General features: G+C 45.2%; 56 protein-coding genes and 1 tRNA gene (1 of these 57 running past the window's edge). 32 read left to right on the forward strand and 25 right to left on the reverse strand.

The features are described 5' to 3' along the window. The 7 genes from AAA942_RS12850 to atpD form a co-directional block, all read right to left on the reverse strand. Positions 1–102, reverse strand: the start of a protein-coding gene (locus tag AAA942_RS12850; RefSeq protein WP_338220680.1) for a glycosyltransferase family 2 protein. Its footprint begins 891 nt before the window's first position; 102 of the gene's 993 nt are visible here — the first part of the coding sequence; it begins with the start codon at positions 100–102; its stop codon lies off the left edge, out of view. Between the two features lie 97 nt (positions 103–199). Further along, positions 200–1,717 (reverse strand): ArnT family glycosyltransferase, encoded by a 1,518-nt coding sequence (locus AAA942_RS12855; RefSeq protein ID WP_338220681.1) that lies wholly within the window; start codon positions 1,715–1,717, stop codon positions 200–202. Between the two features lie 61 nt (positions 1,718–1,778). Further along, positions 1,779–2,084 carry a ribosome hibernation-promoting factor, HPF/YfiA family gene (gene hpf, locus AAA942_RS12860; RefSeq protein WP_338220682.1) on the reverse strand — a complete coding sequence of 102 codons (306 nt, stop codon included), beginning with the start codon at positions 2,082–2,084 and terminating at the stop codon, positions 1,779–1,781. 36 nt (positions 2,085–2,120) lie between these two features. Then, positions 2,121–3,005 (reverse strand): tyrosine-type recombinase/integrase, encoded by an 885-nt coding sequence (locus tag AAA942_RS12865; RefSeq protein WP_338220683.1) that lies wholly within the window; start codon positions 3,003–3,005, stop codon positions 2,121–2,123. Positions 3,006–3,122: 117 nt separating this feature from the next. Next, positions 3,123–3,317 (reverse strand): 30S ribosomal protein S21, encoded by a 195-nt coding sequence (rpsU, locus tag AAA942_RS12870; RefSeq protein WP_338220684.1) that lies wholly within the window; start codon positions 3,315–3,317, stop codon positions 3,123–3,125. 119 nt (positions 3,318–3,436) lie between these two features. Beyond that, a complete protein-coding gene (gene atpC, locus AAA942_RS12875; RefSeq protein WP_338220685.1) occupies positions 3,437–3,685 on the reverse strand; it encodes an ATP synthase F1 subunit epsilon in 249 nt (82 codons plus the stop codon). Positions 3,686–3,769: 84 nt separating this feature from the next. Further along, the gene (gene atpD, locus AAA942_RS12880) at positions 3,770–5,272 is read right to left on the reverse strand and encodes a F0F1 ATP synthase subunit beta (RefSeq protein ID WP_338220686.1); all 1,503 of its coding nucleotides are present in this window, start codon (positions 5,270–5,272) and stop codon (positions 3,770–3,772) included. 274 nt (positions 5,273–5,546) lie between these two features. Here atpD and AAA942_RS12885 point away from each other — a divergent pair, with 274 nt between their 5' ends. From AAA942_RS12885 to AAA942_RS12910, 6 genes are read left to right on the forward strand one after another with little or no spacing between them, the layout of a single operon-like run. Beyond that, the gene (locus AAA942_RS12885; RefSeq protein ID WP_338220687.1) at positions 5,547–6,410 is read left to right on the forward strand and encodes a heme/hemin ABC transporter substrate-binding protein; all 864 of its coding nucleotides are present in this window, start codon (positions 5,547–5,549) and stop codon (positions 6,408–6,410) included. Between the two features lie 3 nt (positions 6,411–6,413). Then, entirely contained in the window at positions 6,414–7,466 is a 1,053-nt protein-coding gene (locus AAA942_RS12890) for a FecCD family ABC transporter permease (RefSeq protein ID WP_338220688.1), read from the forward strand. A 44-nt stretch (positions 7,467–7,510) separates the two neighbouring features. Then, positions 7,511–8,269 (forward strand): heme ABC transporter ATP-binding protein, encoded by a 759-nt coding sequence (locus AAA942_RS12895; protein ID WP_445083346.1) that lies wholly within the window; start codon positions 7,511–7,513, stop codon positions 8,267–8,269. A 2-nt stretch (positions 8,270–8,271) separates the two neighbouring features. After that, entirely contained in the window at positions 8,272–9,321 is a 1,050-nt protein-coding gene (locus AAA942_RS12900; RefSeq protein ID WP_338220690.1) for a hemin-degrading factor, read from the forward strand. A 41-nt stretch (positions 9,322–9,362) separates the two neighbouring features. Next, positions 9,363–11,666: a TonB-dependent receptor gene (locus AAA942_RS12905; RefSeq protein ID WP_338220691.1), complete on the forward strand. Its 2,304-nt coding sequence runs from the start codon at positions 9,363–9,365 to the stop codon at positions 11,664–11,666. Positions 11,667–11,684: 18 nt separating this feature from the next. Further along, positions 11,685–12,290 (forward strand): HmuY family protein, encoded by a 606-nt coding sequence (locus tag AAA942_RS12910; protein WP_338220692.1) that lies wholly within the window; start codon positions 11,685–11,687, stop codon positions 12,288–12,290. 53 nt (positions 12,291–12,343) lie between these two features. Here the strand turns inward: AAA942_RS12910 and AAA942_RS12915 are convergent, their stop codons facing one another. Beyond that, positions 12,344–12,832 carry a C40 family peptidase gene (locus AAA942_RS12915; protein WP_338220693.1) on the reverse strand — a complete coding sequence of 163 codons (489 nt, stop codon included), beginning with the start codon at positions 12,830–12,832 and terminating at the stop codon, positions 12,344–12,346. A gap of 158 nt (positions 12,833–12,990) precedes the next feature. Here AAA942_RS12915 and AAA942_RS12920 point away from each other — a divergent pair, with 158 nt between their 5' ends. Together AAA942_RS12920 and AAA942_RS12925 are read left to right on the forward strand one after the other, a co-directional pair. Then, a complete protein-coding gene (locus AAA942_RS12920) occupies positions 12,991–14,340 on the forward strand; it encodes an MBL fold metallo-hydrolase (RefSeq protein ID WP_338220694.1) in 1,350 nt (449 codons plus the stop codon). A 130-nt stretch (positions 14,341–14,470) separates the two neighbouring features. Further along, on the forward strand, positions 14,471–14,710 hold the full coding sequence (locus tag AAA942_RS12925; protein WP_338220695.1) for a hypothetical protein: 240 nt from the start codon (positions 14,471–14,473) through the stop codon (positions 14,708–14,710). Here the strand turns inward: AAA942_RS12925 and AAA942_RS12930 are convergent. Beyond that, positions 14,707–15,411 (reverse strand): hypothetical protein, encoded by a 705-nt coding sequence (locus tag AAA942_RS12930; RefSeq protein ID WP_338220696.1) that lies wholly within the window; start codon positions 15,409–15,411, stop codon positions 14,707–14,709. The two genes, AAA942_RS12925 and AAA942_RS12930, sit on opposite strands and share 4 nt — an antisense overlap. A gap of 121 nt (positions 15,412–15,532) precedes the next feature. Beyond that, positions 15,533–17,668, reverse strand: a complete 2,136-nt coding sequence (locus AAA942_RS12935) for a S9 family peptidase (RefSeq protein ID WP_338220899.1) — start codon at positions 17,666–17,668, stop codon at positions 15,533–15,535. 177 nt (positions 17,669–17,845) lie between these two features. Between AAA942_RS12935 and AAA942_RS12940 the strand changes: the two genes are divergently transcribed. Then, complete coding sequence (locus AAA942_RS12940; RefSeq protein WP_338220697.1) at positions 17,846–18,835, forward strand: D-alanine--D-alanine ligase; 990 nt, start codon at positions 17,846–17,848, stop codon at positions 18,833–18,835. 52 nt (positions 18,836–18,887) lie between these two features. Here the strand turns inward: AAA942_RS12940 and AAA942_RS12945 are convergent, their stop codons facing one another. The 4 genes from AAA942_RS12945 to AAA942_RS12960 are packed head-to-tail and all read right to left on the reverse strand — an operon-like array spanning position 18,888 to position 22,860. Then, positions 18,888–19,826 carry a rhomboid family intramembrane serine protease gene (locus AAA942_RS12945; protein WP_338220698.1) on the reverse strand — a complete coding sequence of 313 codons (939 nt, stop codon included), beginning with the start codon at positions 19,824–19,826 and terminating at the stop codon, positions 18,888–18,890. A 1-nt stretch (position 19,827) separates the two neighbouring features. Beyond that, positions 19,828–20,619 carry a rhomboid family intramembrane serine protease gene (locus AAA942_RS12950; RefSeq protein ID WP_338220699.1) on the reverse strand — a complete coding sequence of 264 codons (792 nt, stop codon included), beginning with the start codon at positions 20,617–20,619 and terminating at the stop codon, positions 19,828–19,830. 1 nt (position 20,620) lies between these two features. Further along, entirely contained in the window at positions 20,621–22,465 is a 1,845-nt protein-coding gene (gene mutL / locus AAA942_RS12955) for a DNA mismatch repair endonuclease MutL (RefSeq protein WP_338220700.1), read from the reverse strand. Continuing rightward, entirely contained in the window at positions 22,462–22,860 is a 399-nt protein-coding gene (locus tag AAA942_RS12960) for a hypothetical protein (protein ID WP_338220701.1), read from the reverse strand. The genes mutL and AAA942_RS12960 overlap by 4 nt, the downstream gene beginning before the upstream one ends. Positions 22,861–23,206: 346 nt before the next feature. On the opposite strand from AAA942_RS12960, the gene AAA942_RS12965 reads away from it, so the two are divergent. Continuing rightward, positions 23,207–26,149: a glycoside hydrolase family 3 N-terminal domain-containing protein gene (locus tag AAA942_RS12965; protein WP_338220702.1), complete on the forward strand. Its 2,943-nt coding sequence runs from the start codon at positions 23,207–23,209 to the stop codon at positions 26,147–26,149. 22 nt (positions 26,150–26,171) lie between these two features. Here AAA942_RS12965 and AAA942_RS12970 read toward each other — a convergent pair whose 3' ends face one another. The 6 genes from AAA942_RS12970 to AAA942_RS12995 all read right to left on the reverse strand — a co-directional run bounded on the left by AAA942_RS12970 (position 26,172) and on the right by AAA942_RS12995 (position 31,518). Beyond that, positions 26,172–26,477 carry a type II toxin-antitoxin system RelE/ParE family toxin gene (locus AAA942_RS12970; protein WP_338220703.1) on the reverse strand — a complete coding sequence of 102 codons (306 nt, stop codon included), beginning with the start codon at positions 26,475–26,477 and terminating at the stop codon, positions 26,172–26,174. Beyond that, on the reverse strand, positions 26,474–26,695 hold the full coding sequence (locus tag AAA942_RS12975; protein ID WP_338220704.1) for a hypothetical protein: 222 nt from the start codon (positions 26,693–26,695) through the stop codon (positions 26,474–26,476). The genes AAA942_RS12970 and AAA942_RS12975 overlap by 4 nt, the downstream gene beginning before the upstream one ends. Positions 26,696–26,762: 67 nt before the next feature. Continuing rightward, positions 26,763–28,694, reverse strand: a complete 1,932-nt coding sequence (locus AAA942_RS12980; RefSeq protein ID WP_338220705.1) for an OmpA family protein — start codon at positions 28,692–28,694, stop codon at positions 26,763–26,765. A 39-nt stretch (positions 28,695–28,733) separates the two neighbouring features. Beyond that, a complete protein-coding gene (locus AAA942_RS12985) occupies positions 28,734–29,222 on the reverse strand; it encodes a hypothetical protein (protein WP_338220706.1) in 489 nt (162 codons plus the stop codon). 76 nt (positions 29,223–29,298) lie between these two features. Then, positions 29,299–30,090 carry a (Fe-S)-binding protein gene (locus tag AAA942_RS12990; RefSeq protein ID WP_338220707.1) on the reverse strand — a complete coding sequence of 264 codons (792 nt, stop codon included), beginning with the start codon at positions 30,088–30,090 and terminating at the stop codon, positions 29,299–29,301. 93 nt (positions 30,091–30,183) lie between these two features. Continuing rightward, the gene (locus tag AAA942_RS12995; RefSeq protein ID WP_338220708.1) at positions 30,184–31,518 is read right to left on the reverse strand and encodes a 4Fe-4S dicluster domain-containing protein; all 1,335 of its coding nucleotides are present in this window, start codon (positions 31,516–31,518) and stop codon (positions 30,184–30,186) included. Between the two features lie 103 nt (positions 31,519–31,621). Here AAA942_RS12995 and AAA942_RS13000 point away from each other — a divergent pair. The 6 genes from AAA942_RS13000 (at position 31,622) to AAA942_RS13025 (ending at position 34,999) form a co-directional block, all read left to right on the forward strand. Further along, positions 31,622–31,694, forward strand: a tRNA-Phe gene (locus tag AAA942_RS13000). A gap of 261 nt (positions 31,695–31,955) precedes the next feature. Further along, complete coding sequence (locus AAA942_RS13005; RefSeq protein WP_338220709.1) at positions 31,956–32,447, forward strand: RNA polymerase sigma factor; 492 nt, start codon at positions 31,956–31,958, stop codon at positions 32,445–32,447. Further along, on the forward strand, positions 32,444–32,872 hold the full coding sequence (locus tag AAA942_RS13010) for a hypothetical protein (RefSeq protein ID WP_338220710.1): 429 nt from the start codon (positions 32,444–32,446) through the stop codon (positions 32,870–32,872). Before AAA942_RS13005 ends, AAA942_RS13010 begins: the two co-directional genes overlap by 4 nt. A 2-nt stretch (positions 32,873–32,874) precedes the next feature. Continuing rightward, positions 32,875–33,420: a DUF4252 domain-containing protein gene (locus tag AAA942_RS13015; RefSeq protein ID WP_338220711.1), complete on the forward strand. Its 546-nt coding sequence runs from the start codon at positions 32,875–32,877 to the stop codon at positions 33,418–33,420. A 23-nt stretch (positions 33,421–33,443) separates the two neighbouring features. Next, entirely contained in the window at positions 33,444–33,923 is a 480-nt protein-coding gene (locus tag AAA942_RS13020) for a DUF4252 domain-containing protein (RefSeq protein WP_338220712.1), read from the forward strand. A gap of 506 nt (positions 33,924–34,429) precedes the next feature. Further along, the gene (locus AAA942_RS13025) at positions 34,430–34,999 is read left to right on the forward strand and encodes a hypothetical protein (RefSeq protein ID WP_338220713.1); all 570 of its coding nucleotides are present in this window, start codon (positions 34,430–34,432) and stop codon (positions 34,997–34,999) included. A gap of 73 nt (positions 35,000–35,072) precedes the next feature. Here AAA942_RS13025 and AAA942_RS13030 read toward each other — a convergent pair whose 3' ends face one another. The 4 genes from AAA942_RS13030 to AAA942_RS13045 form a co-directional block, all read right to left on the reverse strand. Then, positions 35,073–35,975, reverse strand: a complete 903-nt coding sequence (locus AAA942_RS13030; RefSeq protein ID WP_338220714.1) for a lipid A-modifier LpxR family protein — start codon at positions 35,973–35,975, stop codon at positions 35,073–35,075. Next, positions 35,972–36,610, reverse strand: coding sequence for a flavodoxin family protein (locus tag AAA942_RS13035; RefSeq protein ID WP_338220715.1), 639 nt, complete (start codon positions 36,608–36,610; stop codon positions 35,972–35,974). Before AAA942_RS13035 ends, AAA942_RS13030 begins: the two co-directional genes overlap by 4 nt. Positions 36,611–36,699: 89 nt before the next feature. Then, positions 36,700–38,436 (reverse strand): M14 family metallopeptidase, encoded by a 1,737-nt coding sequence (locus tag AAA942_RS13040; RefSeq protein WP_338220900.1) that lies wholly within the window; start codon positions 38,434–38,436, stop codon positions 36,700–36,702. A gap of 12 nt (positions 38,437–38,448) precedes the next feature. Further along, complete coding sequence (locus AAA942_RS13045; RefSeq protein WP_338220716.1) at positions 38,449–40,035, reverse strand: M14 family metallopeptidase; 1,587 nt, start codon at positions 40,033–40,035, stop codon at positions 38,449–38,451. Between the two features lie 203 nt (positions 40,036–40,238). Between AAA942_RS13045 and AAA942_RS13050 the strand changes: the two genes are divergently transcribed. The 10 genes from AAA942_RS13050 to AAA942_RS13095 all read left to right on the forward strand — a co-directional run bounded on the left by AAA942_RS13050 (position 40,239) and on the right by AAA942_RS13095 (position 52,303). Further along, positions 40,239–41,069: a universal stress protein gene (locus tag AAA942_RS13050; RefSeq protein WP_338220717.1), complete on the forward strand. Its 831-nt coding sequence runs from the start codon at positions 40,239–40,241 to the stop codon at positions 41,067–41,069. 8 nt (positions 41,070–41,077) lie between these two features. Next, entirely contained in the window at positions 41,078–42,328 is a 1,251-nt protein-coding gene (locus tag AAA942_RS13055; protein WP_338220718.1) for a cation:proton antiporter, read from the forward strand. A gap of 79 nt (positions 42,329–42,407) precedes the next feature. Then, positions 42,408–43,439, forward strand: a complete 1,032-nt coding sequence (gene hemH, locus AAA942_RS13060; protein ID WP_338220719.1) for a ferrochelatase — start codon at positions 42,408–42,410, stop codon at positions 43,437–43,439. Between the two features lie 207 nt (positions 43,440–43,646). After that, positions 43,647–44,810: a CynX/NimT family MFS transporter gene (locus AAA942_RS13065; protein WP_338220720.1), complete on the forward strand. Its 1,164-nt coding sequence runs from the start codon at positions 43,647–43,649 to the stop codon at positions 44,808–44,810. Positions 44,811–44,884: 74 nt separating this feature from the next. Next, complete coding sequence (locus tag AAA942_RS13070) at positions 44,885–45,487, forward strand: DUF2179 domain-containing protein (protein ID WP_338220721.1); 603 nt, start codon at positions 44,885–44,887, stop codon at positions 45,485–45,487. Beyond that, positions 45,487–46,194: a tRNA1(Val) (adenine(37)-N6)-methyltransferase gene (locus AAA942_RS13075; protein ID WP_338220722.1), complete on the forward strand. Its 708-nt coding sequence runs from the start codon at positions 45,487–45,489 to the stop codon at positions 46,192–46,194. The genes AAA942_RS13070 and AAA942_RS13075 overlap by 1 nt, the downstream gene beginning before the upstream one ends. A 114-nt stretch (positions 46,195–46,308) precedes the next feature. Continuing rightward, positions 46,309–47,769 (forward strand): IPT/TIG domain-containing protein, encoded by a 1,461-nt coding sequence (locus AAA942_RS13080; protein WP_338220723.1) that lies wholly within the window; start codon positions 46,309–46,311, stop codon positions 47,767–47,769. 11 nt (positions 47,770–47,780) lie between these two features. Then, positions 47,781–50,183 carry a TonB-dependent receptor gene (locus AAA942_RS13085; protein WP_338220724.1) on the forward strand — a complete coding sequence of 801 codons (2,403 nt, stop codon included), beginning with the start codon at positions 47,781–47,783 and terminating at the stop codon, positions 50,181–50,183. A gap of 4 nt (positions 50,184–50,187) precedes the next feature. After that, entirely contained in the window at positions 50,188–51,243 is a 1,056-nt protein-coding gene (locus AAA942_RS13090) for a DUF4249 domain-containing protein (RefSeq protein ID WP_338220725.1), read from the forward strand. Further along, positions 51,236–52,303 carry a DUF4249 domain-containing protein gene (locus tag AAA942_RS13095; RefSeq protein WP_338220726.1) on the forward strand — a complete coding sequence of 356 codons (1,068 nt, stop codon included), beginning with the start codon at positions 51,236–51,238 and terminating at the stop codon, positions 52,301–52,303. The genes AAA942_RS13090 and AAA942_RS13095 overlap by 8 nt, the downstream gene beginning before the upstream one ends. 20 nt (positions 52,304–52,323) lie before the next feature. Here the strand turns inward: AAA942_RS13095 and AAA942_RS13100 are convergent, their stop codons facing one another. After that, complete coding sequence (locus tag AAA942_RS13100; protein WP_338220727.1) at positions 52,324–53,658, reverse strand: saccharopine dehydrogenase family protein; 1,335 nt, start codon at positions 53,656–53,658, stop codon at positions 52,324–52,326. 121 nt (positions 53,659–53,779) lie between these two features. Between AAA942_RS13100 and AAA942_RS13105 the strand changes: the two genes are divergently transcribed. The 6 genes from AAA942_RS13105 to AAA942_RS13130 all read left to right on the forward strand — a co-directional run bounded on the left by AAA942_RS13105 (position 53,780) and on the right by AAA942_RS13130 (position 57,646). Beyond that, positions 53,780–54,259, forward strand: a complete 480-nt coding sequence (locus AAA942_RS13105) for a cytidine deaminase (RefSeq protein ID WP_338220728.1) — start codon at positions 53,780–53,782, stop codon at positions 54,257–54,259. 1 nt (position 54,260) lies between these two features. Then, positions 54,261–54,911 (forward strand): alpha/beta hydrolase, encoded by a 651-nt coding sequence (locus tag AAA942_RS13110; RefSeq protein ID WP_338220729.1) that lies wholly within the window; start codon positions 54,261–54,263, stop codon positions 54,909–54,911. An 88-nt stretch (positions 54,912–54,999) separates the two neighbouring features. Beyond that, positions 55,000–55,437, forward strand: a complete 438-nt coding sequence (locus AAA942_RS13115) for a UPF0158 family protein (protein WP_338220730.1) — start codon at positions 55,000–55,002, stop codon at positions 55,435–55,437. A 46-nt stretch (positions 55,438–55,483) separates the two neighbouring features. Next, complete coding sequence (locus AAA942_RS13120) at positions 55,484–55,738, forward strand: hypothetical protein (protein ID WP_338220731.1); 255 nt, start codon at positions 55,484–55,486, stop codon at positions 55,736–55,738. A gap of 12 nt (positions 55,739–55,750) precedes the next feature. Then, positions 55,751–55,975 carry a GNAT family N-acetyltransferase gene (locus AAA942_RS13125; RefSeq protein ID WP_338220732.1) on the forward strand — a complete coding sequence of 75 codons (225 nt, stop codon included), beginning with the start codon at positions 55,751–55,753 and terminating at the stop codon, positions 55,973–55,975. Between the two features lie 96 nt (positions 55,976–56,071). Beyond that, entirely contained in the window at positions 56,072–57,646 is a 1,575-nt protein-coding gene (locus AAA942_RS13130) for a M1 family metallopeptidase (protein ID WP_338220733.1), read from the forward strand. Positions 57,647–57,671: the final 25 nt, after the last annotated feature.

Consider the following 57,671-nt stretch of genomic DNA (forward strand, 5'->3'; position numbering starts at 1 on the left):
GTCGATTTCCGAAAGAGCGGCGTAGGTAGCTTCCAAAAGTGGTTTGATATTTTCTTCTTCGTTGTATACCGTGATGACTACGGACAAAAGTGGCTGCTTCATGGGATAAAATTTGGTCAAAAATACCCAGAAATCCTTGGGTGGGCAAAATCAAAGCCTCAAATAGGCAATCACCAAAGATTATTTTGATTTTTTCCTCTCAAAATTTGCCGGTATCTACTGGTTTATAATCAAGAAGATTCTCCCAAACCTGAATTTTCGTAAATCCCAAAGTATCCTTTCCAAACAGATAGGGCAATTTTTCCTCATAAATCAATCGGGAAAATTCTGTGACTGACTCGGGAGATTCTTGATTTCTGCTTACAAAAATGAAAGTGCTCTCTTGATTGATAAATTGATCCATCCCCGGCCAAAGGTCCCATTGGTTTTTTCGTGAACCCATATTTACAGTGTAGGTTTGGGGATGTCCTTCTACATAAAAGGCCAACTCTGAGGCCACATGGTAGCTTTCGCTGAAAAGAACCGGTGAGGTCAGACCAAGACTGTCCTGAAGGAAATCAATCCGCTTGCCCAGATCTTCATATCCGACCATTCTTTTGAAAATTGCCTTTTCAGCTTTGAAAAGGGGGCCTTGACTTTTCCATTGAAACACATTTGGAGAAAGCAGGATTATCTGAAGAGCCAAACTGACTCCCACAGCCCATGAGGTGTATTTTTTCCATCCGGATTCCAGATTGGCCACAATTGGGGCTAGGAAGACCGGAAAGGTACTATAGGCAAAGCCGGGCCAGTTGACTTCGATCCAGGTAAACAGGCTAAGTCCTCCGAATCCCAAAAAGGTAAGGAGTCCCGGAAGTGCTACGTAAAAACTTGAAAGCTCTCTGGATCGGATTGTCTTTTTCACTGCAAAAAAGAAAAATGGCAGGAAGAATAAAGACACCATTGCCAATTGGCCGCCAAGGTATTCGGAGGTCCTGCTGAGCAAAAGGCCTAGGTCAAAAGGCTTTGGTTCTCCTCCGGAGGCTCCTCCCAAGGCAGCTAGGTGCTTGAAGGTGTAGAAATCGTTTTGCAGGTTCCATATCAAGCTAGGAAGAAAACCCAAAAGCGAAATGGCAAGTAAAATCAGCCATTGCTTTCCCAACTTTTTCAGCCTGCTGGAAAGGAAAAGGAAAATAATGGAGGCCGGGAAGATCAAAATCATGGTCGCCTTAGACATGATTCCCAAGGCGGTGATGAATCCTGCTGCGACCCAAAGTGAGGTTTTATTTTCCTGAATGGCCCGATAGAGTAGAAACCATGCCCAAGTCCAGAAGAAAGTCATGGACGTGTCTGTGGTGTGAAAGGTGAATTCCAAGAGGTGAATTGGCATCCCCAAAAAGAGTAGCCCTGCCAGACAAGCTGTTTTTTTGGATGAATATAGGTAGTCAGTGAAGCGAAACACCATCAAAGCCGTTCCCAATCCGGCAAAAATGGGAATCAGCCGGACAGCTGCCTCAGTGTGGCCAAAGACTCCTGTGCTGATGAAATTGAGCAAAGCCACCATGGGAGGCTTGGAATAATAATGCCAGTCCAGGTTTCGGGACCAAAGCCAATATTGAGCCTCTTCAGTAAACAAATCCAACTCCGGCCGGAAAGCAAAAAGCAACTTGACTCCTGCAAGTGCAAGGTTCACGGACCAAAAAATCAATAGGTAATTTCGGGAATCGGGATTTTTCATGAGTTGCCTGAAAAACCAAACCCTCAGTTTCCTGAGGGTTTGGTACAAATTTGGCTAAAACTTATTGCTTGGCCAAGACTACTTTTTCTTTATACTTTTTGATTTGTCTTCTGAGGCCTTCTACGGCTTCATCAGCAGCGGCCTCAAAGGAATCATCCTGGTGCTTGGCAAAGAACTGCTTGCCGGGGACATTCAGCTTGATTTCCACAATTTTATTTTCGTTTTTCTCATTTTTATCTAGTCTCATAAAAACCTCTCCATCAATGATCCGGTCGTAAAAGGTGTCCAGTTTGTCTGCCTTTTTCTGAATAAAGTCGATCAGCTTTCTGTCAGCGTCGAAGTGGATGGAGTGCATTTGCAGTTTCATAACGATTTGCATTTAGTGGTTGAACAATTGATTTATTTACGCTTTAGGATGTGCCTGTTCAAACACAGCCTTCAGTTTTTCCAGGGTATTGTGGGTGTAGACTTGGGTTGCGGCGAGATTTGCATGGCCGAGTAGATCCTTGACCGCATTCAAATCCGCACCCTTGTTGAGCAGGTGGGTAGCGAAGGTATGACGCAGGATATGGGGACTTCGTCGCGTATTCTGCGCAAAAAGATCCAAATACTGCCTTACTGTTCTGTAGATCATCATCGGATAGCTTTGCCCGCCCTTATTACTCACAATAAAGTAGTCATTCCCGTCAAGTTTTGAAAACCTTTCCTCAAATTCTTTTTGATACAGAATTATATTCTGAAGCAGGCCATTGGTGAGGGGAATGATTCTTTCTTTTTGTCTTTTTCCTAGCACCTTGACTTGCTTTTCAATTAGGTTGAGGTCTTTCCATTTCAAATTGACCAATTCAGAGAGTCGGATCCCCGTGAGATACAAAAACTCCATCACCATCCTGTCTCGCTGGCCTTCGAAAGTGGCGTCATAAACTTCCTCTTTCAAAACGTCTTCCAAGGTGGATTCTTGCACGAAATCCGGGAGTTTTTTGGGTGTTTTAAGAGATTTTAACTTATAGGTGGGGTCTTTTGTGATGACTTTGGATCTGAGCAAAAATTTGAAATAGGACCGGAGGGTGGCCAGTTTTCGATTGACGGTGGTGGCACTCATTCCCTGCTCTACCAGATCGATGATCCATGCTCTCAATTCGGCATGTGTGCAGGATTCCAGATTGGCAAGCTCAAAGGACAAATGGACGAATTCTGCTGCCTGCTCCAGGTCTTTTCTGTAGGCTAGCACGGTGTGTGCGCTGCTGCGTTTTTCGAACTCCAGGTAATTGATGAAAGAATCGATCATAAGCTAATCTTACTTTAATTAAGGTAAGAGAAAATTCTCCATGATCCAGTGACAAAAATCATTTGGGCAAAAAAAAACCTGCTCGAAGGAGCAGGTTTATGCTGAAGTCAAAGTGAATTACTTGTTAGCTTCGTTCTGAAGTCTTTGCTTGTAAGCCGCTTTGATGACTTGATCTCTTCTTTTGACGGAAGGTTTGGTGAAAGCCTGACGGGCTCTTAGTTCGCGAACCGCACCGGTCTTGTCAAACTTCTTTTTGAAGCGCTTTAGCGCTTTTTCGATGGATTCGTTTTCTTTTACGTTTACTATGATCATAAGTGTACACCCCCTTTCGTGGGGGCAAATGTAAGGGAATAATTTTTAAAAGAATAAGAATGTCTAAAAAAAAGTCCAACCCTTCCGAGTTGGACTTTTTCTTTTATATTTACTGTGGATTAGCTGAGGATTTTTTCAGCCAAAACTACAATTACATTGTTTTTTACCTCCACGACACCGCCTTCGACAATCAATGACTGCTTGCCTCCTTCTTTGACAGTAAAGGATACTGCACCCTTAGCCAAAGCAGACACAATCGGCGCGTGGTTGTTCAGCACCTGAAAAGACCCTGATGCACCGGGGAAGCTGGCCTCGGATACCTCGCCTTCGAAGACTTTCTTGTCAGGAGTGATGATTTCTAATTGCATGTTTGTATAGTTATTGAGTTAGTAAGTTGAAAAGTTATTGGTCCCATTCTGAAACCAATAACTAATAACCAGTAACTAATTTTCTTATTTCACTTCAGCCAACATCTTTTCACCCTTAGCAATGGCATCTTCGATGCTACCTACCAAGTTGAAAGCTGCCTCAGGAAGGTGATCCAATTCCCCGTCCATGATCATGTTGAAGCCTTTGATGGTGTCTTTGATGTCTACCAATACGCCTTTCAAACCGGTAAACTGCTCCGCTACGTGGAAAGGCTGAGAAAGGAATCGTTGAACTCGTCGAGCTCTATGTACTACCATCTTATCCTCTTCAGAAAGTTCTTCCATACCGAGGATGGCGATGATATCCTGCAATTCTTTGTATCGCTGAAGGATTTCCTTCACTCGCTGAGCACAGTTGTAGTGATCATCGCCCAAGATATCCGGAGAAAGAATTCTGGAAGTGGAATCCAAAGGATCCACCGCAGGGTAAATACCCAACTCGGCAATCTTACGGGACAATACGGTAGTGGCATCCAAGTGCGCAAAAGTCGTCGCAGGAGCCGGGTCAGTCAAATCATCCGCAGGTACGTAAACGGCCTGCACGGAAGTAATGGAGCCATTTTTTGTTGAAGTGATTCGCTCCTGCATGGCACCCATTTCGGTAGCTAAAGTAGGCTGATAACCTACCGCTGATGGCATACGACCCAACAAAGCGGATACTTCAGATCCTGCCTGAGTGAATCGGAAGATGTTGTCGATAAAGAATAGGATATCACGTCCCTGTCCTGTACCATCACCATCTCTATAGTATTCTGCCAAAGTCAATCCGGTCAAAGCCACTCGTGCACGGGCTCCAGGAGGCTCGTTCATCTGACCGAATACGAAGGTTGCCTTCGAATCTTCCAGTTTCTTCAAGTCTACTTTGGATAGATCCCAACCGCCTTCTTCTTCCAGGCTATGGATAAAGTCTTCACCGTAAGTCACGATGCCAGACTCGATCATTTCTCTCAAAAGGTCGTTTCCTTCACGGGTTCTTTCACCTACACCGGCAAACACGGACAAACCGGAGTATGCCTTGGCGATGTTGTTGATCAATTCCTGAATCAATACGGTCTTACCCACACCGGCACCACCGAACAAACCGATTTTACCACCTTTTGCATAAGGTTCGATCAAGTCGATTACTTTGATACCGGTGTAAAGTACTTCGGTAGAAGTGGAAAGATCTTCAAATTTGGGTGCGGAACGGTGGATTGGCAGACGCTTTCCAGCAGGAACCTGAGGCAATCCGTCGATTGCTTCACCTACCACATTGAAAAGACGGCCTTTGATTGCTTCACCGGTGGGAACAGAGATGGGCTGTCCCATGTCTCTTACTTCCATACCTCTTACCATACCTTCGGATGAGTCCATCGCGATGGTTCTCACTCGGTCTTCTCCCAGGTGCTGCTGAACCTCCAAAACGACGCTTTGGCCGTTTTCTTTGGTTACTTCCAATGCATCCAGGATGTTGGGTAACTTGCCGTCCTCAAAGGAAACGTCCACTACGGGCCCGATTACCTGAGTTATCTTTCCAATATTTGCCATTTGATTAGATGAAATGTAAAAAGGATACGCTTTTTTAATTCGTGCGCAAAATTAGTCATAAACGGCTAATCCCAAAGGATATTTGGAAAATTAATCCCGAATGTTTCTCTTTTCCTCAGCAGACCTACACCCAGCCTTTTCAGCAGAAGATTTTTTCAGTTTCCCGAGTCCATAAATCTTTCCTAAAACAGGCATAAATTAATTTCATTAAATTTTATTTGGACTGAATCTAATTAAGTATAATTTTGCCATTGTTTTGATTCAGTCTAAATAAATGAAAGCCAACTATTCCTTATTCTTAGCCTTACTACTCCTTATGGGTTCATGCTCAGCACCTAAGCAGACCGATGAGGAATCCGATGAAGTTCCTGAAAGAATTATTACCGCTGGGGGAACCCTAACAGAGGTGGTTTATTCTTTGGGATTTGGAGATCGGATCATTGCTACCGATATCACCTCAACCTATCCGGCCTCCATGCAGGATTTGCCCAGCATTGGCTATAGGAATCAGATCAAATCAGAGGGAATCCTGTCCTTGGGTCCTGAGTTGGTTCTGGTCGAAGAAGCTTATCTCAATGAAGAGGTAGTGGATCAGTTGGAAAGTTCAGGAATTCGGGTTCAACTTTTCCCAAAGCCCAAAAATCTGGAGGAGACCAAATATTTTATCAGCAATCTGGCCAAGTTATTTGAAGCTGAGGAGGCAGGAAATGAACTCATTTCGACCATTGAAGAGGATCAAAAGGCATTGAGCGCCTTCTTGAGTGAGCATAATACTTCTCCTTCTGCAGCCTTTATCATGGCGAGAGGTCCTCAGACGGTTTTTTTGGCCGGGGATGAGACTTTTTCGGCTGAGATGTTCAAAATGGCTGGTATTCAGTCCGTTTCCACGGGTTTCAAAGATTTTATTCCCTTGACCCCCGAGGCTCTCGTAGCAATCAATCCAGACTATCTCGTGCTTTTCGAATCGGGTATCGAAAGTCTGGGTGGAAAAGATGGCCTTGCCGGAGTTCAGGGAATCAAAGAGACCGAAGCCTTCAAAAATGATCGGATTCTTGTTTTTGACGGACATTATTTATCTGCTTTCGGGCCACGAGCAGGAAAAGCTGCTTTGGAACTGGCAAAAGCAACAAGACCTTAAGCCATGAATAATCTTACTCTAAACCATACCAAATCCAGAGTCAACTCCCTTTTGCTAGGGGGAATGCTGGTATTTCTTGTGGTGTTAGGGTTGTTTTCCTTATCCCAAGGGGTATTTTCGATTTCTTTTGCTCAGGTGGTGTCAATCCTCTTTCCGATTGACTGGGTGGAATACGAGTCCCGGCAAGTCAATGTCTTGTATTCTATTCGACTTCCCCGAATCCTGATGGCGACTTTGATCGGTGGTGGGTTGGGTATCGCCGGTGCTTCCTTGCAAGGCTTGTTTAGGAATCCTTTGGTAGAGCCAGGCTTAATTGGAGTCAGTAGCGGAAGCGCCTTGTTTGCTGTGATTTTCTTGGTATTGATTCCGGGGATTGCCCAATCTTTTGCTTGGATTACTCTTGTCGGTCTTCCTTTCTTTGCCTTTTTGGGCGGTTTGATTCATGTATTGGCCGTTTATTTCTTGGGAGGTAGGGGAAAAACCGATACCGCCACCTTGATCCTTGCGGGAGTGGCAATCAATGCGCTCGCCGGAGCCCTGATCGGGTTGACTTTATTCTATGCTGATGATGCGGCTTTGAGAAGCTTCACTTTTTGGAGTTTGGGAGATTTGGGAGGGACCTCCTGGGCCAAAGTCCCACTTGCAGCTGGATTAATCCTTCTTCCCTCTCTGCTCCTAATTGGAGAAAGCAAAAACCTCAACGCCCTCTCTCTGGGAGAGCAGGAGGCCTTCCACATGGGGGTGAATGTCAAACAAACCAAAATCAAACTGCTCCTGCTTACTGCATTGATTGTCGGTGTGGGAGTTGCATTTACCGGGATGATCGGCTTTGTAGGTCTGGTCGTTCCCCACTTGATCCGAATCAGCTTTGGAGCAGATCATCGGCTGGTTTTACCAGCCTCCTTCCTCTTGGGAGCGATCCTTCTCAATGTCGCCGACTTGATTGGAAGGACTTGGGTAGCTCCTGCCGAACTGCCTATCGGAGTCATTACTGCCCTTCTAGGTGCCCCATTCTTCATTGCTTTGATCTTTCAACTTCATAAATCCAGAAGCTAATGCTAAGTGCTCAAGCCATTCATTTTTGCATCCGAAAAAAGCCCATTGTAGATCAGGCCAATCTGGTGATTCAGCCAGGGGAAATTCTGGCCGTGCTTGGACCAAACGGAGCCGGAAAGTCCACACTGTTCAAGATTCTTTCGGGAGAAATCCCCTGCAGCCATGGTCAAGTGGAATACAATGGACTCCAGATTGGCTCACTCAAGCCCCGTCAATTGGCTGAAGTCCGAGCAGTAATGCCTCAGCATTCTTCTGTGAATTTCCCTTTTTCTGCCCGAGAAGTCATTGAATTGGGGCTGATTACAATAAAAGCTAAGAATCCACGGAAAATCCTGGACGAAGTAATGGATCTGACCGGAACTACGCCCCTCCAAAACAAGCTCTACCAGCACCTGTCCGGAGGAGAAAAGCAGCGGGTACAGCTGGCAAGAGTATTGGTGCAGATCTGGGATACCAAGCCTTTCCCGAGATATCTTCTCTTGGATGAACCTACTTCCAGTCTGGATATAGCACAACAGCACGCCGTATTGGGAATACTTGAAAAACTCAAAGCCAAAAACATCGGGATTTTGGTCATTCTGCATGAACTCAATCTGGCCGCTCAATACGCTGACCGAATCGCCTTACTGAAAAATGGCCTGGTCGCCAGAGTCGGTGCGGTCAATGAAATCATGGAAGAAAAGCTTCTTTCCCAAGTTTTCGATTATCCTGTTCAGTTGATGAAAAACCCACTTAATGGCCACTGGATCGTGGGTACTTCTGCCCATTCCTTTTCCAATCTTTCAAAATCTAAACAAGCCTAATTATGGAAACAGCATTCATCACCACCTCCAGCCTAAAAAATGCATGGGAAGAGCTGAAAGCAAAAGAACCTCAGCTGAGAATCAGAGACGCAGCCCAAAAGCTAGGCGTATCCGAAGCGGAACTATTGGCTACCGGAATGGGCGATAATGTCATCCGTCTGAAAGAAGACTTTGTAGATCAGGTGCAGAAGTTTCCCAAGTTGGGAAAAGTCATGTCCCTGACCAGGAATGAGGGATGCGTGCTAGAGCACAAAGGCACTTTTCAAAAAATAGATATCATGCAGGCTGGGCCACAGCAGATAGGAACCGTAATTGGGCCGATAGAACAGCGCGTATTTTTTGGGGCGTGGAAGTTTGGCTTTGCCGTATCCAACGACACCCCAAGAGGACCTCAAAATAGCCTTCAGTATTTTGACAAAGAGGGTAATGCCGTGATGAAGATTTTCTTTCAGGAAGAAACCAATCTGGAATTTGCAGAGCTCTTCCTCAAAGATCATCAGGCAGAAGAGCAGAGCCCCGTACTGGTTTTGGAGTCTTTTCCAGCCAAAGAATACATCGGCAGAGAAGAATTGGATGAAGCCTCTTTTTCGTCGGATTGGGAAAACATGAAGGATACTCATGATTTCTTTGGCATGCTTCGCAAATACAAGCTCAACCGGCTGAATGCAGTAGAATGGATCGACGACAAGTGGGCATACGAAGTGGATAGGCTTTCCTCTCGAAAAATCTTGGAATCAGCTTCAGAGACCCAGTTACCCATTATGATTTTTGCCGGAAATATGGGGAATATTCAAATCCATCAGGGCAAAGTCAACACCATCCGGATGATGGGAGACTGGCTGAATGTGATGGATCCTGAGTTTAATATGCACTTGAATGAATCCAAGGTGGCCCGAGCTTTCGTAGTTCACAAAAATACCACGGAAGGATTGGTTTCGGCTTTGGAGCTTTTCGATAAAGATGGGGAAATGGTCGCCCAATTCTTCGGCCTGAGAAAGCCGGGAATTCCCCAAAAGCCGGAGTGGAAAGCCCTACTGGACACCCTCAATTAAAATACCGGCGGAGGCTACCCCTCCGCCAAAATTTTCAATTTATGTTTAGAATTAATCTAAATAAATTCAAGCTTCTGTTTTCTCTCTTTTTCACCCTAGTTGGATTGGCTTGGGCGGGTGATGGAGCCAAGAAAATTTTGGATGCTCAGGGAAATCCAATTCCTCATGCACTCATCAAGGTAAATGGGACGGCTCCGATTCCAGTGAATGACAAAGGAGAGATACCTGCGATTCCGGTTCAGGAGGGAGAAATCCTCGTCTTTGCGATGGGATTTGAGACTAAAAAACTCAGCACGGAAGAATGGAGGCAGGCAGACGCGGTAGTTTTGAAAGAAAAAACCGGATCCTTGCAGGAGGTAGTTGTGGCCGCCACCCGGACTGACCGCACGGTGGAAGACCTTCCAATGCCCGTCACTGTCCTCAATTCGGAACAAATCCAACAAACCGGGGGATTGAGACTTTCAGAAGTTTTGCGAGAGCAGACCGGCCTTCAGATCACCTCAGACCATGGGGCAGGCTTGCAAATGCAAGGATTGGATTCAGATTACATTCTGATTCTGCTTGACGGCGAACCTTTGATCGGCCGGACTGCAGGTACCTTTGACTTGGACAGAATCTCCGTTTCCTCAATCGAGCGGATAGAAATTCTACGTGGCCCTTCCAGTGCTATTTATGGAAGCGAGGCAATGGCCGGAGTAATCAATATCATTACCAAGCCTGTCGATGAGCAAACTCAGCTGGACTTGGGCTTGAGATTCCGCTCCTTCAATACCTGGAATCCTTATGCGGAAGTGGGTATCGGAAACGAAAAATGGTCTGCCAAAATCCTCTATGATTATTTCTCTACCGATGGATTTGATCTTACTCCCGAGAATGTAGGTCAGACCCAAAATCCCTACCAAGCCCAAACGGCCCAAGTGAAACTTGGAGGAAAAATCAGTGAAAAATTTGATCTGAACCTATTCCTCAGAGGCTACTCCGAGAATTCTTCCGGGCAAATGCAAACCTCCGGCGCTTCTCCTGAAATGCTGGCAATGGAGAATTCAAGACAGGATTTCAACTTCAACCCAACACTTCGATTCAGACCCAGTGAAAACCTTCTTTTCACCCTTCGGGGAATGAGTTCTTGGTTTTCTACGGTTTCAGATACTCGATTCCAGAGTGACGGCAGCGCCTTTGATTTCCAGGATTTTAATCAATTCTATCACCGCACAGAACTGCAAACCGACTGGCAGGCCAATTCAAGGAATCTGTTCACGCTGGGAATGGGACATTTGGTAGAAACCGTAGAAGCTACCCGATACGATGGTCTCAATCGTTTTGACGCAGGCTACTTTTTCCTACAGCATCAATGGGATCCTCATGTCAAGGTCAATTTGGTGACCGGTTTGAGGGCTGATTTTCACAATCAGTATGGTAACAGACTTAGTCCCAAGATTTCCGGACAGTATAAGTTTTCTGAAAAATTCAGCTGGCAGGCTTCTTTTGGAGCAGGCTTTAAGGCTCCGGATTTCCGTCAGCTGTTGCTCAACTTCAACAATGCTGCCTCTGGCTATTATGTCTTTGGAGCATTGCTGGCTGAGGAGGGAATTCAGAGACTTCAGGACCAGGGATTGGTGGCCAGAGTCCTGATTCAGCCGGAGACCTTGGGGAATTTGACCGCTGAAACTTCCTTGGCTTTGAATACAGGATTTCGATGGAAACCGGGTGCAAAGTGGCTGATCCAAGTCAATGCCTACAGAAATGCCATTGACAACCTCATCGAAACAGCTCCGATTGCTCAGTTGGTCTCCGGTCAGAACGCTTTTTCCTACTTCAATATCCGCCAAGTGGTCACCCAAGGTGTGGAGACCGATATCAGCTACCAGATTTCACCGCATCTTAGTCTGAGCTTGGGCTATGCTTTTCTGGACTCCTATGACAAAGATGCCCTTGACCGGATTGATGCTGGGGAGGTCTTCAAGCGAGACAGTCAAAATCGAACCTCTCGTGTAGAAAGATCAGATTATGGAGGCTTATTCAACCGAAGCCGACATAGTGGAAATTTCAAGATCAATTACCGGGAAAACTGGACCGGGACAGACTGGGCGCTTCGTGCTATTTACAGGGGGCGATTCGGTTTTGCCGACCTAAACGGTAACCTCATCCTGGATGATGACCTTGAATATGCTGACGGCTGGGTTAGCCTTAACCTCACGGTAACCAAAACCCTTTCCTCAGGGATTTTCCTGGAGGTGGGAGCAACAAATATCCTGGGCACACTGACTCCACAACAACCCAACAATCCCGGAAGAGTGCTTTTCGCCGGGCTTAGAATTCCTTTTGCAAACCTTATTCAAAAATAAATCAAACCTAAATTACAAATGAAAACGCTAGTAAAACCGCTATTTCTATTCCTATCCCTTGGATTCTTTTCTGCTTGCAGTGAAGATACCCCAGAGCCATTAGTCCCATTGGAAGCTGTGCTGGTTGAAGATCTTGCCGCACCTAATGATGTGATCGACCGGGTGACTGGTCAGGTGACCGAGGAGAGACCGTTTCAGTTTTTCAGTCTGGAGTCCAATTCTCTTGTCAGTGAATCCGAAGACTGGGATTTGGCATTTAAGGGGACCACGATTCGTGTCAATGCATCAAAAGACGTCAAAGCCGCCATCGTAACAGGTATCTTTGAGGAGATTAATAGTGTGCCTTCTTCCGCTGTATTTGCAACAGATACGGAAAGCACCTTTGCAATCCCTACCGGTAGTGGAAGTGGATGGTACAATTACAACCCAGCCACCTTTACCGTGACTCCTATTCCCGGACGCGTGATTTTAGTGCAGACTGCAGCAGGGAACTATTCCAAAATTGAGATTTTGAGTTACTATAAAGGAAATCCTCCCGTTGCGGAAATCAACCCGATGACTACTCCAAGCGCCCATTACACCTTCAGATATGTGCTTCAGGCTAATGGATCTATGAATTTCTGAGTTTAGATAGATTTTTTAAACTGGGTAAAAGAGAGCACTTCGGTGCTCTTTTTTTATTCCAATATCCGTGTTGCAAAAAGAAAGGCCTTTTTCCAGTAAGAATTGCTCAAGTAGTCTTCGGTGACTCCCAAGGAGGTTGAAGCATGGATAAAGCGGATTTCCCCTTTGGCAGCTTCAGTCACTATACCCGAATGTGAGACTTGATTTCTTCTCCGGCCCGTAGCGAAAAAAAGCAAATCTCCCGGCTGCACTTCCTGAATTTTGATCTTTTGGCCGACTTTGCTTTGATCAGCGGACATACGGGGTAGGTTGATCCCGACTGAATAATAGGAATGAAAAACCAAGGCTGAACAATCCATTCCCGCGCGGGTGGTTCCTCCGAACTTGTAAGGAGTGCCCCGGTAGGATTTGGCGGTTTGGATCACGGTAAATGCAGGACTTTCCTCAGCAATCTTCTTTTTTGATTTGCAGCCAAAGACAATTAGGGTGATAAGTGTCAGAAAAAGGAAGGATCGGGATAGAGAAAAATTCTTTAGTCTCAAGGGAATTTGTTTTGCTTGATTCAAGTTTACCTCACTGAGGATTAATTTTCAAGAATTTCTCCGGGGAACATGGATTTTTCTTAAGTGATTTCGATCACCAAAACTGATTTTTGTCAGGTTTTATCTTTGTACCATCAAAACAGAAAAATTACACGACCATGAATATCAAACAGTTTTATGACGAAGGCCTAGCTCATGCAAGCTATGCTATTCTATCTGAAGGAAAAGTAGCGCTGGTAGACCCAAGAAGAAATCCCCAGCAATATTATGACTTTGCAGAGGAAAACGATGCCCAGATCGTGGCAGTTATCGAGACTCATCCACATGCTGACTTTGTGAGTTCACATTTGGAATTCCACAAGAATGAAGGAGCTACCATCTACGTCTCCAAAATGGTTGGGGCTGAGTATCCTCATACAGGATTTGATGAAGGAGATTCCTTCCAAATGGGAAAAGTGATTTTCCACGCTCTTCACACCCCAGGTCACTCACCGGATTCGATCAGCATCTTGTTGAAGGATGAAAATGGAAAAGATCATGCCTTGTTTTCCGGTGATACTTTATTTATCGGTGACGTCGGACGTCCGGATTTGAGAGAAAAAGCCGGGAATATGACCGCTCAGCGCGAGGAATTGGCTCGGATGATGTACCACACTGTTCAGAATAAGTTGAAGCCGCTTGCAGATGATATCCTAGTATTCCCTGCACATGGTGCCGGATCGCTTTGTGGGAAAAACCTTAGCGATGCCCGTCAGTCTACCATCGGTGAGCAGCGTGCTACCAACTGGGCTTTCTCTGATTTGGACGAAAAGACTTTTATGGATTCCCTGCTTCAGGGACAGCCATACATCCCCAAGTACTTTGGCTATGATGTGGATATGAACAAAAAAGGGGCTCCTGCATATCAGCGTTCCCTTTCTCAGATAAGTATTTGGCCGGAAGGATCTACCCTTCCTGAGGGGGCTTTGGTTATCGATGCCAGAAAGAATGAGCAATTTGTAAATGGGCATATCCCAGGAGCGATCAATATCATGAATGGCGGCAAATTTGAAACTTGGTTAGGATCCATTGTTGGTCCTGAGGAGAAGTTTTTCCTAGTCGCTGATTCAGCTGCAGAATTGGAGATTTTGATTACCAAATCTGCCAAAATCGGATACGAGCAATTGATCCATGGCGTAGTGGTCAATCCAGCAGGAATGACCGAAAAAGGGACTTCTTTTGATGTGGAAGGTTTCAAAGCCAATCAGGACGCCTTTACCATCGTGGATATCCGTAGCAGGGATGAGCATGCAAACTCACCCATTTTCGAAGGATCCTTGAATATTCCACTTCAGGAACTGAGAGAGAGAACTGCCGAGATTCCTACCGGAAAGCCGGTCCTAATCCACTGTGCAGGAGGATACCGATCAGCGGCAGGTTCCAGCATTGTGGCTGGTCAGGTCGAAAGCGTTGAAGTTTTTGATTTCAGCGAAGCGATCAAGGACTTTCAGGTACCTGTAGCTCACTAAGGAGAAAAGTTGGAAATCACCCCCAAGCCCCTGGATTTTTCAGGGGCTTTTTTGATGCTTAGCCCTAGATTTTTTGAAAAAAAGCCAACCAAAATGGGTATTTTCATGTCTTTCTCAGAAATGCCAATCCATGAGCCGGGAAGAATTCAGTCAGTTGCCCCTTTTCCAAAAGATCAAAACCCTCTATATGGAAGGTACCTTTGTGGTGGGGATTCGGTACTACCGGCACAAGGTCAATCTGTATCTGCTGGAAGATGAATACGTGGAAGTTTTTTACAATCACAAGGAAGATAAAATCGACAAGATCGATTTTTTACCCCGGGACCATAGTCGGATGAAATTTTACTTGGATCAGATTAAGATTGGCTAATCAAATTTTTCCAATTCTCCCTGATAAAAATCCTCCCGGTATCTAAATCTACCCACGCCTTTCAAATTGCCTTCTTGAATCTCTACTGTTGGGTCAGTGGATTTCATGGGAAGATCAAATTCCAGAACGACCTCGATTTTTCTTACATCTTGTCCAGAAAGATTCTTCACCAGACCTTCCTCCACCGCTAAAATCCGGATTTTCCCACCTTTTTTTGGAAAAAAGTTATCCGTTAAGTAGGCATAATACTTTTCCTGATTTGCTACATCTATTCTAAATTGATCGAAACTGGTATAATTGGGGTCAGAATCAGCTTTTGATTTTTCAGCCAGAAAAACCTCTACTAAATCCTCATAGGGATAATAGGTATTGAATAAGTTCACTATATCCTGAAATGGGACATTTTCACCTCTAGGGATATGATCTGGGAGGGGTTGAGATGGGGTTTCCAGCCCAATAGACCATTTATGATCAAATGTTCTGATATCAAGAAAATGGTAGCCCTGAAATTTCCCATTGATTCCCAAACTCCCACTTCCATTCCCAGATCGAATATTCGTAGTTCCAAAAATACTTCCATCAGGCAAAGTCCCCTCAAAACCCACTTCTTCAAGCAGGTTTTCAGGTTCTTCATTCTCTTGGCAAGAGAAAAGGGTAAAGCATAAAAGCAGTGTAGGGAAAATTTTCAACGCATATTTCATAAAGGCTGATTTTGGTTAAGAAAAAGTATTTTAAGTCAAGACGTTTAGTTCTCAGCTAGCGCTACAATAAAAAACCGCAGAATTTTCATCCTGCGGTTTTTTGTTTTGAATCGGGAGGTTTTTACAACTTTCTCTTCAAGAAATCGGTCATCTGTGTGTACAAATGCCAAGTGGTATTGCCTCCGTAGATGCCATGGTTTCGGTTGGGATAATAAAACGTCTCAAACTGCTTATTAGCTTTGATCAAAGCATCTACGAGGTCAACTGAGTTTTGGAAATGCACATTGTCATCTCCGGTGCCATGAATGAGGAGGAAGTTGCCTTTCAGCTTATTCACATGCGTGATCGGGCTGTTGTCGTCATATCCTGCAGGGTTGAGCTGGGGAGTTTGCAGATAGCGCTCGGTGTAGATCGTGTCGTAGTATCTCCAAGTGGTGACCGGAGCCACGGCGATAGCGGTTTTGAATACGTCATTTCCGATCATCAGGGAAAGCGAGGACATGTAACCTCCGTATGACCAACCCCAGATTCCGATTCGGGAAGGATCTACAAAAGGCATTTTTGCAAAATACTTGGCCCCTTGAATCTGGTCGATAGTTTCAAGCTTCCCTAGGTTGGCATAAGTAGAATGCTTGAAATCACGACCACGGGCTCCGGTGCCTCGATTGTCTACACAGGCCACGATAATTCCCTCTGCTGCCAATGCCTGATGCCAAAAGTCGCGGGTTCCTCCCCAGGAATTCAGGACATTTTGCGAACCCGGACCACCGTACACGTACATCAGGACAGGATACTTTTTGCTTGGGTCAAAGTCCGCCGGCTTAATGATATAGCCGTTCAGTTCAGTTCCATCCACGGTTGGGAAGGTGAAAAACTCCTTTTTACCCAAGGCGAAACCCGCCAAGCGATCTTTCAAAGCCTGATTGTCTTCCAAAACTTTGAGTTCTTTTCCAGCGGCATCATTTAAAGTCACTTTGACAGGAGTATCCGAAGTCGAGTAATAATCAATGAAAAACTTGTGATCCGGACTCATATTGATCGAATGGCTGCCCTTTGCCGGGGTTAGCAGCTTTTTGCCTTTTCCATCCAAGTTGATCACATAGAAATTGCGCTCGAGTGGGGAGGCTTCAGTGGAGATGAAGTAGAGTTTTTTAGCCTTTTCATCGATTCCTACCATGGAAGTGACTTCCCAGTTGCCGGAGGTGATTTGACGAATCAGCGTACCGTCCATATTGTGGTGGTAAATGTGCTTGAAGCCGTCCTGCTCAGAAGTACGGATAAAGGTCTTGCCATCGCTGAGGTATTGCAGGTCATCGTTGTAGTCGAGGTCCACGTAGGTTTTGGATGTTTCGGAGATGATCAGCTTACTTTCTCCTAAGGTGGCATTGGCATGAAAGAGGTCCAGTTGATTTTGGAGTCGGTTCATTCGGAGGAAAGCCAGCGTGTTGGCATCCTTGGTCCAGTAGATTCTAGGAAGGTAGATATCTGTTTCAGTACCTGCATCGATTTTTTGGGTTTTCGCTGTCGCCAAATCGTAGACATGGATGCTGACCAGGGAGTTTTTTTCTCCTGCCTTTGGATACTTGAACTTGTAATCCTGGGGATAAAGTGGCCCCCAAAGTTGCATATTGAATTCTGGGACTTGGGTCTCATCGAAGCGGATAAAGGCGATCTTTTTTCCGTCAGGAGACCATTTGAAAGCCTTTGCCATGGAAAATTCCTCCTCGTACACCCAGTCGGCTGCTCCGTTGATGATTTTGTTCCATTCTCCGTCGGTAGTGACTTGGGTCAGTTTGTTATTGGCCAGTTCCACCACAAAGAGGTTGTTGTCTTTGACAAAAGCTACTTTGTCATTGTCCGGAGAGAGCGTAGCGTAGGAGATTTTCTCTCCGTTCATCAGCTGCTGCTTTTGGCCAGTGGCCAGATCTACCACGTAGAAAACACCTTTGGAGGAGCGGCGGTAGATGGATTCCACGTCAGTGGCAATTAGTGCCTTGGACTCGTCGGCATTGAAGGAGTAGCTGGAAAAGCTTACACCCAGTTGGGTTCCATCCAGCAAGACTCCGGCTTCTTCTCCAGTGGCTAGGTTGATTTTAACGACAGCCGGTGCTCCACCACGCTGCACCTGCGAACTGTAAAACTGCCCGTCTTTCATCCAGTTGATTCCATTGACGGACTTTTGGCTGAAGGTTCCTTTTTTGAAGACGTCTTCGAGCGTTACTTTTTTCAGGCTTTGGGCCTGAGTGCTGAGAGCCATTCCGATCATCGCCATCCAAGCCAGGCTGAGCACTTTCCAACTTTTAATCATATTTTCTTGATTTGGGTAAAATTCTTTTCTGAAACGTGGGCGAATATATAAAACGCTCCGAGTCATTGGAAACCCTTGGAGGGTAAACGGAAAATTAGCTATTTCGTACTTAGATTTTTCCCCGCTATGAAGAAGAAAATTGCCTTGGTTACCGGAGGCTTCACCGGTGAATCCGTCATTTCGCTTAAAAGTGCCGCTGTCGTCGAAAAGACCATTGATCGTGATCGGTATGATGTCTACAAGATTCTGATTTACCCCGGAGATTGGCATTTTATCTGTGCCTCAGGGGAGAAGATTCCAGTGGATTTGAATGACTTCAGCATCTCTATCGGGGATGAAAAGGTCAAGTTTGACGGAGTGTTCAATATTCTTCACGGCTCTCCCGGAGAAGATGGGAAGTTGGCCGGCTACTTTGATATGTTGGGCATCCCATACACCACTTGCGATCAGCTGACCTCGGCTATCACGATGAACAAGGGCTATACCAAAGCCATTGTGCAGGATATTCCTGAGCTGAACGTGGCCAAATCCATTCAGCTTTTTGAAAATACTCCTGGAAATTCAGCAAAGATCGAGGCTGAACTTGCCCTGCCACTCTTTATCAAACCCAACAACGGAGGAAGCTCCATAGGGATGAGTAAGGTAAAAACCTGGGAAGAGTTGCCTGAGGCCTTGGAAAAGGCCTTCGCAGAGGACAAGCAGGTACTCGTGGAGGAGTTTGTAAGCGGAAGAGAGTTTTCGATTGGGGTTTTCAAAGGAAAAGGGGAGATCACCGTTTTGCCGGCTACGGAGATCGTAAGCAGCAAGGAATTCTTCGATTACGAGGCAAAGTACATTCCAGGAGTGACGGAGGAAATCACCCCCGGTCGGATGAGTGAAGAGGAAGTGGAGCGAGTCGGCCGGATCGTATCCCAAGTCTATGAGAAGCTGAACTGCAAAGGAGCAGTGCGTATTGATTATTTTCTACAGCACGAGACGGGGAAGTTTTATTTCATCGAAATCAATACGGTACCTGGGCAAACCGAAACCAGCTTAATTTCCCAGCAGGTTCGGGCAATTGGGATGGAAGTGCGGGAGTTTTACAACCAGTTGATTGAGGAGATGTTTGAAAAATAATACAGTTGAAATACACGGAGCGAAGCGGAGTGTATTTCTATCTGTTTCTGATTTACTTTTTACTAAACTCAAAAAGCTTCCTTTTTTCTTCTTTGCTCAGCGCATCGTAGCCTTTCTCGGCGATTTTGTCCAGGATTCGGTCGATTTCTTCCTGAGTGGTTTCTGTCGACTTGCTCACCGGACTTGATTTTTGGGAACTTCCAAACCCGGCAAATCCTCCGGAATTGGTAGTTGTTTTGGCTTTGCGGTAGCTGACTTTGACTTTGCTTCTTCTTCCGGAGAGGAGATTTTCAAAGAAAATACCCACTTTCTGCACGGGTTTGCCCCAATCATTTCCTTTGCGTAGCTGCACTACATAGAGGTAGCCCAAAAGCGCTCCTCCCAAGTGCGCAATTTCCCCTCCGGCATTGGCTCCGATGGAGTTGGCAAAGGAAAGGATCACGTAAAAAGCGGCGATATACACGATTTTAACCGGCCCGATCAGAATCAGGAAAAATGTGGTATTCGGAGCCAATGTAGCAGCCCCCACCACCACTCCAAATACTCCGGCACTAGCCCCCAGCATCATGGACGAACTCACCGAATCATTGAAATAGGGAGAAAGATTATAGATCAACACGTAGAAAATCGCCCCAAACAAACCGCCCAGGATGTAGAGATTGGCCAGCTTTCGGCTTCCCAAATACTGATGGACCACCATCCCAAACCAATACAGAAAAAGCATATTGAAGAGGATATGGAATACCCCTTCGTGAAGGAACATGTAGGTAAGCGGTGTCCAAGGCTGGAAAGCCAATTTCTCCAAAGAGGCAGGCATCATCAGCCAGCTTAACCCAGCCCGATAGAGTTCGCCCAAGCCTCCGATGGTGAGAATCACCCGGCTGATCAGCAAAGCAAAAAACACAATCAAATTGATGGCAATCAGCTTATAAAGGCTGTTGTCGCTGTGCCGGAAGGCGTTTCTCAGATTTTCCCAAAAGCTACCGTACATATCAATAGAAGCTGTTTCTGTCTTTTTTCCAATTGTAAACCAAGGCCGCCCCAATGATCAGACCGCTCAGGTGTGCGAAATGGGCCACATTATCCGTGGGATTATTGATCATAACGCTGTATATCGTATATACGGCATAAGCCCCCACCAGATACTTGGCCTTGATAGGCATAGGCGGAAAGAGCAGAAAGAGCTGGGTGTTGGGGAAAAGCATTGCAAAGGCAATCAAAATTCCAAACAAAGCTCCAGAAGCTCCGACCATGGGCTGATTAACATTCAATCGAAGGATAGCCTGAAGGGTTTTTTCAGCCCGTTCTACATAGACCGGATCATTAGGATTTCTACTGTAGGCATCGACAAAGTCAAATACCTCCGGGGAGAAGTACCCTCGGTTTTGCACAACAAGTTTATTGAAGTATTCCGGATCGGGGTTGGCTTCAAAGGTCAAAACTTTGCTTTCCAGAGATTTGTATTGATACACACTGTATCCGGTATAAAGTACCCCGGCACCCACTCCACAGACCATCCAGAGGGTAAACAGTTTTTTGGGTCCCAAAAACTGCTCCAGCAGCGGTCCGAAAATCAGCAGACCAAACATATTGCTGAACAAGTGCCAGAAGTCGGCATGCATAAACATGTAAGTCAAAAACTGAAAGGGTTTGAAATATTCACTTTGGATATTGAACAGGGCAAACCATTGGTTAAGGACTGGTAAAACAAAACTCGCCACCAAGAAGACAACCACGTTGATCAGGAGGAGATTTTGGACTACCGGTGTGATGTTTCTGAACATGTTATTTTCCGAAAAAAGAATGTATGCTATTTAAATCCAATTTGACAAAAGTTTTGTTCCCTGCTGGCGAATAGTTTGGATTTTGGCAGGCAAAAAGCTGCCCAACCAGATTTTCCATTTCCTGGGGATTGAGTTTTTGTCCTTTCTTGATCGATGATCTACGGGAAAGTGAGCGCGCAAGGTTTTCTCTTTTGTCCAGAGAGAGCTCGTTTTTGAAATTTTTAAACTGTTCGAGAAGTCCTTCGAAAAGGTCCTTTTCATTTTTTACCGTCACATCTGCAGGCACACCTTGGATCAAAAAGGTGTCTTTTCCGAAAGGTTCCACCATAAATCCCAAACTGTGCAATTCTTCCACCATGTCCATCACTAGGGCGTAATCCGAAGGATTGAGCTGGATTGTGGCTGGAAAAAGACACTGCTGAGAGGCTCCTTTTGCTGTTTGGATATTTTTCAGATATCGCTCATAGAGTATCCGCTCATGCGCTGACTGCTGATCGAGGATCATCAATCCGGTCGACATCTGGGCCACGATGTAGCTCTGCTCCACCTGAAAGGTAGTGCCGGTGGATTCAGTTTCCTCCGGTACGATCATAAATCGAGGTTCATCCATGGAGGCCCGGCTGGGGAAAGTCAGGATTTCTGTTTCCTCTTCGCCTTTGGGTTGGCTGGGACTGCTTTGGGAAGGCAAGTTTCCTTCAAAAAGGCGCTCCCAGCCAGAAACTGATAATTTTTTGAATTCAGGAGTATTGAAGGTCTTGTAGCTGTATTCCCGGTCTACCTGCAGTTTCTTCTCAGGATCCTTGTTCCAGTTTTCCTGAAAATTCACATCCAAGCTGAAATCCAAAGAGGGAGCCACGTGATGAGCGCCCAAAGCCTGTTTGACCGCGGAGCGAATCACTGCATACACAGTTCGCTCATCGTCAAATTTGATTTCCGTCTTGGTAGGATGCACATTGATATCGATATGTGCCGGGTCAATCTCCAAGAAGAGCACATAAAACGGATGCTGATCTGCCTGAATCAACCCTTCAAAGGCAGAACTGACTGCATGGCTTAGATAGGAGCTTTTGATGTAGCGGTTGTTGACAAAGAAAAACTGCTCTCCCCGTGTTTTTTTGGCACTTTCAGGTTTGCCGATATACCCTTTGACATTGAGGTGAGGAGTCAATTCCTCACAAGGTACGAGTTGGCCTTGGTAGGATTTTCCGAAAAGGCCTACAATCCGCTGACTGAGTTTGCCACTCGGAAGATTGTATGTTTCCAAATCCTGCTGATACAGGGTAAATGCCACTTCCGGGTAGGACAACGCTACTCGTTGAAACTCTTCCACTAAGTGCCGCATCTCCACGGGATTGGACTTGAGGAAATTTCTCCGGGCAGGAACATTGAAAAACAGGTTTCTCATGGAAATAGAGGTACCCACAGGGGCTGCCACCGGTTCCTGTTTTTTGACCTCCGAGCCGTCGATCTGGATCAGGGTACCCAGTTCCGAATCGGCTTGCCGGGTTTTCATTTCCACTTGGGCCACAGCAGCTATGGAGGCCAAAGCCTCTCCACGAAAGCCGAAGGTTCGAATGGCAAAGAGATCTTGAGAAGTCCGGATTTTGGAGGTAGCATGACGCTCAAAACTCATGCGGGCATCCGTGGGGGACATACCTTTTCCATTGTCAATGACTTGGACTAGCTGCTTACCCGCATCCTTGATGATGACCTGAATGTGTGTTGCCCCGGCGTCAATCGCATTTTCCAAAAGTTCTTTAAGTGCTGAGGAGGGTCGTTGGACTACTTCTCCTGCAGCAATCTGATTGGCAATGGCATCCGGAAGCAGCTGGATGACATTGTTCATCTTTTGCCTTGCTTTTTGATTCTGAAGAAAAAGTAAACTGCACCTACTATCACTGCTCCGTAAGCGAGATAGGTGAATATTTCTGGACCGATGTAGATGTATCCAAAAGAAGCTGCAATCAACCCAAAAAAGATGAGTGTGCGGATCATAGCAGTAGAGCTGAAAAGATTGGTGTCTCTCTGCTTGATACCTCTGTAGTTGGAGAATGACCCGCGAATGCCGGCGCCATAACCCATTGGGTTTTCGTCATCACCGCTAATCAGTCCTTCTTCTTTAAGTTCTTGTTTGATTCTGGAAGTTCTTTCCTCTATTTCTTCCTTTACGGGATCGTAGTATCTGGGCTTGATATCAAATCTCTGTGGAGAGGAGGTTCTGAATATGGAAGGAAATTTCATCGGGGTCTTATTTAATTCAGCAAAAGGCAATTTTATCTGTGCCTTTTTACCTTGGATTTGAAGTTAAGTCCGTTCTTTCAAAACTGGGCAAAATTTGGAAGGCCACATTCCTTTACACGTATCTTTTTCTCCAATACCTTAAATTTTGCTCATCCCATACGTCCATGGATCAGATTTTACAGGACATTGGCAGGGATTTCTCAGCTTTCTAACCCAAACTTTATTAACTTGAAATTTGCGTAGGCAGTCTGCGTTGTTGATTCAAAGGTTAAGAAGGATTTCTCCCTTTTCTTTAGTATCAACACAAATTTACTTCAAAAGTTAAGGAATTAAAATCATGTATGGGATGAGAAAGAAGCCTTGGATGCTTCTCAGCTTTTTCATAATTATGGGCCTTTTTTCTTCCGCAAGGATTGATCTTTTTGTGGCCAATGAAGATCCTCTTCTCAGTACAGACCGCTCTCTTCAGCTTTCTTGGGTAGATAGCGTGTTCAATGCGCTGACTTTTGACGAACGTCTGGGACAGCTGTTCATGGTCGCTGCCTATTCCAATAAGGATCAAAAGCATGTGGATGAGATCAGCAATCTGATCAAATCAGAAAACCTGGGAGGTTTGATTTTTTTCCAGGGAGGACCCAATCGGCAGGCGAGGTTGACAAATTATTATCAAGCCCAAGCCAAAACCCCTCTTTTTATTGCCATGGATGCGGAGTGGGGTGTGGGGATGCGACTGGATTCGGTACTGAATTTTCCCAAAGCCATGACTTTGGGGGCCGTGCAGGATGATCAGCTGATTTATGAGATGGGAAAGCAGATTGCCCTGCAATTCAAGGAACTGGGCATGCACATCAACTTTGCCCCTGTGGTAGATGTGAATTCCAATCCAAATAATCCGGTCATAGGCTATCGGGCTTTTGGTGAAAACAAAGACTTGGTAACCCGACAGGCTTTAGCCTACATGAAGGGCCTTCAGGACCACGGGGTCATAGCCAATGCCAAACACTTTCCGGGTCACGGAGATACGGAAACTGACAGTCACCACACTCTTCCGGTCATTAAGCATGCAGAAAATCGAATCTGGAATGTGGACCTATACCCTTATCAGGAGCTATTCAGGGAAAATCTGATGTCCGTCATGGTCGCCCATCTTGATGTGCCAAGTCTGAATCAAGGAACCAGCGTGCCCACTAGCCTTTCCAAGCCTGTGGTCACTGACTTGCTCCAAAAGCGGATGAATTTTCAGGGTTTGGTCTTCACGGATGCCTTGAACATGAGAGGAGTAGCCGTGTCCAACAGACCCGGAGAAGTGGATGTCAAGGCACTTTTGGCAGGTAACGATGTGCTTTTATATTCTCAGGATGTACCCAAAGCCAAAATCCTGATCAAGGAAGCGGTCAGTCAAGGGCTCATTTCGGAAGCAGAAATCAACAGAAGAGTAAAGAAAATTCTGAAGGCAAAATATTGGACAGGTTTACACAAAAGAAAACCCATCGATACCCATAAAATCGCCGAGCGCCTAAATCCCACTGATTCAAAGGTAGTCTTGGAGAAATTGTATGCTGATGCCTTCACGGTGACTTCCAACAAAGGGGATCTTTTGCCTTTCAAGCAGCTGGATATGAGGTCTTTTGCGAGTCTGACCATTGGCGATCCCGGTGAAAAATTCTCCCAATACCTGAACAAATACACGAAAGTGGAGCACTTTTCGGTAGGAAAAGCCGCTACTCAATCCGAGCACTATGCCCTGATGAAAAAGCTGGAGGATTTTGATGTGGTCATCGTGGGACTCATGGGCGTCACCAACAGTCCCAATCGGGCATTCGGCATCGCTCCCATGGACATTCAGCTAATCAAAGCCTTGGAAAAAAGGCAAAAGGTAGTCATCGTACTATTTGGAAATGCCTATGCTGCTACAGCTGTCCAGGGAATGGGAAATGTGGTTCTTGCCTACGAAAACAATGAAATGACTCAAATCCTGGCACCTCAACTTCTCTTTGGAGGTCGTCCCGGCAAGGGAATTCTTCCGGTAAGTGTCAGTGGAGGGTATTCCCAAGGAGTGGGAGGCTTTCTTCCGGGTTTGGAGAAGTTGTCTTACGGGTTGCCTGAAAGTGTGGGGCTCAGTAGTGAAAAACTTGACCGGATAGATGAAGTTGCCCAAAGAATGATCAAAATCCAAGCCGCACCAGGAGCCAATGTGCTGGTAGTAAAGGATGGAAAAGTGGTCTTCGAAAGATCTTACGGATACTTGGATTACAAAAGAACAGCCCGTGTAACCTCGAATACGGTGTATGATTTGGCATCCATCACCAAGGTACTCGCTACCACTCAGGCGGCCATGTTCTTGGAAAGCAGGGGAGAGCTCGATATGGATAAAACCTTGGGCTATTACCTTCCTGAACTGAGAGGGACTAACAAGGCCAATCTGGTGCTGAAAAATGTGATGGCTCATGAAGCAGGACTGAAGGCATTTATTCCTCACTATGTGAAAACGGTAGAGGGAGGCCAATGGAGGTCTGAGTACTACAAACCTGCATCCGAACCGGGATTTTCGCGCCCAGTGTCCAATGATATGTTTGCAAGGGATGGATTGAGGGACAGTATTTGGAACTGGACCGTCAAGTCAGACTTGCTTCCCAAGCCGGTGAAATATGTTTATTCAGACCTCACCATGTACTTCATGCAGGCAGTCATCGAGCGGATAGTTAATCAGCCATTGGATGAATTTTTAGCTCAAAACTTCTACGAACCCTTGGGCCTGCATACGCTTACCTTTAATCCAGCCAACAAAATGCCCATCACGTCGATTGCTCCGACGGAGAATGATGTAGCCTTCAGAAAGAGACAGGTGCAAGGATACGTGCATGACCCGGGAGCAGCCATGTTTGGTGGAGTAGCTGGGCATGCAGGATTATTCGGTACTGCAAATGATCTGGCAGTGATGATGCAGCTGATGCTCAATCAGGGTAAATATGGGGATGTCACGCTGATTCGGCCGCAGACAGTAAAGGAGTTTACCAAAAGGCAATCTACCATGAGTCGCCGAGGTTGGGGTTGGGACAAGCCCGAACCGGAGGCTGGAAAGGGAGGTTCTGCGGGGAAATTGGCTCCCAAGTCTACCTTTGGCCATACCGGATTTACCGGGACTTGTGTTTGGGCAGATCCTGAAAATGACCTGATTTATGTCTTTCTTTCCAATCGCGTCTACCCGGATGCTAATAACAATAAGCTACTATCTGAAGGCATCCGGACTGAGATTCATGATTTGATCTACGAGGCGATGGAGAATTAAAGAGATGTAAAAATTTATATTCTTAAGGCTTTATTTTGGAAGGATTTCTTCTAGTATCAAAAAAATCAGTGATAATTACTTGTTTATTGACTATTCGGTAAATGATTTTAAAATTTCCTTCTAATAGTCTTCTATGTCCAAGATTTAAAAAGGCTAAAAATGGTTCTTCCTGCCCTAAATAAGGTTCTGTAGATAGTTTTTTGCAGGCTGAAAATAAATCTGTTTTTAATCTAGAGACTACCTCTTTTGGGACCTCCATTTCTTTCAAATAAAAGTTCAAGGAGTCTTTTAGGCTACCTAAGGCCTGCCTGGTAATTACTATCTTCATTTAAAGAGCTGCTGATCCAAAAGCTTCTCTGCGTCGTCAAGTGTAAGTAAGTTTCCCGATGCAATATCTTGTTCTGATGCAAGTGCTCGGTTCACCAATTCAATTAAGGATTCATTCCCATGAACTTTACCTAAAAATTTTTCAATTTGGATAAATAATTTTTCATCCATATTCTCGATGGATTGAATTACTACCATTTTTCTTTCTTTAATATTCATTGTCAAATATTTAGTCTTCAATTTAATCAAAAAAGCACTTCAACTGAAGTGCTTTTGATTCTTGACTTTATTCTTTTATCTCAATCACCTTAAACTCGGTCCTTCGGTTGACTTGATGTTCTTCCTCAGTTTGGGCGTCTTTGATGATCAACTGACTTTCTCCGTAGCCTTTGGCCACCAATCGATCAGCCGCTATCCCTTTGGAGACTATGTAATCAACGGCACTTTGAGCTCTTCGCTGAGAAAGATCCAAGTTGTAAGCATCACTTGATCTGGCGTCTGTGTGAGAGCTCAGCTCGATTCGGATGCTTGGATTGTCTGCCAAAATTTTGACCAATTTGTCCAGCTCAAGGGCTGCATCCGGACGGATATCGGCCTTATCCAAATCGTAATAGATGTTTTCCAAGACAATTGACTTCTCCAGAATCAACTGATCCAGATAAATGGTCGTGTCCAGAGTTACGTTGGTCACATCCTGGATGAGAGTAGCCGGATTAGGAGTTTTTCCTTTGGTGGTGTAAGGAACAGACTTGGAGAAGTAGCCATTTTTGGAGGCGATGATGGTATAATCCGAATCAGGAGCCATGGTAAATCTCACACGACCGTTAGCATTGGAGAAGTCTCCTCCCTGCTGTTTATTGTCCGAGCCATACAGAACAATTCGTGTCTGAGGAATTGGGGTATCCGAGCCATCTTCTTTGGATTCCTTGGCAAATACATTCAGCAGGACATTGATGATTTTCGGCTTGGGTGTTTTGTCCTCGAAGAAGTAGATATCATCGTCTCCGATCCCACCTTCTCGATTGGAGGAGATAAAACCGGATTTGGGATATTCGGTGAAGAAAATACCGAAATCATCATCTTTGGTATTGAAGTTCTCTCCCAGGTTTTTGATCACCTGTGTTCCATTTTCGTCTTTTTCAGCCACAAAAAGATCAAGCTTACCATATCCTGGATGTCCGTCTGATGAAAAGAAAAACTTTCCGTCAGGTGCCATTCTTGGGAAAAGCTCATTTCCAGGCGTATTGATGGTTGGACCGAGATTAACTGCATTGCCAAAATCTCCATTGGCAAGCTTGGTGGCCTTGTAGAGATCAATTCCTCCATAGCCTCCGGGTCGGTTGGAAGCAAAGTACAATTCGGAACCATCTGGACTAAAGGCAGGGGTAGAATTCCACCAGAATTCATCTTCATTTACCGGCATCCAGATCGGTTGAGTAAATCCTGATCCCCTGAAATAGGAAACAAAAAGGGCGTTTTCGGGAAGGTCTTTTGGGGAGGTAGAATTGCCCCGGCTGTAGATAATGGTATTGCCATCGGGACTGATTGCGATGGCTCCCTGGTTCAGGCCTTCCTCATTTCTGAATTCTGGAAGAGCTTGAATTGATCCTACATCTACTCTGAGTCCTTCTGCGCGGGTTCGAAACAGCTTGGTGTATGGAGTCCCCGTGGCAGGATAAATTCCTGAGGCCTGTCTTCCGGCAGTAAAGTAAAGGAAGTTTTCGCTCACGACGGGGCTGTAATCCGGTCCTGGGGTGTTCAGTTCTTGATAGTTGACCAAGACATGGTTAGGCCAATAGTCTTCAATGCCTTCGGCTAGTTTGATGGATTCGATTTCCCGCTGGGTTCTTGCCAAAAGTGCTTCATCAGAGGTGTATTGTTTGGCAGATTCAAAGGCTTGTTTGGCTTCTTCGTTTTTCTGTTGGGCTTTCAAGCTTTGGGCTAGGAAAAAGTAATGATTGAAAGAAGGTTCCTGCTCTACCAGTTGCCGATAATAGGGTTCTGATTTTTCAATCCGGTTGGAAAGCCGATAACTCTCAGCTAAAACCTGGTTTGCTCGGAAATCCGTGGAATCCTGCTCCAATATTCCCCCAAAGGTATTGATGGCATATTGATATTGGCCTGAGAGAAACTGATCGTTGCCTTTTTCCAACAAACTTTTACAACCTCCCAAGAGGAGGGTGAAAAGAAGAGAAATTGATAAAAAATTATATTTCATGGATTTCAAATGCATGTTCGGGCTCAGAATAATACAAATTTAATTCGGAAAATATTTGTTCAGCCAGCTATTTCGGACAGGTTGCCAGAGTTGGTGAAGATCGGATTTGGTTTGGATCAGCGGATTGATCACTTTCTGCTCAAGGGTGACTTGTCCTTCTTGTACTTTACCTTTCAGTCCCAAAGCCGGAAAAACATATACCTCACCCTCCGGACCTTTCAGCGTCACTTTTCCCTGATCGGTCAAGTTGATCCCCAGAATAGATTCCAATTCCCTAAGCACCCTCACCGAGCTGTCAATGGAGCATCCGCTGGTACCCAATTGGCTTTCATCTACAGCCAAAATCAAGATTTGCCTGTCAAGGAGTTGAAATGAAGTCGGCATAGTGTTACCATGGGTATTCCAACCTTCGCAAAATTGCCTCAGTCTTTGCTTGATAATTTCTTGTTCTTTTTCATTCAGTGTCCTGTTGGACTGATAAATCCACACTCGGGCATGCCCTGGCAGCTGATCAAATGGAATGTACATGACGTTTTGTTTGGTCAAAGAAAAACCCTTTCTGCATAACGGCAAAAAGGGTCGAATTGATTCAATGCGATCAATCTTATATGCCCATGTCCTTGGCAATCATCTCAGCAAGATCATAGACCTGCACATCATTTTCCTTTTCCTTGTTTTTGACCCCATCGGTCATCATGGTCAGGCAAAAAGGACATCCTACGGCTATGGCCTGGGCTCCGGTAGCCAAAGCCTCTTCGGTTCGCTCGATGTTGATGTCTTTTTTTCCAGGTTCAGGCTCCTTAAACATCTGGGCACCACCGGCTCCGCAGCAGAGTCCTTTGGTACGGCATCGCTTCATTTCCACCAGTTCTACATCGAGGGCTTTGATTACTTCTCTGGGAGCTTCGTAGACGTCATTGGCTCTTCCCAAATAGCAGGAATCATGGAAGGTGATTTTCTTTCCTTTGAACTCCCCTCCTCCTTGCAGCCTTACTTTTCCTTCATTGATCAGCTGCTGGAGAAACTGGGAATGGTGGATCACCTCATAGTTACCGCCCAGAGCGGGGTATTCATTTTTGATGGTATTAAAGCAATGCGGGCAGGCAGTAACGACTTTTTTCACTTCATAGCCATTCATTACCTGAATATTTGCAACTGCTTGCATTTGGAAAAGAAACTCATTTCCGGCACGTCGTGCAGGATCTCCCGTGCAGGTTTCTTCTGGACCCAAGACAGCAAAGCTGACTCCCACTTTGTTGAGAATTTTGACGAAAGCCTGAGTGACGGCCTTATATCTCTCATCAAATGAGCCTGCGCAGCCCACCCAAAACAATACCTCGGGAGATTGGCCACTGGCGGCCACTTCGGCCATGGTTGGAACTTTGTATGTTGACATTTTTCAGATTTTAGACATTAGACACAAGAAGCTAGAAACCAATGGCGAGAGACAAAGTCATCATCGGACATCGGGCATCCAGCATCGGACTTTTTATTTCATTTCCTCCTCTTTGACTTTATCAGCCCAATTGAAGCGGTCAGATGGGCTGAATTTCCAAGGGGAGAAGCTGGTTTCCATGTTTTGGAACATGGCATTCCATTGGGCAGGTGTGCCGGACTCTTCCATGGCCACGTAGCGTCGAAGCTGAAGTATGATCGATAGCGGGTCGATATTTACCGGACAGGCTTCCACGCAGGCATTGCAGCTGGTGCAGGCGTTGATTTCCTCTTTGGTGATGTAGTCCCCCAAAAGTGCCTTGCCATCTTCTAATCCTGGCCCACCGCTATCAATGCTTTTCCCTACTTCTTCTGCACGATCCCTCACGTCCATCATGATCTTTCGGGGAGAAAGTTTCTTCCCGGTCAGGTTGGCGGGGCATTCTGATGTACATCTTCCGCATTCGGTGCAGGAATAGGCATTCATTACATTGACCCAAGTGAGGTCATTGATATCTTTTGCGCCAAAACGTCCTATCTCAGCCGGAGGCTCGGAGGCAGCTTCACTCTGAATCCCCAGCATCATATTGACCTCATCGGTCACTTCGGGCATGTTTTTGATCTCTCCTTTTGGCTTCAAGTTGGAATACCAGGTATTCGGAAATGCCAAAAAGATATGAAGGTGCTTGGAATAGGTCACGTATACGGCAAAGGCGAGGATACCCACGATATGAAACCACCAGGCAAAACGCTCAATGGCCACCAAAGCCCCATCGGAAAACCCTTCAAATAAAGGCTGCAGCATACTGCTGAAAAACAGCGTTCCCAAGGCCAAGTAGTGTTCATCTCCACGGGAAGCCAAGATCTGATCTGTTGCATTCATGGTAAGGATTGCAAACATCAGGATGATCTCAATCACCAAAATTAAATTTCCGTCAAGCGCAGGCCAGCCTTTCATTTCCGGCTTAGTGAAGCGTTCCACTTTCATTACATTTCTGCGAATCAAAAAGGCCACGCAGGAAATCAACACGGCTACGGCGAGAAATTCAAAAATATTGATAGCTACCGTATAGGCTCCTCCCAATACCGGAGCAAACAGGCGATGAGTGCCCAATATCCCGTCAAGAATGAACTCAAGGACTTCAAGATTGATCACCAAAAAGCCGACATAAATCAACAAGTGAAGAAATGCCGGAATCAGTCGGGCAAACATTTTCTGCTGTCCAAAAGCAACGAGCAGCATCGTCTGCCAGCGTTTTTCCGGTTGGTCATTTCTGGTCTCGCCCTTGCCCAAAAGGATATTTCTTCTCAGAAATTTGATCCTTTTACTCAAAATATACCCCGCAACCCCTAAAATCAGGAGAAATGCGAGCTGAGGTAAGATGCTCATAGTGTTTTAATTAGCAGTTTATTCAAGAATTTGGGTTTATTTTTTTCTGAAAACCATTTGTATCAATTCGGCATATTTCTACCTTTGCATCACTTTACGAAAAGGTGATGTAGCTCAGCTGGTAGAGCATCGGACTGAAAATCCGTGAGTCGGTGGTTCGAGTCCACTCATCACCACCCTCCCGATCCCTCAATGGATCGGGATTTTTTTTGCCCCTTGCTTTCTTGCTTACCGTTGTGTTACTCCTGTTTTTCACCTGTGCAAAATATAAAATAGTCTGCATGCATACTATTTTTTCAACTGAATTTAAAATGAATCTAATCTTTGAGAGATGCTTTATGCTTAGAATCCTTGTTTTTAGAGTAAGGTTTTCGAGAAAATTCTTTTTTTTCTTCCAAGCCTGTAACTTTTCCCGCCTATCTGCATCATCCTACTGAATGAATTCATTTTTCGAGACACACATCTGGCCTTTGAAGGGCAGGCTATACCGAATGGTGTACCTCTGGACCAAGGACCGGGACCTGGCTGAGGATGTGCTCCAGAATGTCTTCGAAAAATCGGTGATCCGACAACATGAATTACGGTCCCATCCCAATCTGGGAGGTTGGCTGGTCAAAAGTCTGAAGAATGAAATGCTGATGCATTACCGCAAAATCAAACCTTTGGACAGCTTGGAAAATGCCGGGGAGATTTCTCAGCCTGAGTCCAACAAACTGGAAACTGAGCAGGAGCATCAGCTGGTTTTGGATCTAGTGGAGGAGCTTTCTCCCAAACAGCGGGATGTATTTCTGCTCCGTGAGGTGGAAGAAATGAGTTATGAAGAAATTTCAACCCATTTGGAAATTCCACTTGACCAAGTGAAAGTAAATCTCCATCGTGCCCGGACGAAAATCCGGGAAAAGCTAATCAACCAAGGAATAAGGCCATGAAAGAAAGAATTGAACATCTGGCAAAGAAATACTGGAATGCCGAATCTACCCTCGAAGAGGAAAGAGAGCTAAAAGAACTCCTGAAAAATGAAGATGGATTTGAGCAGGAGAAGTATCTCTTTGGCATTCTGAATAGATATAGCTCCGCAGAACCTAAGCATATCAAGGTGCCAAGTCCGACCCGTCGACGCATGGTAAATCTTCAGTGGCTGGGATGGGCCGCTTCCTTGGTGCTGTTGGTCAGCTCGGTATGGATATGGAGAGACTATGAGCAAAAACAAGAACAGCGGGAGGCCTATGAACAAGTAACCGAAGCCTTGGCCTTAATCCAATCCAATCTTTCCAAAGGAAAAGAGCAAATGGCACCACTTCAGGATTTGAAATACCTCAATACAACCAATCAACTATTCAACCCTGCACCCTGACTATGAAAAAGATATCCATATTTCTGTTTTTAATCCTCGGCTTGGCAATTACTGCCCAAGCGCAGGATGATGCCATTCAGAAGTTTTTCTCCAAATACATGGAAGACGAGCGATTTTCCAGAGTCTACATTTCTCCAAAGATGATGCAGATGGCTGGTGGTTTCTTGAAAAACAATGCCGACGGAGATCAGGATACTGAGGAACTCGGCATTTTGATCGCAAAAATCAAAGGGATTCGGATTCTTTCCTCTGAGGAAGTCAACGGAAAAGCGCTCTACACTGAGGCCATGGGGACTTTGACCAAAAATAAATATGAGGAGCTGATGGATGTCCAGAACAAAAGCAGCAGTTTGAAATTTATGGTCAGGGAGGAGGGAGGCCTGATTCGGGAGCTGATGATGATTTCCGGTGATGCAAAAAGTTTTTCTCTGATATCCATGCTTGGCAACTTCACCTATGATGACCTGAATATGCTGGCCGAAAAGACCACTATTCCTGGAATGGAACAATACAATAAAGGGTCCAAAGGTCCAAAGAGTAGCAAATAATTTAAACTAAACCATACCGAACTATGAAAAAGCTAATTCTCACTTTATCCCTTTTTGCCCTTGTTTTTGGGGTTCAAGCCCAAAGCAAAAGCATTGCATCGCTCAAGGACAAATACAAAAACAATGACGACTTCTTCCACATGGAGCTTGGAGGCAACTTCATGAATTTCGCCGAAGGGTTCAAAATTGATTTGGATGAAAATGACATGGCCACAGTAGCCAAATCTGTGGAGCGGCTTAATTTTTTCACCCTTCCGGAAGGTGCTCAAGCCATTACTGAATATAAAACCCTGCAAAAAGGACTAGCCAGGGAGAATTATGACCTCTTGATGGAAGCGGCCGAAGGTAAGAGTGGAGTTATGATCTATGGAAAAGGATCTAGAAACTTCTCGGACTTGGTTATTTTGGTAGGGGATGAAAAAGAAGGAGACCTTATCGTGGTCGAACTGAAAGGAAGCTTCACTCAAGAAATGTTGGCCAAAGCCCAAAAGCAAATCAAGTAAAACCATCCATACCGAATCAAAAAAAAAGCCCGTTTTTGGGCTTTTTTTGTTGAAAAACTGCAAAACAGAAAATTTTTTCAAATTTTTTTCCCTCCATACAATCGATTGCGAATCAAGAAAAAATAGAACTCGTGTAGTGACATGATTTTGTAAAATAATTGATTTTCAGAATATAATTTTTCATTTACCAAGAAATCGGAATTTATTGAGTTTCGCTATCGATTGCGATTATATTTTATACTTTTATCAATGAATAGCGTAAATTATTAACAAATCGAAAAAATAATACTTGATTTATTGAAACTATTGTAATTAATGCTCCGTTTAGTAACTTTGTAATGTAATTCGAATTAGCCAATTGGCCCGGTAACCCAAAATTACTCCCTGATGGAAGCTGTCCATCCAGAGGTTACAAATCAAATCAAGCACATATTAAACCAAGTACCCTGATCTCTGTCAAAGGATCAGTTATTGAAATTTAAAACCTATTTAAACCAACTAGTAAAATGAAAAAAATTATGTCCATGCTTTTTGTTGCGGGGATCGTAACAGGAGCGTTCGCTTACAACGAAGACAAACCGGTAGAAATCCGTCAGACTGAACCATCCAAAGTTTTGGTAGCTGTAAAAGAAGCACCTCAAGGACCTATGGTGGTAAAAATTCTCGATGAGCAGAATCAGCTTGTATTGAGAGACCGAATCACAAAAACTGAAGCTTTTGCAAAAAGATATGACTTGAACGCGCTTCCTGAAGGTAAATATCAGATTCAGGTAGCTGATGCCTTCGGTAATTTGAGTTCTTCTACTGTGAATACCGCAGTGGAAACCAAGCCTGAAGTTTATTCCAGAGTGACTGTCTTGGGTGATAATCAGTTCAGACTTTTGGTTTCCGCCTTGGATGCCAAAGACGTAACTGTTCAAATTTTTGACGGAGACAAGCTGATCCATACCGAAACAGTGGAAAATCCTCAAGGACTGCACAAGGTGTATACCATCTCCAAGCCTGCCTTCCCTGAAGCCATCAGCTTTAAGGTGTCTACTGCAGGTGGATTCACTGCCTACGTAGCAAGCAAGTAATTAAGCTAAACCAACTTTTACGAAATCCCTGCTCATTCACTTGAATGGGGATTTTTTTTGGATGGTGCTCTTTTCAGAAAAGCCAGTGCAGAATGATTTTGCCAAAAATGTGGTTTTCCGCACTTGAGGTATCTCTGCCTTGAAAGCTAAGCCCGTAAGAAAAACCGATATTCTTATAGTTGAGAACCAAATCCGCGGTGCAGGACCAGCTTTGGGATGAGGCCTGAAAGCCTGATTCTTGTCTTAAATTTCCCCCATTAATACTGCCGTTCCAAAAAGTTTGCCTCGCAAAAAATCCCAATTGAAAGTACTGTTCGAGGCTTTTGCCTTTTGATCCCACCCTGGTTCCATTAAGTTGGGATACCGAAAGTGGCAGTAAATTTCCTAGGCGAAATATGGGGCCCAGTTGGAGGTTTTGATTCCAATTTCCCAAAGCAGCTCTTCCGGAGAGAGTGATATCTGCAATTGAATTTCCCAGCAAATAAACTTTAGCCCCTGCATAAAGATTGCCCAAAATCGAATTCGGTAGCTGTTTCTCCCAGCCTATTGGCTTTGGAAATCCTGCCAATTCATGATACCAATTATGTAAGTTACCTACACCGGACTGAGGACCCAACAATCCACCCAAGGCGCTGAACTCATAAAACCAGCGGCTTTTTCTCCATTGCATTCCTGACTCAAAAAATACCATTCCTGCAAAAGGCCGCTCAATCGGAAGTCCAATTTTATTTTCCCTCAAATCAGGGGTGTACATTTCCTTTCCGATGGTCACTGAAAAACTCTTGCCATCCCGCAAGTAGCGGTGAAAATCCAAATGGATCCCATTGCTGTAGTAGCGATCCATCCTGCCCGGAATGTAGGCGTCATTTTCCAGTCGGATGGTGATTTGAGACTTTCTGAGCGAATCCGGATCTGCAAGAGCTTCCTTCATCCCCAACAAGAAAAGGAGGATAGCAAAAAAGTGTCGGAAATTCATTTTGAGATTTGCATTGCTTTTTCTGCCACCCTTTTTCCCAATCCAAAGCCTTTTCTCAAAAAAATATCATCCATTTTTTCATTTTCAAATGGCCCCTCTCCGGTAATTGCAGAAGCCCCAAAAGCTGCCTCCACCTCTTCTCCTCCCATCACTATCATCCCGTGAATCAACATGGCTCGGAGAATATCGATCATGACTCCCTCCTCCCCGATGGAAATTCCCCCTCCAGTGACGAACGCCGCCCCGAGTTTATCCATCAAAGGCCTGTTTTCAAATGGCCAGGAATTGATAAACTCCAAAACAGGAGGAGCCGGATTGCCATTGTAAACAGGAGAGCCAACAATAATTGCTTCAGCTTCTAGCAATTCCACTGGATTCACTTCTTCTATAGCCAGGAGTTTTACCTCAATCCCTTCTACAGATTTTGCTCCTTCAGCGACTGCCTCTGCGAGTATCTTCGTATTTCCCGACTGGGAAAAATAAGTAATCAGAACGGTGGGCTGGTTTTGCGAAAAGGCCTGCAAGCCAAAAAACAGAAATAGGCTAAGAAGAGTAAGCACTTGTTTCATTTTATCCTGATCGAGTAGGGGTTGGGCCTTTTCAGACTGTAAGGTAATCAAATGGAACCGTGTCAAAAAAATGATATTTCGGGTAAAAAAGAAAGTCAAAAAAAATCCCGTCAACTTAGCTGACGGGATTTCTTTTTACTTTTTTATCAAATGAATCACTTTTTCCAGCTGGCTTTTCCTCCTTTGGCTGAATCCACCGTGATGGAATAGTTGGAAACAGAAGAAACAATCCAGCGGACTTTTACTGCACCCATACCAGGAACATTGTCCACCGCGATTTTTTCAGGCGAAGACTTTTGCTCCTTGAATTTCTTCATGTCCTCGTCCTCCACTACAAATCCGGCAAGGACTTTGGCACCGGAAAGGGTCACGTAATCCGGCCGCTCGATATTGTATTTCAGATCTTGGCTGGCGTGTGTTGGGATCATCCGCTCATTGAATATGGTGGCTGTGATTGCCTTCAGTCCTCCGCCCAGATCTTCTTCCTTGACGTCCATCACTGAAAGCTTAGGCGTATGGTACCCATGGAAAATAGTGAAGGCGGCATTTCTGTGGGCGTCCTGCTCCAATAGGAAGCCTGGATGAGCGCGGCCGAAGGTCTTTTTGAATCCTCCGATCTCCACGGTGCCAAACTGAGGATGTTCGAATTCTTTCCAGTTGACAAAAGCATCTCCAAAGGTCAGCAATTGATCCACTTTCAGCTGCTCATCCTGATTGCCTCGTCCTGCATTTTTGTGGAAGTAGAGATAAGAAACCATTAACTCATTGGAATAGGTGAAAATTCCTCGGTTTCCATAGAACCAGTCCAATTCCCCGCCAAATACAGAATAGAGATCTTTGTAGACGACAATGTATCTATAGCCTGGAATAATCTCTTCACCCACATTTCCGATGGCATCATAGATTCTTATATCCTCTCTGTTGTAGGTATTGACATCTTCCTCGGCCCCTGGTCCTCTAAGAATCATGCCTCCTGAGTTGTGGAAGCTTTGTGCTGCAGCAATATTGGGATGCTTCATCACGAATTCCATCACAGAGCGGTTTTCAGGAAGTGTAAAAGGATACCTCAATGCACCTCGCTGGATGTAATCGGGCTGCCAGTTCCATCCCCAATCTCTGTTCGGATCGTAATAGCCGATACCGTCATCATTGACCACTCCGTCTCCGTCGTTATCGATTCCTTCCTGACCGATCATTTCGTATTCTCCTACTTGATCCGGTCCGACCTGCATCAATTTTCTCGGGTCAAGAGGGTCTTTGATAAATCTTCCTGTTGGAGATTTGCGGATCATCATCGTGATGTTGCCATCTCCATCCAGATCATCCATGCGGTCTTCTCCGGCTTCTCCGTCGCCATCGTTGTCCAATACGAGCATACCCGAACGAGGAGAGCTGGCTGTATTGGGTTCTTTGAAGAAATTGTTTCTAGCGTCGGGATTAATAGTCGGAGTGATGTAGAAGGTCTTATCCTTCAAGAGCTGCTTGATAAATTCATTATCGGCGTGCATTTCCGTCAGATACCAAGCCAGATACAGAGAAAATTCCCCGCCTTGGATTTCATTGGAATGGATATTTCCATCAATCCACATGGCTGGCTTATCTGTGTCTTTTCCGGTGGAAAAGTCCGTGATGGTGATCGTCAGGATGTCTCTGCCTTCTACAGATTTGCCAATAGACTCTACCTTGGCTAATCCCGGATGCGCAGCGGCGATTTTCTTCATCCAGTCCCAAAGTCCTTCTGCACTGTAGTAGCGGTTCCAGGCGATTTCGACTTTTGGTTTATGGGGTGTTCCAATGGCCCGGAAGAAATTTTCCTGTTGGGCATTGACTTTCATTGCTCCCAGACTCAATGCTCCCAAAGCCAGGGTGGCTAGTATTTTCTTGGTATTCATCATCTTCATGGCTTAGAGTTTGACAGTTTGGGTTACAAATCCGGTATGGGCAGCTCCTGCTTTGATATTTACATTGCCGCTTCCTCTTACTATCCAGGATAGGGTCACTTTCTCATAGGCCCCCATGGAGTCCAATAACTTGATTTTGTCACCGGAAATCAGTTTGTCACCGGATGCATCGATATCTATCCGGATTTTTCTCAGCCATCGGGACCTTGCACCCATCTCAGAGTGAGTGGGAAGCGGGGCTTTGTTGAAAAGATCAACCGTGATTCGGGTCAAGCCATTGCCGAGCGCCTCAGTTTTCAGATTGTGAAGCTCCAGCTTAGGCTGCATGGCAGCTAGTTTTAGAATAAACTCTGTATGCTCTTCTGCTATTTCTCCCACTTTTTCAAAAGGAGGATTCACCAGTACAAAAGGCTTGACTCCTCCCACTTCCACTTTTTGGTTGGGGAAATCAGGATGCTGTACTTCAGTCCAAGGAACAAAAGAATTCCATCCCAAAGAATCCGCCCATGCCAGATAGTTGGCCTCGGGATTGGTTTTTCCTTTGAATTCCGGAGTCCAATACCCTGGGGTCGAGAAGCTCAGTCGGGCAAAATGGAAATAAGCCCATTGGAAGAAGTCCCCGTCTGTTCCCTGATTGCTTTGCTGAAATGCTTTTTGGCTTACCGTTTTATTATACATCTCGGAGACCATGGCGTTGATGGCTTGGTCTTTTTCCAAAATGGAAGTCACCACTCGTTTCCTTGCGTCGGAAGCGTTAAACTTCAACGGAGCGCTTAGATTATTTGCAGGGGAAAAAGTGACAAAAGCGAAGATGTTCCATTGCTCAAAGAGGTAGTCCAAGAGTGCCCTTGTTTCCTTTTCAGATGCGGCGATATCTCCCGCCAAAGGTTCAAAAACGGGGAATTTGTAGGTTAGATTTTTATTGAATGCAATGCCTTCCTTCAGGTCTTCGGCAAATTTTCCGTCTTTGTCATCGTCTTTGGACTCTTTGAATACCCTGTATTTTCCGGCTTCACCTTTGGATCGGTCAGCTTTGACCAAGACTCGCTCATCTTCTTTGGACACCGTCCATTCTCCCATCGGATCTTCCACTCGCATCCAGGTGATCAGTCCGTCACCATTCAGATCCGTGTAGCCGTTGTCATTGGGTGTGCCGTCCCGGTCGTGGTCTGCTGAGTTGGCGTTTCCTCTCCGCTCATATTTCAGCGCGGCATGATATTGCTCATAAGCATCAGGAGACATATTAGGGAAAATGTAAAAAGTGGTCGCCTCCAAAGCGTCTGAGTGCTCAGCGATCAGCTTCTCTGCAAACTGCAGGGCCAATTCCACACTGAGTACATGGAAGCCTTCCACTCCACCGACTACTGCGATGGCCGGCTTCTGATCCAGATTTCCTTTGCCGATTTTGAGGACTTGGATGTCCTTGCCTCCAAGGGTTTGGGTAAGAGTTTTGAGCTCTACGGAAGGATTACCTCCGAGTTTTTGGAGTCTTTGATTGACCTGACTGAGTGTGGGGTAGTCACCTTGGGCAAAAGCATGGCCCCCAAGTAATGCCCCAAATATCAGCCCGGTGAGTAAGAATTTTCTCATAGAAATAAGATTGGGTTGATTCTGAAATCGGGTTAAGAATTAGTAGGGAAGTTTACTAAAAAATGCCGGTTTATCGAGAAGTCCTTTTTGAAGCGGGGGAAAAGATTCTCTATCGGATTGGGTTTGGGATAAATGGCTGAAGGAAAGAAGTGGTTTGCGAATTCGTTTAATTTTCCTTATTTGAGGGATTGAAGCAGAATACCATGTATCAGAAAATAGGATTGGCTTTGGCTTTTTCCCCAAGAATGGAGGCCTTGATAGCAGAAGCAAAAAGGCTGGTGGATCTCTTTGACGGGGAATTGATTTTAATTCATGTTGGGGTAAAAACTCCCGAACTCGAGTCCCGATTGAGTGAGATTTTTGACAAGCATTGTTCTTCCCTGAGAAGAGTCAAGATACTTTGGAAAGAAGGCAAACCTGCAAAACAAATCCTGGAGACGTGTGCTGAAGAAAAGGTGGATTTGCTCATTTTGGGGGCATTGAAAAAAGAAGGCCTTTTGACTTATTACCTTGGTTCCGTGGCAAGAAAAATCATCCGTAAAGCCAACTGTTCCCTACTTACGCTGATTGAGCCAAGGCTGGAAACGACAGCTTTCTCCCAAGTGGTCATCAACGGTACCCAGCTGGAAATCACGCCAAAAGTGATCCAGCGTGGAATAGATTTTTCCAAAAAAGTTGAGTCTAAGAATGTCCACATACTCAATGAAATCAAAATGTACGGTTTGGTCATGGGTACAGCGAGTGAGGATTCGGAAGATGAGGTTTCTGGAACGAGGAGAAAACTTGTGCAGGACGAAATTGATTATGTGGAGGAGAATTTAAAAGGATTGGACTTGGGAGATCTGAAAATTAACATAAAAGTGACTGGTGGAAGGTGGGCCACGGAGCTGGCCAGATATTGTGAAAAAATAAATGCAGATCTTCTGGTCATGGGAGATGACCGAAAGCTCAATTTTTTTGATCGGTTATTTCCGCATGACTTGGAAGACTTATTGGGCAATTTGCCTTGTAACCTATTGATGATAAAAAGTTAATTACTTCCATGGAAACATTAAACCATAAGGAGGTCATTAACCTTCTGCTTCAACTCGCATCTATGCTCATCATGGCAAGGGTGTTTTCTGAAATTGCCAGAAAGCTCAAGCAGCCTGCTGTAGTGGGGGAGATTCTGGCAGGAATCATCCTAGGGCCGACTATTTTGGGTATGCTGATGCCGGATTTTTATGCCAGTCTATTCAGCTCCCATTCCATGACCAATATTGCCTTGGATGGCTTTGTGCAGATTGCTGTGGTCTTGCTCTTGTTCATTGCCGGGATCGAAGTAGAGCTTCAGGTAGTTTGGAGTCAAGGCAAAAACGCCCTCAAGATTGCTTTGGCTTCCATGATATTACCCATCATAGCAGGCTTTGTAGTGGCTTATGCATTTCCAGAGTTTCTGGGGGTCAATATCAATGATCGGATTGTAGCGTCGACGTTTTTTGGGCTTGCCATTTCCATCACTGCCTTGGCCGTAGTAGCGAGAGTGCTTATGGATTTGAATCTATTCAAAACCAAAACCGGGCTCTTAATTATCGCAGGAGCTATGGTGGTCGATGTGGTAGGGTGGATTGTCTTTTCGGTGATTCTTTCTCTTTCCGAATCTGGCAAAGAGGGGCTGGGAGTCTGGCCTACGATAGGGCTTACGCTGTTTTTCACCGTATTTATGCTTACAGGAGGCAAAGGTCTGATCAATAGAGTCTTGCCCTGGACGAATAAAAACCTGGCTTGGCCCGGGGGTCTGCTTTCCCTTTCATTGGCGATTTGCTTTCTGGCGGCTTCATTTACAGAGTTTATAGGGATTCATGCCATTTTCGGTGCATTCATAATCGGGGTGGCTTTGGGGGATTCCGAGCATTTGACAGAAAAAGCCAAGGAAATTCTCCATCAGTTTATCAACAATATTTTCGCTCCGATCTTCTTTGTGAGTATCGGGTTGAAGGTCAATTTCATTGAAGCCTTTGATCTAGGCGTAGTGGGTGTGGTGGTGATTGTAGGTTTATTGACCAAATATTTCGGGGCCTATCTCGGGGCCCGTTTTGCAGGATTGAAAAGAAACAAGTCCATGGTAGTGGGCTTTGGACTGAGTACCAGAGGAAGTATGGATATTATTCTTGGGCTGATAGCCTTGGAATATGGAATGGTCTCCGAATCACTGTTTATTGGTTTGGTGATTTTGGCCCTTTTATCCAGTATTCTGTCAGGTCCACTGATGGGTTGGGCCGAAAATCTCAAGCTGTCTCCCTCTTCTAAATAAGCGATTGAAAGTTTCCATCGGTTTTTTTCGAACAAAGGGACTAATTTTGGACTTTTCGAAAGGAACCTGAATATCACCCATGAGTAAAAACAAAGCAAAGATTGGCGTCCTGTTGGTCAATCTCGGAACTCCAGACAGTACCAAAACAGGAGATGTCCGCAAATACCTCCGCGAATTTTTAATGGATGGACGCGTGATCGACTTTCCATTGATTCCACGCTGGATGCTGGTCAATCTGATTATTGCCCCCTTCCGCGCGCCCAAATCTGCAGGAGAATACCGAAAGCTTTGGACGGATAGAGGTTCACCTTTGCTGTTTCACACAGAAGACCTTCGGGACAAACTGATCCAAAAGCTTGACCCGGAGAAATATCTGGTCTCTATTGCAATGCGTTATCAGAATCCGAGCATTGAGAAAGGGCTTGAGGTATTGATGAAGGCTAAGGTGAAAAAAATCATCGTTCTTCCCCTTTTCCCACAGTATGCTTCAGCCACCAATGGTTCCGTAATAGACAAAGTGATGGAGATTGTCCGCACTTGGCAGATTATTCCTGAAATCTCCTTCATTAGCAACTATGTGGATCATCCGCTTTTTCTGGAAGCTTGGGCCGAACTCGGACGGGAGGCTATGGCGAAGGGGGATTATGACCGATATCTTTTTTCTTACCATGGTCTGCCTGAGAGACAGATCAGAAAAGGCAGTGTAGAGGGATACTGTCAGCTCGGAGCCTGCTGCAATAAGTATGGGCTCAAAAACCAATTTTGCTACCGGGCACAATGTTTTCAAACGACCCGTCTGGTTGCTGAAAAGCTCGGACTTCCCGAAGATAAAGTCGTAACCTGTTTCCAATCCCGACTGGGTAAAGATCCTTGGATCAAGCCTTACACTGAGGACATGATCAAGGATTTGGCAAAAGAAGGAGTGAAAAAAGTATTGGTTTTCTCTCCAGCCTTTGTAGCAGACTGCCTGGAAACGACCGTAGAGGTGGGTGAAGAATACAAGGAGCAGTTTGAGGAGCTGGGAGGGGAGCATTGGGAGCTGGTACCCAGCCTTAATTCTAATGATACTTGGGTGGAATGCGTTAAGGATTTGGTGGAATCGAGGGCTTAATTTTACTTCACCTTTAAGTAATCCGAAAAATTTACGATTTCAGACTTACGATTTACGACATTCATGTGGGCTCAGCGACCCCCTTTTTAATCTACATTTTCAAAAGCTCAAGGCTTCATGTTAGGAATCAAAGCTTTAGAAATTAGGGTTGAGGTTCCTTAATATATCGTAAATCGTACTTCGTAAATCGTACTTCTTACTACCCTAATGTCTAATACTACCAGCAAAGCCCTCCTAATTCTCGGCATCATTTTGATCTCAATCAATCTCAGGACTTCGATCGCCTCTGTGGGGCCGTTGATTCCCTTTATTCGGGAAGATTTGGGGATTTCCAATGGTTTGGCGGGATTTCTTACCACCCTTTCCTTGATTACATTTGCCCTATTTTCTCTTTTTGCACCGGCTATTGGGAAAAGGTTGGGGCTGGGAAGAGCAATCTTTGCAGGTATTGCCCTTTTATCTGTAGGTGTGGTAATCCGGGTTTTGGGAGGCATTGAGTTGCTCTACTTTGGAACTGCTTTGACGGGAATAGGAATCGTGATTGCCAATGTATTGATGATTCCTTTTTTCAAAGCCCGGCTTCCAGAGAAAATTGGGCTTTTCACCGCTATCCTTTCTACCGGAATGTCTCTTTTTGCGGCCATTGCTTCCGGGGTGAGTGTTCCCTTGTCCCAGGAGCTAGGTTTGGGTTGGAGAGGATCTTTGGCCTCTTGGGTTGGGCTGATGATTTTGGCCTTAGTCGTTTGGATTCCCCAACTTAGCTCCCGGATCAATCCCCGTAGAACCAGTGTATTGACTGGAAAAAATGTATGGAAAAGCAAATTGGCCTGGCAGGTGACGCTCTTTATGGGGGCACAATCAGTGATGTACTTTACCATGATTACCTGGCTTCCCGATATGTTTATTGCCCGTGGGATGTCTGCATCCAAGGCAGGCTTGGCCTTGTCCTATCTCCAGCTGATTTCGCTCATTGGTACTTTTTTTATTCCCGGCCTGCTGATGAAGCTCAAGGAGCAGTCCCGGGTGATTTTGATCGTTGGGCTCGGGTATTTGTTGGGTTACTCTGCCTTGTTTTTGCATCAGGAATGGATTACCTTTTTGGCATTGACCATAATAGGGATTGGAAGTGGGGCTAGCCTGAGCATAGCTTATACGCTAATCTCTCTCCGAACAGCCGATGACCTGACTACTTCCAGACTTTCGGGGATGGTTCAGTCTGCAGGCTATGTGCTTGCTGCCCTTGGTCCTTTGGTATTTGGTATTTCATTGGACCTGTTTTCCAATTGGAATCTGCTTATAGGATTTCTCCTGGTGATGACGATTCAGTTTATCTATTTTGGACTTCCTGCGGGGAGAGACAGGAAGATTTAGTGCAGATTCTTTCTCGGTTTTGTCTTCCTTGCCGCCGAAAGGGCTAATTTTGCGCATCCCATCTTTCTATTCCCATGCAAGATTTCTTTCATTCTCTGGGTATCTCTGATCAGTTGCTGAACTACGTCCTGATGCCTTTGCTTATATTCTTTGCTAGGATAGGTGACGTGTCTATCAATACGCTCAGGATCATGTTTATGATGAACGGGAAGAAGTCCATTGTCCCTGTATTGGGCTTTTTTGAAGCCATGATTTGGCTTTTGGCGATCGGGCAGATATTCCAAAATGTAAACAATCCCTTTTCCTACATTGCCTATGCCGGAGGGTTTGCCATGGGGACCTATGTAGGGATGACTTTGGATGAAAAACTTGCCCTAGGTCGGGTGCTGGTCCGGGTGATTACCCCACATCCTTTACCTCAGTTGATTGATTTCATGAAGGAAAAGAATTACCGCTTCACCAGTGTAGGCGCAGAGGGAAGGTATGGCAAAGTCAATCTTCTTTTTACCGTGATGAAGCGGGATCAGCTGCAGACTTTCATCGGAAAGGTGAAGGAATGTGACGAACGAGCCTTTTACACCATAGAAAGTGTAAAGCGGGTCTCCGAAGAAGACTTGAATATCATGGAAGATAAGCCCAGATTCCGGTCAAGACTTTTCAGTAGAGCCAGAACCTGATGGGCAATACGTGGTTTCAGTTTCAGCAGTTCCGGGTGGAGCAGGATCGCTGTGCGATGAAGATCAGCACGGATTCGGTTTTATTGGGCACTTTGGTTCAAGGTGAGTCGGCTAGTCGAATTTTGGATATTGGTACTGGCACGGGGGTGATTGCTTTGATCCTGGCTCAGCGTTTTCCCAAAGCCCAGATTCAGGCGGTAGAGCTCGATGAGGAGGCCGGGAATCAGGCCTCTGAAAATTTTGCAAAAAGTCCATTTTCAACCAGGCTAAATCTAGTCAAAGGCCGTTTTCAGGAGTTCCCGGAAAAGGAACAGTTTGACCTTTTGGTCAGTAATCCTCCTTATTTTCCCAATCACCTTAAAGCCAGTGATCCCAGAAGAAATCAGGCATTGCATACTGATGAGCTGTCTTTTTGGGAATTGCTTGAAAAAGCAGGCAAACTTTTGAGCGAAGAAGGGAGTCTTTGGATGATTTTGCCTCCAGCCCAGATGAAAGAGTTTGAGGGTTTGTCAGGAAAACAATCCCTTTTCCCCAAGAAATTGATTTCGGTGAAGGATTCTGCTGATTCCAAAGTAATCAGGCAGGTAGTGCAGTTCCAAAGGAAAATGGAGCTTCAGGTCGAGGAAGAGTTGATTCTAAAGGAAAGCGACGGGAGTTTTTCTGCGTCTTATTCCCGACTTATTTCAGGATTTCTTTTGGGGTTTTGATCCAAATTCAATCAGATTTTTTGATTTATGCTAAAATGTCTTTCTATTTAGAGTCCAAAAGACCCAAGAATAATCTTTTTTCTATTTTTGCTAGCTATTTAATTACCACATTCCATGCGTAAATTACTATCCCTGAGCCTACTACTTGTGCTCATAGGAGGATGGGCTTGCACCGAAGAAATTGAAACGCCTATCATCGTAGCCACCGAGGATGTGCTTTTCGTCGGAGGAAGCAATGTCAGACTTTCAGGCAGATTGATCACCAATCGTGAAGTTGCTGCCACGGATCACGGGTTTCTGATTGCAGAGACTGAGGCCTTCACCTCTCCCATTACCATTTCTTTAGGAACCAAAGACAGTCCTGGCCGATTTATCGGGGAAACTTCGGGCCTAAAGATTGATCAACAATACTGGGTGAAAGCTTTCTCCGAAGTAGAAGGGCAGCAATTATTTGGAGAGGTCATTACCATCCGTACGCTGACCCCTCAATTGGATGAATTTTTTCCGACCTTTTCGAAAGCTGGAGAAATCATGACTATCCAAGGCAGAAATCTTTCTGAAGATACCCGGGTGTTTTTTGGAAATCAGGAAGCACAGATTCTCTCCAATCAGTTTGAGTCAAGACTCACGGTAAGAATCCCTCCTGCTTCAGGAAGTACGCTGGTACCTGTACGAATTCAGATCCAAGAGGATATCGTTGAATTTTCCCAGCCTTTCGAGTATCAGGCCGGCAGATTTACCCTAGTGGGGCAATTTCCCGAATCAGTCCGGATTTACAATACGGTTTCCTTCACCAATCAGGCAGGATTTCATGTGGGCTTGGGAAATATTCGTCTATCTTCTTCTTATTCCAAAATACAGCGATTTGATCCAAGCACCCTTTCCTGGAGTGAAGTAAACTTTCCCGGGAATCCAAGATCCTTTGCTTTTGCAAGCCCAGGGTATTTGGGTGGTGGTGCAGTGGAGCTAGGCTTCAATTCTTTTGAATTTGATCGGTCTTTTTGGAAAATCAACGGGAGCACCTTCGAGCGGTTGGCAGATTTGCCTTTTCAAGGAAGGGAGCAGTTAGCCTTGGAAATCAACGGGGAGCTTTTCGTCATGGGAGGAATCGACCCGGGAGCGAATGATATCTGGAAATATTCCCCGACTACAAAATCATGGTCAAGAGTAGGAAATGCTCCATTTTTCCTCCACAATGGCACCCCTCACTTTGTCTATCAAAACAAAGGCTACGTAGTGAACACTTCCGGGGAACTGTATGAATTTAATCCGCAATCCATCAGTTGGACTTTTAAATCGGTCTATCCCGGCAGTTTGGGTGATGGCTACGGAATGGCTGCTGTGGATGGAAACAAAGCATGGATAGGCTTATACAGAAGGATTCAGGAAATTTTCGAGCTGGATCTGAATACCTTTTCCTGGAAGGCAAAAAATTCCTTTGAAGGCTTTCCAAGAAGCATAAATCTGGGCTCTTTCGTCTATCAGGGTGAAATCTATATCTTAAGGGGCCCTGAAATTTCCGTCACCGGAGAATTGCCTCTAGAACTATTCAAATTTGATCCCAACGGTCTTTAAGCTCAGCCATGATGAAAAAATTATTACTTCTGATTTTCCTTTTCTCGGGCTTTGCTACTCTAGCCCAACAGACCACACCACCGCCTAAGCGGCAGGTAGTAGGGCGTGACATCGGTCAGCTCAAAGGCATCCGTATTTCTGGAAGAATCATCGATGAGATTACCGGAGAGGCTTTGGTAGGCGCTACGATTACCGTGCCTGAATTAGACCTTACCCGAATCACTGATACTAATGGGTTTTTTGAATTGGTACTTGATCGGGCAGAGTACAATCTTACCTTTCGCTATGTAGGCTACGAGACGGTGGATTATCCTATCACGGCAGTAGGTGACGGACGGATTTCCATTCGGATGATCCAGGAGGATTTTCAACTGGATGATGTGGTCATCTACGGGAGGGATCCTGAAAAGAATATCCGGTCTACCGACATGGGGGCAGTCACTCTAAGCATGAATACGATGCGGGAGCTTCCTCCTTTCTTCGGGGAGGTGGATATCGTTCGGTCATTGGCAACATTACCAGGGGTAAGCCAGGTAGGAGAAGCATCATCCGGGCTCAACGTCCGTGGGGGTGGAGTTGACCAAAACTTGATACAGTTTGGGGGAGCACCGATTTACAATCCTTCTCACATGTTTGGATTATTTACAGCCTTCAATCCGGACGTGGTCAATGACGTGACGCTATATAAGGCCGTGGTACCTGCAAGATTTGGAGGCAGAAGCTCAGCGATCCTTGATATTGTGCCAAAAGCAGGAAGTGTGGACAAGTGGGGTGTGGATTTGATGGCAGGAACCTATACCGGAAAAGTTTCCGTCAATGGCCCATTGATCAAAGACAAGGTTTCCATTTTGGGAGGCTTTAGAATTTCTTATATCAATTGGCTTCTTCAGACCCTGACTGATCCGGTGCTGAACAATTCCAATGCAAACTTCTATGATGGGAATTTGGTCATCAGTGCCCCTATCTCAGAAAATAACGAGTTCATGTACAGCTACTATACCAGCTACGATGACTTTGCATTTGCCTCGGATACGACGATTTCCTGGAAGAATACTGCCCATTCCCTTCAATGGAAAAGCAAGTTTAGCGAAAAGCTAAGCATGGAGGCTTTGGGCTTTTATTCAGGCTATAATTTTGGGGTATTCAACCGTTCCGGAATCAATGATTTTCAGATCAACTCCGATATTCTGGACATGGGAGGAAAGTTGTTTCTTACATATTCTTTTTCTCCCACCAACAAGATTACTTTCGGAGGTGAATATAAGCAGCTGGAGATTCAGCCCGGAGAATTGATACCGGGAGAGCAAGGGGAAGTGTTGCCCAGGAAAGTGCAGAATGAATTCGGACGAGAAATGGCGGGTCATTTTCAGCATGAATTTGAGTTGGGAGAAAAATTGGGTTTTTCCTATGGGCTCAGGTATGACTTCTACCAATACCTTGGCGCAAGATCTGTAAGGCAGTATGCTGAAAATCAGCCCATCTCCGATGGAAGTGCCATTGGCGAAATCAATTATTCAGACGGAGAAGTAATCCAAAGCTACGATGGATTTGGCCCAAGAGCATCCATCCGCTATTCCTTCAACAAGTCCACCTCGATCAAAGCGGGATACAATAAAATGTATCAGTTTATCCATTTGATCTCCAACACAGCGACCATCGCTCCATTTGATCTTTGGAAACTCAGCGACAATTACCTCAAGCCACAAATTGCAGATCAATATTCCTTAGGATTTTATAAAAACTTCAAAGGAAACATCTTTGAAACTTCAATTGAGATTTACTACAAGGACCTGCAAAATGTGGTGGAATACAAAGACGGAGCAAATCTCATCGTGAGAAATCATATCGAGACCGAACTGGTGCCGGCTCAAGGGCAAGCTTACGGGGCTGAATTATATATCAAGAAAAATTTGGGAAGATTGACGGGATGGATTTCCTATACCTATTCCAGAGCCTTGAGAAGAGTAATTACCCCTTATGAAGAGGAAAATATCAATGATGGGGAATGGTACGCCTCCAACTTTGACAAGCCTAATGACTTGACCGTAATCGGAAATTATAAAGTCAGTACAAATACTTCTATTTCTGCTACAGTGGCTTACAGCACAGGAAGACCCGTGACCTTCCCGCAGGCTAAGTTTGACTACTCAGGAAACAGTCTGGCATATTTTGACAACAGAAATCAAGACCGAATGCCGGACTTCTTCCGGATAGATTTTGCTACCAATTTCAAACTGAAGGGGAGCGGGAAGTTCTTCGAAGGGGATTGGACCTTCTCCGTTTTGAACGTTTTGGGAAGAAAGAATCCTTATTCCATTTTCTTTGGAGACGCGCCTGGCTTACCTCCTCAATCTCTTCGACTGGCCCTTTTGGGGGTTCCGCTGCCTAGTTTGAGTTATGCGATTAAATTCTGAGAAGATGTTTAGAAATTGGATTTACCTGTTTTTTTTCCTGCTTTTCGGATGTATTGATCCTTTTCCGGTGGAGGTACCTGAGGGAGAGCAGTTACTCACGGTAGAGGGGCTGATTCACTCTGGACCTGGCCCACATACAATAGTTTTGTCCAGAAGTGCCACCTATGGAAGTGACTTACAAAGTTTAATCAGACCAGTGGTGGGTGCTACTGTCATAGTGCGAAGCGAGGATGGTGAGGTTACTTTCTTAAGTGAACGAGAGGGGGTGCGAGGAGCCTATTTTACTCCTACAGGTTGGAGAGCCCAGATTGGCAAGGCTTATACATTATTCATTGAAACTCCGGATGGAGGCTTGTTTTCTTCCCTTCCTGAGCGAGTGGAATCAGTACCTGAAATCCAATCCTTGGGAATCCGGACGGTCACCATTCCCCAACCTGGGGGAGGACCTGAGCGCTCAGGGGTGCAAATCATCGCGGATATCATTGACCCCGCGGATCAGAATAATTTCTATTTCTGGCGATTAGGGGCTGCCAATTACATCCTCGAGACCCGTCCGGAACTCTATACTACTCCAGCCCCAGACAGGACTCCAGCTCCTAAGGATTGCTGTGCGGTCTGCTACCGAGCAGATATTCCCAATAATCGAGGCGTCTTCATTGCGGTAGATGATGATTTTAACGGTTTGAGCACCCGCATTCCGGTAGGTTTTGTGGAGGATGACGGCTTGAGGTTTGTGAACAAGTATAGAGTGGATGTCAAGCAATATTCTATTTCTCAGAATGCCTACCGCTTTCTGAGGCTGGTGAAGCAGCAAGCTGAAATCAGCGGGTCTATTTTTGACCCTCCACCTGCCAATATTCGAGGGAATATGATCTCCTTGAATAATCCCGATGAAGTGGTATTGGGCTATTTCATGGCTGCAGGAGAAGCCTCAAGAAGAATTTACATAGATCAGGCTGAATTGACCTTTAAGCAAAACAGGGCAATTATTCCCGATGATTGCAGAGTAGTACCCAACGCTACCATCGACCCTCCTTTTGATTGGAATCCAAATGAATAAATTAGTAAAGTCAAGTTTTTTCCTTTTGCTGCTCCTTGTGGGATGCATTGATCCATTTCAGGTAGAAATCCCGGAAGGGGAGCAATTGCTTACTGTTGATGCTTTGATTCACTCAGGTCCTGGTCCTCATAGAGTCACTCTCACCCGGAGTGCTACCTATGGAAGTAGCTTTGAAGCCTTGATAAGGCCAGTATCTGGAGCTACTGTATTAGTAAGAGATGAGGAGGGTAAGGTTGTCTTTCTGACTGAAAGCGCAGAATCTAGAGGTTCGTACTTTACCCCAGCAGGATTTTCTGCAGAAGTCGGCAAATCCTACACCTTGTTTATAGAGACTCCGGAGGGGAAATTATATTCTTCCTTTCCTGAACGCGTGGAAGGAGTTCCCCCAATTCAAAACCTCCAACCCCGAACATTGGTAATTACCCAGCCGGGAGGCAACCCACCCCGATCCGGCGTGCAAATTATTGCCGAAATCAATGATCCTGCTGATCAAAACAACTTTTACTTTTGGAGGACAGGGCCTGCAGTCTATATTCTTCAGACTAGACCGGACTTATTTACTCCCAGACCCAGCGATGCCAATCCCTCCCGTGATCCACAGCCCAAACCCTGCTGTAATGTCTGCTACAGAACAGAGATATCAAACAACCAAAGCCTGTTTATTGCTGTTGACGATGATTTCAACGGGCTGACTACCCGTATTCCCGTGGCATTTGTCGAGGATGACGGCTTGCGCTTTGTGGATACTTATCGGGTGGATGTAAGTCAATACGGAATTTCACAGGAAGCTTACCGCTTTCTCAGATTGGTCAAGCAGCAGGCAGAGATCAGCGGGTCTATTTTCGATCCCCCACCTGCCACGATTCGAGGCAATATGATCAGTCTGGATGATCCCGATGAGGTGGTTTTGGGGTATTTTATGGCAGCTTCCGAGCAGACTTCCCGTATCTACATTCAAAAGGATAAGCTGACTTTTGCACAAAACCAAGCCATCATTCCGGATGATTGTAGGGAAGTTCCCGGAGCGGTAGTTGATGCACCATCAGACTGGAGACCCTGAGTTTTTTCAACGATTAGAAATTAGTCAGGAGTAAGCTCTGTCTTTTCTTCAAATCGAATCCCGAATTTTTCCAATTCAGAAAGAATCGGCTCGTAAAGTTCCGGAAGCACGGGGGTTTGAAGTCCGGATAGAGCAATCTTTCCATTCAAGAATAGGTCCACAGCAATCGCCAATGGCAAACCCACTGTTTTGGCCATGGCGGTATAATTAGAATCCTTACCAAAACTCACCAGGCTTGAGGTGACTTTCTTAATCCCTTGGTCGGTTTGGATTTCAAACAGGTGCTGCATGACAATCATGTCTTTGTCCTCGGGCCTCAATGCCCATTCTTTTTCCAGAATGGCTTGAAGAATTTTGGCAGGGCTTCCTTCCCCAATTGGTAAGGCTCGATCATCGAATAGACCCAGCCATTGGAGCTTTTCGAAGGTGGGAAAATCCAAATCCGGAATCAAATCGGCCAGTTTCTCTTCCACAGTAAGGGTCTCATGCCAAGGAAGAAAAGCATTAAGATATTGCCGAAAAGTACAATTCTCCTGAAGTGCCATCTGATAGCTGTCCTCAGTCATCCCGAGTTGGACGAAGACGTCCCAAGCTTTGCAGAATCCCTCTCTCCTCAAGGTGCCTCTGAGCAAAGTGGGGATATTTTCCAAGCCGTAAATTGATCGATAACTAAGCGAATCCCTATTGGGATACCCATCAAAGTTTCCTAAACCAGGAAAGCTTAATGTCTCGTGTCGTCCGAAAAGGCGGTGATAGGGGACATATTTGTAGTCTCCCTTCTCGATGTAGCGGGAAGTACCTTGACCTGCCAAAACCACATTTCTTGGATTCCAGGTGAATTTGTATTTCCAGGGATTGTCTTCTGATTCTGGAGCTAAAAGTCCACCGCAGTAAGACTTGAAGGATGAAATATTCTCTCCCCGGCTTTTCGCCTCGTCGATAATCTTCATGGCAGACATATGGTCAATCCCGGGATCCAAGCCGCATTCGTTTAGGAAAAGAAGTTCTTTCCTTTCGATCTCCGGCTTCATTTTTCTCAATTCCTCGCTTTCGTAGGAGGCTGTGAAAAAATGCTTCCCTAGCTCCAGGCAGTCTTTGGCAATTGTGGGATGCATAAAGGCCGGCAGCATGGATATCACCACATCCGCTTGGGCAATCAGTGACTTTCTTTGACTTTCCTCAGAAGTATTGATCGCTACTGGGCTGGTAAATGGTTTATTCTGGATTTTAGCCTGAGCATTGCTGAGGTCAAGGTCAGCCAGGATAAGTTGCCTTTCCGAGCTACAAGTGCCAGCGAGGTAATCTATCAGGTAAGTAGAGGACTTTCCGGCCCCGAGGATTAATATCGTCTTCATCAAATCTGGATTTCTCCTGAAAATTCGCATAATTTTTCTGACCGAAAAGGGGATCAGCTCAGATTTATTGAACATTTCCTTACCTTGATCGTTAGGATTTCCCTCAATCAAAAGTGTTCTTGTGAAAAAAATTACCTTGAGTTCAGAACTGGAGGAACTGCTTCCGGAGGAATTAAACTCTGCTGAGAGAGAACTTTTGGAAAGTGCAAAATCAGTTTCCAAGCGGGCCTATGCTCCCTATTCGGGCTTTCATGTGGGGTCTGCGGTTCTTCTGGAAAATGGGCAAATCCTTCAGTCCTCCAATCAGGAAAATGTCAGCTTCCCTACAGGAGTATGCGCAGAGCGCTTGGTTTTGGGGTATGCCGGAGCAAATTTTCCCGATTCTGCTCCTGTCATGCTTGCGGTGGTCGCCCAGCGAAGAGGAGAAGAAGAATGGGCGGGTGTTTCTCCCTGTGGAATTTGTCGACAGACGATCAACGAAGTGGAAAATCGCTTTGGGAAACCGATTACGCTCTTGATCCTGAAGTCGGATGGTAATGTCCTTCGAATCCCCGGAATATCCCATCTATTGCCCCTCAAGTTTGACGACCTCAATCAGTAAGATGGAAAAGAAAAAGTTGATTTTTCCTTACGAAGCTTTTTATTCCATTTCTCATCAACCAACAGGAAAAGAACAGGAAATCTGGCTTGTTTTTCATGGATATGGGCAGCTGTCGGAGTTTTTTATCCGAAAGTTTTTGCCGTTTTCCGGTGAAGACCGCCTGATTTTGGCTCCTGAGGGGACCAATTATGGGTTTTTGAAAGATTTTCAGGGAAGAGTAGGAGCCAATTGGATGACCCGGCATGAAAGGGAAACAGCTATAGCCAACAACCATCGGTTTTTGGACCTTTTGATGGAAGAGATTCTTCAAAAATACCCTCAAAAGCCTTCAATCCATGTGCTCGGCTTTTCCCAAGGAGCAGCTACTGCCACCCGCTGGGCAGCAAGATGGGACCACCGGGTAAAGCAAATGATCCTTTGGGCAGGAGGATTTGCCCATGATTTGATTTTGGAAAAAGCCAAAGATCAATTTCGAACTACCGAAATCCTGATGGTCTTTGGGGAAAAGGATGAATTGATCACTTCGGAGAGCATAGCTTCTCAAAGGGCTTTTTTCGGGCTTTTGGAAAAAGAAGTGCGCGAGCTTAACTTTGAGGGCGGACACGAACTGAATATCCCTCTCCTTCAAAAAATCGTTAAAAAAGAGGGATGATCTTTTTTGGCCCGCTGATTGTATTGAGTCAAACAATTTGATGAAATTTCGACTTTCATTATTTTTCAACAACATTTGAAAACCATACATGCTTTCCCTTTCTAATCAGGAGGTCGACTACATAGCCTCCCAACTTCTCAAAGGAATGGTCTGCTTCTATCAGATCGATAGAAAAAAGGTCCATCAAATGCCTGACGACGAGGATTATTTCAATTACGATCTGACAGAAGATGAGGAAGACATCCTGGATGAGATCGAAGAAAACCCGGACAATTTTGCGGAATTCACCAAAATGGAGCCCGCTCAGGAGCATCAAATGATGCAGGATTTCATCGATCGCAAAGTCAAAGAAAGAAATCTAGCTGAGGATCTGGTCGATGCACTGAGCAAACCAAAAGCAGCAACTGGTTTTAAGTTTCTGATCGATGGATCCAAGTACAAGGACGAATGGGTTACCTACCGAAAGAGTAAATACCACGACTGGGTGAAGGAGCAAGTGGACTCTTTCAACTATGCCGAAGACTAAAAACAAACCGTCTGAGCAAATCAGGCGGTTTTTTTATTGAACGGAAATGATAAACACGCCGACGTATTCTATCAGAACCCACCTTCAGCCCGGCGACCTCAGTCAGGTGGCTTGGCTTCATGCCAAAATCTATTTTGAAGAGCAGGGATTCGGGCTGGGCTTTGAAGCCTATGTTTTGGAAAGTTTGGTGGAGTTTTATGGACAATATGATCCAGAAAAAGACGGGGTTTGGGTCGTGGAGGCAGATGGGAAGATGGTTGGTTTTCTTTGCCTGATGCATAGACCGGATAATCAAGCCTAGCTTCGATATTTTGTGCTGGAAAAGGAATATCGTGGATTGGGGCTGGGTAATCAGCTGATGAAGGCTTGGATGGATTTTTATAAGCAAAAAGGATACTCCTCTGCTTACTTATACACCACTTCTGGTTTGGATCCCGCTGTTCACCTCTATGAGAAATTCGGCTTTAGCAAAGAGTCGGAAAAATTCTCGGAGAATTTCGGTGTTCACTTGAAAGAAATGCTTTTCAGGCTATCTTGAAGCTTTTTCCAATCAAAAAATCAGAGTCGACACCCACTGCAATGAATGTAAATCAGGTGAGATTTCATCTGACCGGTAAAAAACAAGTATAAACTGATGAAAAAGTACCTTTCTATTCTCCTCTTTTTTGCAACTATTCCTTTTTCCTTTTCTCAAAATTGGGACTGGGGCGGACCGATTGATCCGATTCAGGCCAAGATGAAAATCAGACATTACCGATTGGAACTGGAGTTGATTCCTGAGACTCAGTCCATCCTTGGATCGAATACGATTACTTTTTCTTCTGAAGAAAAATTAGATACGCTGAGGTTTCAGCTCATTGATGAATATGAGGTAAGTCGAGTCTTGATGGATGGAAAGGAAGTTGTGTTTTTTCACCAAAATGATGTTTTGGATATCCTTCCGGTAGATTGTACTTGCGACCAAGTACAGGTTTTTTATGGAGGGAAAACACCCATTGCCCAAAATCCGCCCTGGACTGGCGGGTTTACCTGGGAAAAGGACCAACTGGACAATCATTGGATGGGCCTGTCCAGTCAGGGAGAGGGAGCGAAAATCTTCATGCCTGCCCTAGACCATCCTTCCAGCGAGCCCAGCGAAGGGGCAGATTTGATCTTCACTGCACCCAAGCCCTATTTTGTAGCTTCTAATGGCAGACTCACGCAGACCGAGGACAAAGAGGACAAGGTCACTTATCGCTGGTCCACCTCTTATCCGATCAACAATTACAATATCAATTTTACGCTGGGAGTATTTCAGGAGGCAAAAATGGAGTTTGAGTCCATTTCCGGAAATAGGATTCCCATGCATGTCTGGGTCCTGCAGGAAAACCGGGCCAAGGCAGAAGAGCTTTTGGAGGTTTTGAAAATCAGCACAAAAACGCAGGAAAAGTACTTTGGGCCTTTTCCATTCCCCAAGGATAAAATAGCCGTAGTCGAAACGCCCTATCTGGGAATGGAGCATCAGACGATCAATGCTTATGGCAATAATTTTCAGTTTGTGAAAATGGGAGGGGTCAAATACGATTGGCTGCTTCATCATGAGCTGGGTCACGAGTGGTTTGGTAACAAGGTATCGGTGGGAGACTGGGCCGATATGTGGATTCATGAAGGCCTGACTGCCTATGGAGATTGGTTGTTTTACTGGGAGCATGGAGGCCCTGAGGCTTACTTTGCCAAGGTCAAATCTGAATCCCGGAATATTCCTCATGCCAAGCCGGTGGTGAGTCCACCCAATTCGACCGAGGAGCAGGCCTACCATCCAGAGATATATACCAAAGGCGCCATGGTGATTCATTCTCTCAGAGGCGTGCTGGGGGATGAATTGTTTTTCCCTGCGGTCAAGGCCTTTGTCATGGACGACCGATTTACTTATCAAAATCAAGTCAATACCCAAGACTTCACGGATTTCATCGAGAGGTTTACAGGTAAGGATTTGAGTGGTTTTTTTGACCTTTATCTTTACTCTACTTCTCTTCCTAAACTTAAAGTTTCCAAAAAAGGGAAGGATGGCTATCTGATTGCTTTGCAGGGGATTGAGTTTGAGATGCCGGTGGAGGTAGAGACCTCAGAGGGCATTCAGCGAGTGAGTGTGGGGAAAAAAGGCACGGAAGTCAAAAGCAGCACCCCGGTGGTCGTTGACCCAAGAGGTTGGCTGATGCTGGAAAAGTAGTTTCATGCCTTTTATTGAGTATTTG

It is taken from the genome of Algoriphagus sp. oki45 (genome assembly GCF_036245605.1).
Classification (GTDB): domain Bacteria; phylum Bacteroidota; class Bacteroidia; order Cytophagales; family Cyclobacteriaceae; genus Algoriphagus.

Coding starts and splice junctions, on each gene's coding strand:
- AAA942_RS12970 (WP_338220703.1), bottom strand. CDS start 26,477: ATGAAGATAGTAATTACCAGGCAGGCCTTAGGTAGCCTAAAAGACTCC.
- AAA942_RS12935 (WP_338220899.1), bottom strand. CDS start 17,668: ATGGCTCTCAGCACTCAGGCCCAAAGCCTGAAAAAAGTAACGCTCGAA.
- AAA942_RS13100 (WP_338220727.1), bottom strand. CDS start 53,658: ATGAAGACGATATTAATCCTCGGGGCCGGAAAGTCCTCTACTTACCTG.
- AAA942_RS13095 (WP_338220726.1), top strand. CDS start 51,236: ATGAATAAATTAGTAAAGTCAAGTTTTTTCCTTTTGCTGCTCCTTGTG.
- AAA942_RS12865 (WP_338220683.1), bottom strand. CDS start 3,005: ATGATCGATTCTTTCATCAATTACCTGGAGTTCGAAAAACGCAGCAGC.
- AAA942_RS13045 (WP_338220716.1), bottom strand. CDS start 40,035: ATGAGAAAATTCTTACTCACCGGGCTGATATTTGGGGCATTACTTGGG.
- rpsU (WP_338220684.1), bottom strand. CDS start 3,317: ATGATCATAGTAAACGTAAAAGAAAACGAATCCATCGAAAAAGCGCTA.
- AAA942_RS13070 (WP_338220721.1), top strand. CDS start 44,885: ATGCAAGATTTCTTTCATTCTCTGGGTATCTCTGATCAGTTGCTGAAC.
- AAA942_RS12930 (WP_338220696.1), bottom strand. CDS start 15,411: ATGAAATATGCGTTGAAAATTTTCCCTACACTGCTTTTATGCTTTACC.
- hemH (WP_338220719.1), top strand. CDS start 42,408: ATGAGTAAAAACAAAGCAAAGATTGGCGTCCTGTTGGTCAATCTCGGA.
- AAA942_RS12910 (WP_338220692.1), top strand. CDS start 11,685: ATGAAAACGCTAGTAAAACCGCTATTTCTATTCCTATCCCTTGGATTC.
- AAA942_RS12890 (WP_338220688.1), top strand. CDS start 6,414: ATGAATAATCTTACTCTAAACCATACCAAATCCAGAGTCAACTCCCTT.
- atpD (WP_338220686.1), bottom strand. CDS start 5,272: ATGGCAAATATTGGAAAGATAACTCAGGTAATCGGGCCCGTAGTGGAC.
- AAA942_RS12885 (WP_338220687.1), top strand. CDS start 5,547: ATGAAAGCCAACTATTCCTTATTCTTAGCCTTACTACTCCTTATGGGT.
- AAA942_RS12940 (WP_338220697.1), top strand. CDS start 17,846: ATGAAGAAGAAAATTGCCTTGGTTACCGGAGGCTTCACCGGTGAATCC.
- AAA942_RS13130 (WP_338220733.1), top strand. CDS start 56,072: ATGAAAAAGTACCTTTCTATTCTCCTCTTTTTTGCAACTATTCCTTTT.
- AAA942_RS13015 (WP_338220711.1), top strand. CDS start 32,875: ATGAAAAAGATATCCATATTTCTGTTTTTAATCCTCGGCTTGGCAATT.
- AAA942_RS12985 (WP_338220706.1), bottom strand. CDS start 29,222: ATGTACATTCCATTTGATCAGCTGCCAGGGCATGCCCGAGTGTGGATT.
- AAA942_RS13025 (WP_338220713.1), top strand. CDS start 34,430: ATGAAAAAAATTATGTCCATGCTTTTTGTTGCGGGGATCGTAACAGGA.
- AAA942_RS13075 (WP_338220722.1), top strand. CDS start 45,487: ATGGGCAATACGTGGTTTCAGTTTCAGCAGTTCCGGGTGGAGCAGGAT.
- AAA942_RS12990 (WP_338220707.1), bottom strand. CDS start 30,090: ATGTCAACATACAAAGTTCCAACCATGGCCGAAGTGGCCGCCAGTGGC.
- mutL (WP_338220700.1), bottom strand. CDS start 22,465: ATGAACAATGTCATCCAGCTGCTTCCGGATGCCATTGCCAATCAGATT.
- AAA942_RS13005 (WP_338220709.1), top strand. CDS start 31,956: ATGAATTCATTTTTCGAGACACACATCTGGCCTTTGAAGGGCAGGCTA.
- AAA942_RS12995 (WP_338220708.1), bottom strand. CDS start 31,518: ATGAGCATCTTACCTCAGCTCGCATTTCTCCTGATTTTAGGGGTTGCG.
- AAA942_RS12900 (WP_338220690.1), top strand. CDS start 8,272: ATGGAAACAGCATTCATCACCACCTCCAGCCTAAAAAATGCATGGGAA.
- AAA942_RS12905 (WP_338220691.1), top strand. CDS start 9,363: ATGTTTAGAATTAATCTAAATAAATTCAAGCTTCTGTTTTCTCTCTTT.
- AAA942_RS12945 (WP_338220698.1), bottom strand. CDS start 19,826: ATGTACGGTAGCTTTTGGGAAAATCTGAGAAACGCCTTCCGGCACAGC.
- AAA942_RS13085 (WP_338220724.1), top strand. CDS start 47,781: ATGAAAAAATTATTACTTCTGATTTTCCTTTTCTCGGGCTTTGCTACT.
- AAA942_RS12980 (WP_338220705.1), bottom strand. CDS start 28,694: ATGAAATATAATTTTTTATCAATTTCTCTTCTTTTCACCCTCCTCTTG.
- AAA942_RS13050 (WP_338220717.1), top strand. CDS start 40,239: ATGTATCAGAAAATAGGATTGGCTTTGGCTTTTTCCCCAAGAATGGAG.
- AAA942_RS13110 (WP_338220729.1), top strand. CDS start 54,261: ATGGAAAAGAAAAAGTTGATTTTTCCTTACGAAGCTTTTTATTCCATT.
- AAA942_RS12975 (WP_338220704.1), bottom strand. CDS start 26,695: ATGAATATTAAAGAAAGAAAAATGGTAGTAATTCAATCCATCGAGAAT.
- AAA942_RS12950 (WP_338220699.1), bottom strand. CDS start 20,619: ATGTTCAGAAACATCACACCGGTAGTCCAAAATCTCCTCCTGATCAAC.
- AAA942_RS12965 (WP_338220702.1), top strand. CDS start 23,207: ATGAGAAAGAAGCCTTGGATGCTTCTCAGCTTTTTCATAATTATGGGC.
- AAA942_RS12855 (WP_338220681.1), bottom strand. CDS start 1,717: ATGAAAAATCCCGATTCCCGAAATTACCTATTGATTTTTTGGTCCGTG.
- AAA942_RS13115 (WP_338220730.1), top strand. CDS start 55,000: ATGCTTTCCCTTTCTAATCAGGAGGTCGACTACATAGCCTCCCAACTT.
- AAA942_RS13090 (WP_338220725.1), top strand. CDS start 50,188: ATGTTTAGAAATTGGATTTACCTGTTTTTTTTCCTGCTTTTCGGATGT.
- AAA942_RS12920 (WP_338220694.1), top strand. CDS start 12,991: ATGAATATCAAACAGTTTTATGACGAAGGCCTAGCTCATGCAAGCTAT.
- AAA942_RS13020 (WP_338220712.1), top strand. CDS start 33,444: ATGAAAAAGCTAATTCTCACTTTATCCCTTTTTGCCCTTGTTTTTGGG.
- AAA942_RS13040 (WP_338220900.1), bottom strand. CDS start 38,436: ATGAATACCAAGAAAATACTAGCCACCCTGGCTTTGGGAGCATTGAGT.
- AAA942_RS13055 (WP_338220718.1), top strand. CDS start 41,078: ATGGAAACATTAAACCATAAGGAGGTCATTAACCTTCTGCTTCAACTC.
- AAA942_RS13010 (WP_338220710.1), top strand. CDS start 32,444: ATGAAAGAAAGAATTGAACATCTGGCAAAGAAATACTGGAATGCCGAA.
- hpf (WP_338220682.1), bottom strand. CDS start 2,084: ATGAAACTGCAAATGCACTCCATCCACTTCGACGCTGACAGAAAGCTG.
- AAA942_RS13030 (WP_338220714.1), bottom strand. CDS start 35,975: ATGAATTTCCGACACTTTTTTGCTATCCTCCTTTTCTTGTTGGGGATG.
- AAA942_RS12960 (WP_338220701.1), bottom strand. CDS start 22,860: ATGAAATTTCCTTCCATATTCAGAACCTCCTCTCCACAGAGATTTGAT.
- AAA942_RS13080 (WP_338220723.1), top strand. CDS start 46,309: ATGCGTAAATTACTATCCCTGAGCCTACTACTTGTGCTCATAGGAGGA.
- AAA942_RS13120 (WP_338220731.1), top strand. CDS start 55,484: ATGATAAACACGCCGACGTATTCTATCAGAACCCACCTTCAGCCCGGC.
- AAA942_RS13065 (WP_338220720.1), top strand. CDS start 43,647: ATGTCTAATACTACCAGCAAAGCCCTCCTAATTCTCGGCATCATTTTG.
- AAA942_RS12925 (WP_338220695.1), top strand. CDS start 14,471: ATGAGCCGGGAAGAATTCAGTCAGTTGCCCCTTTTCCAAAAGATCAAA.
- atpC (WP_338220685.1), bottom strand. CDS start 3,685: ATGCAATTAGAAATCATCACTCCTGACAAGAAAGTCTTCGAAGGCGAG.